General features: G+C 69.2%; 41 protein-coding genes, 2 CRISPR repeat arrays and 1 riboswitch (1 of these 44 running past the window's edge). Of the genes, 28 read left to right on the top strand and 13 right to left on the bottom strand.

The window, feature by feature from the left end:
* The first annotated feature begins 129 nt into the window (after positions 1 to 129).
* Positions 130 to 2079: a CRISPR direct-repeat array (repeat unit 28 nt; unit sequence GTGAACTGCCGGGTAGGCAGCTCAGAAA).
* 101 nt (positions 2080 to 2180) lie between these two features.
* Positions 2181 to 3900: direct repeats of the CRISPR family, unit length 28 nt; unit sequence GTGAACTGCCGGGTAGGCAGCTCAGAAA.
* 105 nt (positions 3901 to 4005) lie between these two features.
* From HZU84_RS12915 to HZU84_RS12925, 3 genes are read right to left on the bottom strand one after another with little or no spacing between them, the layout of a single operon-like run.
* Positions 4006 to 4773: an SDR family NAD(P)-dependent oxidoreductase gene (locus HZU84_RS12915; RefSeq protein ID WP_149503661.1), complete on the bottom strand. Its 768-nt coding sequence runs from the start codon at positions 4771 to 4773 to the stop codon at positions 4006 to 4008.
* Positions 4694 to 6007 carry an FAD-binding domain-containing protein gene (locus HZU84_RS12920; RefSeq protein WP_149503660.1) on the bottom strand — a complete coding sequence of 438 codons (1314 nt, stop codon included), beginning with the start codon at positions 6005 to 6007 and terminating at the stop codon, positions 4694 to 4696. Before HZU84_RS12920 ends, HZU84_RS12915 begins: the two co-directional genes overlap by 80 nt.
* A complete protein-coding gene (locus HZU84_RS12925) occupies positions 6004 to 7113 on the bottom strand; it encodes an NAD(P)/FAD-dependent oxidoreductase (protein ID WP_180692945.1) in 1110 nt (369 codons plus the stop codon). Before HZU84_RS12925 ends, HZU84_RS12920 begins: the two co-directional genes overlap by 4 nt.
* A gap of 195 nt (positions 7114 to 7308) precedes the next feature.
* On the opposite strand from HZU84_RS12925, the gene HZU84_RS12930 reads away from it, so the two are divergent.
* From HZU84_RS12930 to HZU84_RS12975, 10 genes are all read left to right on the top strand, one after another.
* Positions 7309 to 8364 carry a MerR family transcriptional regulator gene (locus tag HZU84_RS12930; protein ID WP_180692946.1) on the top strand — a complete coding sequence of 352 codons (1056 nt, stop codon included), beginning with the start codon at positions 7309 to 7311 and terminating at the stop codon, positions 8362 to 8364.
* A gap of 139 nt (positions 8365 to 8503) precedes the next feature.
* Positions 8504 to 8845: a YegP family protein gene (locus HZU84_RS12935; RefSeq protein WP_149503657.1), complete on the top strand. Its 342-nt coding sequence runs from the start codon at positions 8504 to 8506 to the stop codon at positions 8843 to 8845.
* 45 nt (positions 8846 to 8890) lie between these two features.
* Positions 8891 to 9062: riboswitch (yybP-ykoY riboswitch) on the top strand.
* A 20-nt stretch (positions 9063 to 9082) separates the two neighbouring features.
* Complete coding sequence (locus tag HZU84_RS12940; RefSeq protein ID WP_149503656.1) at positions 9083 to 9664, top strand: TMEM165/GDT1 family protein; 582 nt, start codon at positions 9083 to 9085, stop codon at positions 9662 to 9664.
* Positions 9665 to 9857: 193 nt separating this feature from the next.
* Positions 9858 to 10823: a transporter substrate-binding domain-containing protein gene (locus tag HZU84_RS12945; RefSeq protein WP_149503655.1), complete on the top strand. Its 966-nt coding sequence runs from the start codon at positions 9858 to 9860 to the stop codon at positions 10821 to 10823.
* Between the two features lie 69 nt (positions 10824 to 10892).
* On the top strand, positions 10893 to 11786 hold the full coding sequence (locus tag HZU84_RS12950) for an amino acid ABC transporter substrate-binding protein (protein ID WP_149503654.1): 894 nt from the start codon (positions 10893 to 10895) through the stop codon (positions 11784 to 11786).
* An 89-nt stretch (positions 11787 to 11875) separates the two neighbouring features.
* Positions 11876 to 12619: an amino acid ABC transporter permease gene (locus tag HZU84_RS12955; protein ID WP_244954268.1), complete on the top strand. Its 744-nt coding sequence runs from the start codon at positions 11876 to 11878 to the stop codon at positions 12617 to 12619.
* Positions 12620 to 12638: 19 nt separating this feature from the next.
* Positions 12639 to 13304 carry an amino acid ABC transporter permease gene (locus tag HZU84_RS12960; protein ID WP_149503652.1) on the top strand — a complete coding sequence of 222 codons (666 nt, stop codon included), beginning with the start codon at positions 12639 to 12641 and terminating at the stop codon, positions 13302 to 13304.
* Positions 13305 to 13346: 42 nt separating this feature from the next.
* On the top strand, positions 13347 to 14081 hold the full coding sequence (locus HZU84_RS12965; protein ID WP_037483544.1) for an amino acid ABC transporter ATP-binding protein: 735 nt from the start codon (positions 13347 to 13349) through the stop codon (positions 14079 to 14081).
* Positions 14082 to 14095: 14 nt separating this feature from the next.
* Positions 14096 to 16111, top strand: a complete 2016-nt coding sequence (locus tag HZU84_RS12970) for a sensor histidine kinase (protein ID WP_244954267.1) — start codon at positions 14096 to 14098, stop codon at positions 16109 to 16111.
* A gap of 4 nt (positions 16112 to 16115) precedes the next feature.
* A complete protein-coding gene (locus tag HZU84_RS12975; RefSeq protein ID WP_149503651.1) occupies positions 16116 to 17480 on the top strand; it encodes a sigma-54-dependent transcriptional regulator in 1365 nt (454 codons plus the stop codon).
* On the opposite strand, the gene HZU84_RS12980 is transcribed toward HZU84_RS12975, so the two are convergent.
* Positions 17437 to 18075, bottom strand: coding sequence for a TetR family transcriptional regulator (locus HZU84_RS12980; protein WP_180692947.1), 639 nt, complete (start codon positions 18073 to 18075; stop codon positions 17437 to 17439). The genes HZU84_RS12975 and HZU84_RS12980 overlap by 44 nt on opposite strands.
* Before the next feature lie 163 nt (positions 18076 to 18238).
* Here HZU84_RS12980 and HZU84_RS12985 point away from each other — a divergent pair, with 163 nt between their 5' ends.
* The 3 genes from HZU84_RS12985 to HZU84_RS12995 are packed head-to-tail and all read left to right on the top strand — an operon-like array spanning position 18239 to position 24075.
* A complete protein-coding gene (locus HZU84_RS12985; RefSeq protein WP_180692948.1) occupies positions 18239 to 19462 on the top strand; it encodes an efflux RND transporter periplasmic adaptor subunit in 1224 nt (407 codons plus the stop codon).
* Positions 19463 to 19483: 21 nt separating this feature from the next.
* The gene (locus tag HZU84_RS12990) at positions 19484 to 22660 is read left to right on the top strand and encodes an efflux RND transporter permease subunit (protein ID WP_149503648.1); all 3177 of its coding nucleotides are present in this window, start codon (positions 19484 to 19486) and stop codon (positions 22658 to 22660) included.
* Positions 22661 to 22680: 20 nt separating this feature from the next.
* A complete protein-coding gene (locus HZU84_RS12995) occupies positions 22681 to 24075 on the top strand; it encodes an efflux transporter outer membrane subunit (protein ID WP_149503647.1) in 1395 nt (464 codons plus the stop codon).
* 22 nt (positions 24076 to 24097) lie between these two features.
* Here the strand turns inward: HZU84_RS12995 and HZU84_RS13000 are convergent, their stop codons facing one another.
* Positions 24098 to 25126, bottom strand: coding sequence for a radical SAM protein (locus tag HZU84_RS13000; RefSeq protein ID WP_180692949.1), 1029 nt, complete (start codon positions 25124 to 25126; stop codon positions 24098 to 24100).
* A gap of 135 nt (positions 25127 to 25261) precedes the next feature.
* Between HZU84_RS13000 and clpB the strand changes: the two genes are divergently transcribed.
* Positions 25262 to 27850 carry an ATP-dependent chaperone ClpB gene (gene clpB, locus HZU84_RS13005; RefSeq protein ID WP_149503645.1) on the top strand — a complete coding sequence of 863 codons (2589 nt, stop codon included), beginning with the start codon at positions 25262 to 25264 and terminating at the stop codon, positions 27848 to 27850.
* Positions 27851 to 27968: 118 nt separating this feature from the next.
* Complete coding sequence (locus HZU84_RS13010; protein ID WP_149503644.1) at positions 27969 to 30050, top strand: catalase; 2082 nt, start codon at positions 27969 to 27971, stop codon at positions 30048 to 30050.
* Positions 30051 to 30068: 18 nt separating this feature from the next.
* Here HZU84_RS13010 and HZU84_RS13015 read toward each other — a convergent pair whose 3' ends face one another.
* Both HZU84_RS13015 and HZU84_RS13020 read right to left on the bottom strand, forming a co-directional pair.
* Positions 30069 to 31745 carry an ATP-binding protein gene (locus HZU84_RS13015; RefSeq protein WP_244954266.1) on the bottom strand — a complete coding sequence of 559 codons (1677 nt, stop codon included), beginning with the start codon at positions 31743 to 31745 and terminating at the stop codon, positions 30069 to 30071.
* Positions 31675 to 33111: an aminotransferase-like domain-containing protein gene (locus HZU84_RS13020; protein WP_149503643.1), complete on the bottom strand. Its 1437-nt coding sequence runs from the start codon at positions 33109 to 33111 to the stop codon at positions 31675 to 31677. Before HZU84_RS13020 ends, HZU84_RS13015 begins: the two co-directional genes overlap by 71 nt.
* A gap of 96 nt (positions 33112 to 33207) precedes the next feature.
* Here HZU84_RS13020 and HZU84_RS13025 point away from each other — a divergent pair, with 96 nt between their 5' ends.
* The 11 genes from HZU84_RS13025 (at position 33208) to HZU84_RS13075 (ending at position 45927) form a co-directional block, all read left to right on the top strand.
* A complete protein-coding gene (locus tag HZU84_RS13025) occupies positions 33208 to 34113 on the top strand; it encodes a DMT family transporter (RefSeq protein WP_219340939.1) in 906 nt (301 codons plus the stop codon).
* 75 nt (positions 34114 to 34188) lie between these two features.
* Positions 34189 to 34875, top strand: a complete 687-nt coding sequence (locus tag HZU84_RS13030; RefSeq protein ID WP_180692951.1) for an acyl-CoA dehydrogenase family protein — start codon at positions 34189 to 34191, stop codon at positions 34873 to 34875.
* Positions 34876 to 34941: 66 nt separating this feature from the next.
* Positions 34942 to 36366, top strand: coding sequence for a cytochrome c oxidase accessory protein CcoG (gene ccoG, locus HZU84_RS13035; RefSeq protein ID WP_149503641.1), 1425 nt, complete (start codon positions 34942 to 34944; stop codon positions 36364 to 36366).
* A gap of 103 nt (positions 36367 to 36469) precedes the next feature.
* Complete coding sequence (locus tag HZU84_RS13040) at positions 36470 to 38314, top strand: type I restriction-modification system subunit M (RefSeq protein ID WP_149503640.1); 1845 nt, start codon at positions 36470 to 36472, stop codon at positions 38312 to 38314.
* Between the two features lie 35 nt (positions 38315 to 38349).
* Positions 38350 to 38619, top strand: coding sequence for a DUF4160 domain-containing protein (locus tag HZU84_RS13045; protein ID WP_149503639.1), 270 nt, complete (start codon positions 38350 to 38352; stop codon positions 38617 to 38619).
* Between the two features lie 8 nt (positions 38620 to 38627).
* The gene (locus HZU84_RS13050; RefSeq protein WP_149503638.1) at positions 38628 to 38894 is read left to right on the top strand and encodes a DUF2442 domain-containing protein; all 267 of its coding nucleotides are present in this window, start codon (positions 38628 to 38630) and stop codon (positions 38892 to 38894) included.
* The gene (locus HZU84_RS13055) at positions 38891 to 40255 is read left to right on the top strand and encodes a restriction endonuclease subunit S (protein WP_149503637.1); all 1365 of its coding nucleotides are present in this window, start codon (positions 38891 to 38893) and stop codon (positions 40253 to 40255) included. Before HZU84_RS13050 ends, HZU84_RS13055 begins: the two co-directional genes overlap by 4 nt.
* A complete protein-coding gene (gene mntA, locus HZU84_RS13060) occupies positions 40252 to 40719 on the top strand; it encodes a type VII toxin-antitoxin system MntA family adenylyltransferase antitoxin (protein WP_149503636.1) in 468 nt (155 codons plus the stop codon). Before HZU84_RS13055 ends, mntA begins: the two co-directional genes overlap by 4 nt.
* Entirely contained in the window at positions 40700 to 41122 is a 423-nt protein-coding gene (gene hepT, locus HZU84_RS13065; RefSeq protein WP_149503635.1) for a type VII toxin-antitoxin system HepT family RNase toxin, read from the top strand. The genes mntA and hepT overlap by 20 nt, the downstream gene beginning before the upstream one ends.
* 105 nt (positions 41123 to 41227) lie before the next feature.
* Entirely contained in the window at positions 41228 to 42754 is a 1527-nt protein-coding gene (locus tag HZU84_RS13070; RefSeq protein ID WP_219340940.1) for a Fic family protein, read from the top strand.
* 50 nt (positions 42755 to 42804) lie between these two features.
* Positions 42805 to 45927 (top strand): type I restriction endonuclease subunit R, encoded by a 3123-nt coding sequence (locus HZU84_RS13075; protein WP_149503634.1) that lies wholly within the window; start codon positions 42805 to 42807, stop codon positions 45925 to 45927.
* Between the two features lie 6 nt (positions 45928 to 45933).
* Here the strand turns inward: HZU84_RS13075 and speB are convergent, their stop codons facing one another.
* From speB to gabT, 6 genes are all read right to left on the bottom strand, one after another.
* Entirely contained in the window at positions 45934 to 46884 is a 951-nt protein-coding gene (gene speB / locus HZU84_RS13080) for an agmatinase (protein ID WP_149503633.1), read from the bottom strand.
* Positions 46881 to 47714 carry an ABC transporter permease gene (locus HZU84_RS13085; protein WP_180692952.1) on the bottom strand — a complete coding sequence of 278 codons (834 nt, stop codon included), beginning with the start codon at positions 47712 to 47714 and terminating at the stop codon, positions 46881 to 46883. Before HZU84_RS13085 ends, speB begins: the two co-directional genes overlap by 4 nt.
* Before the next feature lie 35 nt (positions 47715 to 47749).
* Complete coding sequence (locus HZU84_RS13090) at positions 47750 to 49012, bottom strand: ABC transporter permease (RefSeq protein ID WP_149503632.1); 1263 nt, start codon at positions 49010 to 49012, stop codon at positions 47750 to 47752.
* A 48-nt stretch (positions 49013 to 49060) separates the two neighbouring features.
* Positions 49061 to 50101, bottom strand: a complete 1041-nt coding sequence (locus HZU84_RS13095; RefSeq protein WP_149503631.1) for an ABC transporter substrate-binding protein — start codon at positions 50099 to 50101, stop codon at positions 49061 to 49063.
* A gap of 68 nt (positions 50102 to 50169) precedes the next feature.
* Entirely contained in the window at positions 50170 to 51255 is a 1086-nt protein-coding gene (locus HZU84_RS13100) for an ABC transporter ATP-binding protein (protein ID WP_149503630.1), read from the bottom strand.
* Positions 51256 to 52022: 767 nt separating this feature from the next.
* Positions 52023 to 53327 (bottom strand): 4-aminobutyrate--2-oxoglutarate transaminase, encoded by a 1305-nt coding sequence (gabT, locus tag HZU84_RS13105; protein ID WP_149503629.1) that lies wholly within the window; start codon positions 53325 to 53327, stop codon positions 52023 to 52025.
* 203 nt (positions 53328 to 53530) lie between these two features.
* On the opposite strand from gabT, the gene HZU84_RS13110 reads away from it, so the two are divergent.
* Positions 53531 to 55102, top strand: a complete 1572-nt coding sequence (locus tag HZU84_RS13110) for an aminotransferase-like domain-containing protein (protein ID WP_149503628.1) — start codon at positions 53531 to 53533, stop codon at positions 55100 to 55102.
* A 57-nt stretch (positions 55103 to 55159) separates the two neighbouring features.
* Positions 55160 to 57671 carry the 5' portion of an alanine--tRNA ligase gene (alaS, locus tag HZU84_RS13115; protein WP_149503627.1) on the top strand. 131 nt of this gene lie beyond the right edge of the window, so 2512 of the gene's 2643 nt are visible here — the first part of the coding sequence; it begins with the start codon at positions 55160 to 55162; its stop codon lies beyond the right edge, outside the window.

Raw genomic sequence — 57671 nt, forward strand, 5'->3', positions numbered from 1 at the left:
CGCGTGGCCGTGCTCAACCGCTTCAGTCAGATCGGCCGGCCGCAGACCGTGCCGGTGGGTGCCGTGGCATGAGTCCGTCCGGGGTTGGGGTCAGGGCGTCTGCTCGTGGATTTGTGCAACAGAGCCGTCGTGAACTGCCGGGTAGGCAGCTCAGAAACCGACGATGATGCGGACGCGGCGGCGAATCATGTGAACTGCCGGGTAGGCAGCTCAGAAAAGGGATAGCGGCAGCGAGTGCCCCGACGATGAGTGAACTGCCGGGTAGGCAGCTCAGAAAAGAGTGCGCCGATCACGCGCAGCGCGTCGCACGTGAACTGCCGGGTAGGCAGCTCAGAAAACGCACGGAAGCCCCCCTTCGGGGTGTGTCTGGTGAACTGCCGGGTAGGCAGCTCAGAAATGCGCCAGCGCAGTGAGTTGCGGCAGCAGTGTGTGAACTGCCGGGTAGGCAGCTCAGAAATGACCGCGGCTCGGACCATGCTCACCGGGCGAGTGAACTGCCGGGTAGGCAGCTCAGAAACCATGCGCTCGACGATGGTCAGATCGCCGTCGGTGAACTGCCGGGTAGGCAGCTCAGAAACGAGACGCTGGGCACGCTGTCCCGGCCCTGGGGTGAACTGCCGGGTAGGCAGCCCAGAAAACCGCCAGGCCCGCAGTCCAGACCATCACGACGTGAACTGCCGGGTAGGCAGCTCAGAAATCGTCGAGCGGCACCTGGGCGTCATCAGTGGCGGTGAACTGCCGGGTAGGCAGCTCAGAAATATGAGCTACAGACGGGCGAGGTGGTGACGCAGTGAACTGCCGGGTAGGCAGCTCAGAAAGTGCGCGCAGCCGGCCCGCAGACCCCAGAGATGTGAACTGCCGGGTAGGCAGCTCAGAAAATCGAGCACGGCGCCGAGGGCCTCGGGCACTGGTGAACTGCCGGGTAGGCAGCTCAGAAAGGGAACATCTTGCGGATCGCGTCGAGCTGATCGTGAACTGCCGGGTAGGCAGCTCAGAAATTGTATTCCCAGGCTTTGACCGCTGCGTCCGCGTGAACTGCCGGGTAGGCAGCTCAGAAATCTTGGTGGAGGTTTGCGGTACTGAAGGCACTGTGAACTGCCGGGTAGGCAGCTCAGAAAAGATCGTGCGGCTGATGGCCGAGAAGCGGTATGTGAACTGCCGGGTAGGCAGCTCAGAAAAGCTCGATCAGCGCGGCGATCTCGCGCGCACCGTGAACTGCCGGGTAGGCAGCTCAGAAATCCCATTCGCCGTTCCGCTGCTTGCAGCAGATGTGAACTGCCGGGTAGGCAGCTCAGAAATGCTGCTGGACCGCGATGTGCTGTCCATGTGCGTGAACTGCCGGGTAGGCAGCTCAGAAAGCAGGTCTGGCCGCACATCGCCGGGATCGCTGGTGAACTGCCGGGTAGGCAGCTCAGAAAAGGGGGACCATTCCGTTTTCTTCGATATTGTGGTGAACTGCCGGGTAGGCAGCTCAGAAACGGTGCATCGCAGTGCAGGTGGCTGGGCTGCTGTGAACTGCCGGGTAGGCAGCTCAGAAATGCACCTCCTCGGCGACGGCCAGACCCTTGAGGTGAACTGCCGGGTAGGCAGCTCAGAAATCGCGTCCTGGATCGTGAGCTGATCGCCGATCGTGAACTGCCGGGTAGGCAGCTCAGAAAACAACCACCCCCAATCCGGTGGAGTCACGTCAGTGAACTGCCGGGTAGGCAGCTCAGAAAGCCCGAAGGGCTGCGGCCCGTAGGGCTGCCGGGTGAACTGCCGGGTAGGCAGCTCAGAAATGGTCTGTCGAGAGTCCGGCGCGGCGGGCGGCGTGAACTGCCGGGTAGGCAGCTCAGAAAAAGCGCGCCTAGGGTCTGCAGCCCGAACCGCCGTGAACTGCCGGGTAGGCAGCTCAGAAATTCCAGGACTCAAGGGGTGGGTCCTCACCCGTGTGAACTGCCGGGTAGGCAGCTCAGAAATGCTCCACCCATGCCCCAGGCGGCGGGTTGGCGTGAACTGCCGGGTAGGCAGCTCAGAAAACAGCCGCTCTGCTGGCGCAGTGTGCATGTCCGTGAACTGCCGGGTAGGCAGCTCAGAAAGCCTGCAAGCCGCAGCGAGGGGACGCGGGCTCGTGAACTGCCGGGTCTTGACAGGTAGGCAGCTCAGAAAAGATCACCGAGGTACTGCAGCCCGAGGTCGCCGTGAACTGCCGGGTAGGCAGCTCAGAAAAGGACGGGGGCGGCAATGCGGGTTGACGAGGGGTGAACTGCCGGGTAGGCAGCTCAGAAAACCGACCCTGCGATGCGGTACGCCCCACCCCAGTGAACTGCCGGGTGGGCAGCTCAGAAAATGTCGATCGTCGTCTGGTGGTGCGCATTGCGGTGAACTGCCGGGTAGGCAGCTCAGAAAATGTCGTCGGTCGGCGCCGGAGTGCACGACACGTGAACTGCCGGGTAGGCAGCTCAGAAATGATCCGGGCGGCCGACATGCTCGATCTGCTGGTGAACTGCCGGGTAGGCAGCTCAGAAATGCTGCATGACGCCGATAACGCCACCTCGGTCGTGAACTGCCGGGTAGGCAGCTCAGAAAGCCGGGGCGCACAGTTATTCAAACGAGTCCAAGTGAACTGCCGGGTAGGCAGCTCAGAAAGCTTGTGTGCACATGGCCCGGCCCTCATTGGTGTGAACTGCCGGGTAGGCAGCTCAGAAATCACCGGGGACGACCTCAATCGCGTACTCGGAGTGAACTGCCGGGTAGGCAGCTCAGAAATCCTGCTGTTGATCGGCCTGGCCGGCGGGATCGTGAACTGCCGGGTAGGCAGCTCAGAAATCACAGCGATCCAATGCCAGCGCCGCAAACCTGTGAACTGCCGGGTAGGCAGCTCAGAAAAGCCCGGGCGCGGCCCTCCTGCAGCTGGAGGTGTGAACTGCCGGGTAGGCAGCTCAGAAAGATCAAGATGAAGCGCGCGACGCTATCTATGAGTGAACTGCCGGGTAGGCAGCTCAGAAAGCATTGTGCCCGGATCGGTCCTGATCGTCGAAGTGAACTGCCGGGTAGGCAGCTCAGAAAGACCGGCACCCGCACCGTGCGCCCCTCGTCGTGTGAACTGCCGGGTAGGCAGCTCAGAAAATCAGATCGCGATGTCCTGAGTGCGGATGCCGGTGAACTGCCGGGTAGGCAGCTCAGAAAAGACGGACCCAATCCGGTCGGCCGAGGTGGCTGTGAACTGCCGGGTAGGCAGCTCAGAAACGTGATCTTCGGGACCGTGTGGATCACTGGCCCGTGAACTGCCGGGTAGGCAGCTCAGAAAGCAGTGGCCGAGCGCGAGGCGGACGACGTGGCGTGAACTGCCGGGTAGGCAGCTCAGAAAGAGCCGGGGACGCCGGCCACATCGTCGCAGATGTGAACTGCCGGGTAGGCAGCTCAGAAAAGGCCGAGATCAGCGCGGATCTGCACCGCCTGGTGAACTGCCGGGTAGGCAGCTCAGAAATGGAGGTGACGCCAGCCCCGGGCGCGGCCCTTGTGAACTGCCGGGTAGGCAGCTCAGAAAATGGACGCCGCCAGCATCCCCAGCCGCAACGGGTGAACTGCCGGGTAGGCAGTTCAGAAACCCTCACCCGTGCATCATATTTGCCACGCGGGGTGAACTGCCGGGTAGGCAGCTCAGAAAAGGCAGACACCCACGGGAGACAGCACCATGACGTGAACTGCCGGGTAGGCAGCTCAGAAAAGCAGCTCGTGGCTCTGGCCGATGACCACATGGTGAACTGCCGGGTAGGCAGCTCAGAAATCGATGTCCGGAATGATCCGGTCCAGCAGCTTGTGAACTGCCTGTGAACTGCCGGGTAGGCAGCTCAGAAAGTGAGATTGGTGGGCGTGGATTGAAACTACGTGTGAACTGCTGGGTAAGCAGCTTGGAAAATAAAGCGGGGTGGCAGGGATTGAAATTTGGATGTCTGCGTGGGCTCTCGCCTGCGCGAGGGTGACGGCGCTGTCAGCGTGACTGCGTCGCCACCTCACGTCACATCACCTCACCAGCGGCCTGACCGTGCTGAACCCCCCATCCACCGCGATCACCTGGCCGGTCAGCCGCGAGGCCTGGTCGCTCAGCAGCCAGGCGGCGGTGGCGGCCACGGTGTCGGCGCCCTGCACGCCGCCGAGCGGGTACTGGCGCGCGGCGGCCTCGCGCATCGCCTCGACCTTGAGCATCGGGGCGGTCATCGGCGTCTCGGTCATGCCGGGCGCGACCACGTTGATGCGCAGGCCGGCCGGCGCGTAGGTGGCCGCCGCGCTGCGCGCCAGGGCCTCGACGCCGCCCTTGGCCGCGGCGATCGCCTCATGGTTGGCCACGCCGATGCGCGCCACCACCGAACTGCACAGCACCGCCGCGCCGGGCTGGCCGGCCGCGCGCAGCGCCTCGATCCAGGCGCCGAGCATGAAGACCGCGCTGTCGAGGTTGACGCGGCGCAGCTCGGACCACTGCTCGGCGCGGGTGCGGTGCAGCGGCGCGATCAGCGTGCTGCCGACGCAGTGCGCCAGCCGCTGCGGCGCCTGGCCGAAGGCCTCCTGGCAGGCGGCCACCGCGAGCTGTGCGCCCTCGGGCGTGGTGGTGTCGGCGGCGATGCGCAGATCGGCCTCGACCGGCTGCAGGGCGCCGGCATCGCGCCCGACCGCGGCCACCCGCAGGCCGTCGGCCTTCAGGCGGCGGCACAGCTCACGGCCGATGCCACCGCGCGCGCCGGTCACCAGCACGACGGGGGGGAGGGAGGACGGGGTAGGCGACGGGGTCGGCATCAGGGTCTCCTGGAACGGGACAGACAAGGGAAAAGACGGGATCCGCCGGCGACAGTTCGCGCCCGACCCGGGTCCACCACTGGGAAAAGGAATCGCAGGGCCGCGCGATGTGCGGGAACAGCCGCGGCGCGGGGCGCAGATCGGTCGCCAGCGCCTCCAGCGCCGGGCGCAGATGCGGGTCGTCGCGGGCATGCACCCGGCGCGCGTCGCGCAGCAGCGCACGCCACTGCGCCAGTGGCGCCAGTGCGCAGTGCGGCGCGAGCTGGCGCAGCCGGGGCATCACGAAGTTCCAGCGCGCGGCGCTCCAGGGCCGCGCCCGGTGGGTCTCGGCCACCAGCAGTCCGACCACCACCGTGCCGGCCGGCAGGTCGGCGGGCGGGTCGCCCAGCGCCCACGGGTGCGCCAGCCAGACCTCGCGGCCGCGCACCTGCTCGTGCAGTTCGGCGCCGATGCGGGTGGGGATGCCGTCCGACGGCTCGGCCTGCAGTGCCGGCTCGGGAAGACCCTCGGCATCCGGCCGGGGCCGGGTGCGCACCGGTGTCGGGCTGCGTGCGATGCGCTCCAGGCTGTCGTAGTCGGTGTCGAGCACGCTGCCCGGGCTGTGCCACTCGGGCGGCGCATGGCGGGCGATGTTCTCGGCGTTGAAGAGATAGGGCTTGCGGCTGCCGGTGGCGGCCACCCATTGCCAGCTCAGGTGGTTGCTGGCCAGATCGCCGTCAAGCAGGCGCGGCCACAGCCAGTCGGCGCCGGCGCGCCAGTGCACCTTGCGCAGATGCACCAGATAGCTGGCCAGCCACAGCCGCGCATGGTTGTGCAGATGGCCGCTGGCGTGCAGCTCGCGCACCGCGCGGTCGATCACCGGCACGCCGGTGCGCGCCTGGCGCACATCGTCGGGCACCGCGTCGGCATAGGCGGCGCCCGGCAGCACGCCCTCATGCAGCGAGCGCAGGATCGCGTCGCCGCGGTGGTGCCAGACATGGCGGAAATACTCGCGCCAGCCCAGCTCCATCACCAGCCGGTGCTGCAGGCCGATCGGCGTGCGGCGCCCGGCCGCCGCGTGGGCGGCGATGGCGCCGGCCAGCACCTCGGCGGGCGTGACGATGCCGTGCGTGATCCACGGCGACAGGCCGGTCACCGCGCCGTCCAGCGCATTGCGGGTGCGGGCATAGGCTTCGGCATCGATCGCGGCGATGCGGCGCAGGGCCTCAGGCCGGCTGGGGTCGGGGCTGGTCATGCCGGCTGTTCCTGGCGATGAAGGTCGGCCGGGGCGGGCCGCTCGCGCAGCAGCGGACGCGGCGGTTCGCGGCCGATGCGCTCGGCCAGATCCAGGCCCGACAGCGCCGCCAGCTCGACCGTGCCGCCGCCCAGGAAATCGCCGCAGACGCCCAGGCCCAGCTCGGCATCCCACCAGCAGCTCGGGCCGGCGCGCAGCAGCGGGCGAGGGCGGCTGTACAGCCAGCGATGCGCCATCGCGACATGCACCGGCAGGTCGCCGCCGGGATTGACCTCGGCGCGCAGCGCGTCGAGCAGCCGCGCCACGATCTGCTCGGGCCGCTCGTCGCGGTGCGCCTGCGACCATTCCGGGCGGGCCTGCACCACCCAGCAGGCCCGCCCCGGGCGGAGTCGCCGTCCCGGCTTGTGGTCGTCGCGCAGCAGCAGCGCGATCGGGCCATGCGCCGGGCGCAGCAGCGAGGCCGGCCAGGCGGGCGGCTCGTCCGTCTCGGCCATCAGCGTCCAGCAGGGTTCCATCTCGACCTGCCGGGCGTCTTCGGCCCAGTCGGGCCGATGGGCCTGCAGCAGCACCGCGGCCTGCTGCGGCGGCATCGCCAGCACCACCGCATCATGGCTGCGCGGCAGCAGCGGCTGTTCGCCCAGCTGCAGGCGCCAGCGCCGCGGCGCGCTCTCCGGTGCGGTCGTGTGCTGCGGCTGCGCATGCAGCGCGCTCACCGCTTGGCCGAGCTGCAGCGGCAGCGTGCCGACCAGCTGGCGCACCATCTCGTTCATGCCCGGCACCGCTACCCAGCGCACCGGGTCCGCACCGTCCGGGCGCTGCGCCCGCCACGGCGCCAGCCAGCCGGCCTGGGCGCCCCGCCGGATCCAGGGCTGCAGGGCCAGCGAGTGGCTCTCGAAGCCAGTGGCGCCATGGTCGAAGTGCAGCGCCTGCGCGCCTTCGCCATGGCGCCGGGTGGCCATGCGCCCGCCGGGGCCGCGCGCCTTGTCGAACAGCTCGACCTGCGCGCCGGCCTGCGCCAGGGCCTGCGCGCACAGCGCGCCGGACACGCCCGCGCCGATGACCGCAATCCGCGGCGTCCCGATGGAGGTGAGACAAGAAGAGGACATCGAAGGGCTCCGGAGGTTTCGTGACCGATCTGCACTGCATGATCGGCCGATGGGGCGTATCATGAACCCGCTTTGAAGCGATGCAAAATCGGTTCATCTGAATTCCTGGGTTTGTCTGTCCAAGTCATGCGGGTCAAGTCGAGGACGAATCGGAGACAAGCGATGGAAGCGATCCAGACCAGAAAGGTGATCAACATGAACACAGCCCTCTTTCACGGCGAACCGGTGTCCCGGGGCGATGACGCGGTGCCGCGCTTCCGCACTGCGGCGGTGGCCCGCATGACCGGCATCGCGGTGGCGACCCTGCGGGTGTGGGAGCGGCGCTACCGCATCGTCGCGCCGCCGCAGTCGGTGTCGGGCCACCGGCTGTATTCCTCGGCCGATGTGCGCCGGCTGGGCATGATCCGGTCGCTGGTCGAGCAGGGCCATGCGATCGGCACGCTGGCGCCGCTGGCCGAGCCGGCGCTGCAGGAGCTGCTGGTGAACGGACAGACGGCGCCGGCCGCGACCGAGCCGGCCGCCTCGCGCCTGTCGGCCCGGCCGCGCGGCGAGCCGGCGCCGCGTGCGCGGGCGCTGGTGGTGTGCGGCGGCGGGCGCACCCTGCCGGCGGTGCTGGCCGCGCAGCTCGGCGCGCTGCCGGGCGAGCACCGGCTGCTGGACTGGGCGGCGCAGTCGGCGCTGCCGCTGTCCCGGGGCGATCATGACCTGCTGGCCCTGGAGATCGACACGCTGCATCCGGACGGGGTCGAGCGCCTGCTGGCCCTGCAGCGCGAGCAGGTCGCGCGCGAGGTGGTGGTGGTCTACGGCTTCGGCTCGGACCGTCTGGTGCAGCGCCTGCGCGAGGCGGGCGTGTCGGTCTGGCGCGGCCCGCTCGGGCGCGCCGAGATGGCCCGGCTGCTGCGCGCCACGCTGCTCGAGCTGGCCGGCGCCGAGACCCGCTGGCCTCAGGAGCCGGCCGACCCGCCGGTGGCCGCGCAGCCGGCGCTGTCGCCCGAGGCGCTGGCGCGTGCCGCCCGCCTGACCAGCCGGGTGCTGTGCGAATGTCCGCGCCATCTGGCCGAGCTGATCCAGCTGCTGGGCGACTTCGAGGACTACAGCGCCCGCTGCGCGGTCGACACCCCGGCCGACCGGCGCCTGCATGACGAGCTGGGCCGCACCGCGGCGCTGGCACGCCAGCGCTTCGAGCAGGCGCTGCGCCGCATCGCCGCCGAGGAGGGCTGGCAGCTCGATGCCGATCGGGTGCTGGAATGAGAGCGGCCGGCGTGCGCTGCCAAGGGCTTGCTGATGAAGGCGCGATGAAGCGCCGGGTCGGCACGGGTTCGCCCGGGGACCGCTGCGGTGCTCACCCGCTACGCTGTGCGCACCTTCCACTTCCGTGATGGACATCGCGATGACAGCAGGTCGCTTCGAGCTTCACCCGTCCGGCACCGGCAGCTTCCGCTTCGTGCTGAAGGCCGGCAATCACCAGGTCATCCTGAGCAGCCAGAGCTACGCCAGCCATGCGGCGGCGCTCGGCGGCATCGAGTCGGTGCGCACCAATGCGGCCTTGCCCGAGCGCTTCGACCGGCGCGAGTCCAAGGCCGGCGAGCCGTATTTCGTGCTGAAGGCCGGCAACGGCCAGATCATCGGCCAGAGCGAGATGTACTCGTCGGCGGCCGGCATGGAGAACGGCATCCTGTCGGTTGCGCGCAACGCACCCGAGGCCGAGCTGAAGGATCTGAGCGCGAGCTGAGCCCGGCGCTCGCCGCAAGGGCGCCTGCGCAGGCACAATCGCGGCCTTCCCGTCATCGGGGAGTAGCTGACCGGACCCTGTCCGGTGCCTCGCGTCAACATGCTTGTCCCTCACGGACATGGCGCGGGCAGCCCCCTCCGGGCCTGGCAAGACCGATGACCATGCAGCCTCCGGACGGGCCGGTGGTGCTGCATGGTCATCGCTGATCCTGCACCACCGGCCCCGGAGAACCACTGAATGGCCCTCGCCTTCGAACCCTTTCTCGTCTCGACCGGCATCGTCGCCCTGGGCGAGATCGGCGACAAGACGCAACTGCTGGCGCTGCTGCTGGCGGCGCGCTTCCGCCGCCCGGTGCCGATCATTCTCGGCATCCTGGCCGCGACCCTGCTCAACCATGCGCTGGCCGGACTGGTCGGCGACACGGTGGCCCGGCTGCTCGGGCCGGATGTGCTGCGCTGGGTCATCGGCCTGTCCTTTCTGGCGATGGCCGGTTGGATGCTGGTGCCCGACGAGATCGACGAGGCCGAGGCCGAGGCGGGTCGATTCGGGGTCTTCGGCACCACGGTGGTCGCCTTCTTCCTGGCCGAGATGGGCGACAAGACCCAGATCGCCACGGTCGCGCTGGCGGCGCGCTACACCGAGCTGATCCAGGTGGTCTGCGGCACCACGCTGGGCATGATGCTGGCCAATGTGCCGGCGGTGCTGATCGGCGAAAAGGCCGCGACCCGGCTGCCGATGCGGCTGGTGCACGGCATTTCCGCGGCCATCTTCGCGGTGCTGGGCGTGATGACGCTGTTCAATGTCGGCCGGATGCTCTGACTGCTCTGGCGCTGCAGGCTGACGCTGCATTCGCGCGCCGGGCCGGAAATCCGATTGCCTGGCCGGTGGCCGTGACGGATTGCCGGACCCGGCACGCGTCGCTCGGTCCCGGTCGGCCCTGCCTTTCGTTGGCAGGCTGGAGCGACGGCGGCCTCGTCACGGGCTGGCACGAGTCATGCTCTGTTCTGGTGCAATGAACGACGCGAAGATCCCCGACCTTTCGAGCCCCGGCCGCCTGACGGTCCGTGTGCGCGTGGGTGCGGCCCTGCTGCTGGCGCTGGCGCCGATGCTGGCGCTGGCCCAGCCGCGCCCGGCGCCGGAGCAGTCGCTGCCGGAGTCGGAAACCCTGCGCCGCATCGTCGAGACCGGCACGATCAGCCTCGGGCACCGCGAGTCCTCGGTGCCGTTCTCGTACTACGACGGCCGCAAGCGGGTGGTCGGCTACTCGCATGAGCTGATGCTGCGGGTGGTCGACAGCCTGAAGGCCGAGCTGAAGCTGCCGGCGCTGACGCTGCGCCTGGTGCCGCTGACCACCCAGAACCGCATTCCGCTGGTGCGCAACGGCACGGTCGACCTGGAGTGCGCCTCCACCACCCACACCGCGGACCGGGCGCGTCAGGTCGCCTTCTCGACCACCTTCTTCATCGCCGGCACCCGGCTGCTGGTGCGGCGCGGCTCGCCGATCCGCGACTTCTCCGATCTGGCTGGACGCTCCGCCGTGGTGACGGCCGGCACCACGTCCGAGCGCCTCTTGCGCACGCATGTCGAACGGCGCCGGCTCGAGGTGCGCATCGTGACCGTGCGCGACCATGAGGAGGCCTTCCTGGCGCTGGAGTCCGGCCGCGCCGAGGCCTTCATGATGGATGACGCGCTGCTGTATGGCGCGCGGGCCCGCGCGGTGCGCCCGGGCGACTGGGAGGTCGTGGGAACCCCGATGTCCCAGGAGGCCTACGCCTGCATGATGCGCCGGGGCGACCCGGCCTTCAAGGCGGCGGTCGACCGCGCGCTGGTGCGTCTGATGCAGTCCGGCGAGGCGATGCGCATCTACCAGCGCTGGTTCCAGGAGCCGATACCGCCTTGGGGTCTGAACCTGAACTGGCCGCCTTCGCCGGCGATGCTGCAGCTGCAGCGCAGCCCGAACGACCGGCCCCTGGGCTGAGGCCGCGGCCCCACCTCCAACCCTTTGCCCATTCACCCACCCATTCCACCCCTCCCACAAGGAAGAGCCATGAAGAAATCCTTCGTTCTCGTCGCGGCGCTGCTGGCCGCCGGTGTCGTGCAGGCCTCGGGCACCCTCGACAAGATCAAGTCGAGCGGCACGATCACGCTGGGCGTGCGCGAGTCCTCCGGTGCGCTCGGCTTCACGCTGGGTGACGGCAAGTATGTCGGCTTCCACACCGAGATGGCCGAGCGCATCTCCGGCGACCTGCGCAAGAAGCTGGGCCTGTCGTCGCTGACGGTCAAGTTCCAGCCGGTGACTTCGCAGAACCGCATTCCGCTGATCGAGAACGGCACGGTCGACCTCGAGTGCGGCTCCACCACCAACAACGCCGCCCGCCAGAAGCAGGTGTCGTTCGCGGTGACGACCTATGTCGAGGAAGTGCGCATCGCGGTCAAGGCGAACTCGGGCATCACCTCGATCTCGCAGCTCAACGGCAAGAAGGTCGCCACCACCACCGGCACGACCTCGGTGCAGCTGCTGCGCAAGCATGAGCGCGCCAACGGCGTGAACTTCGAGGAAGTCTTCGGCAAGGACCATGCCGACAGCTTCCTGCTGCTGGAGTCGGGCCGCGCCGACGCCTTCGTGATGGACGGCCAGATCCTGGCGGGAAGCATCGCCAAGGCCAAGAATCCGAAGGACTTCCGCATCGTCGGCGAGGTGCTCAATGTCGAGCCGATCGCCTGCATGCTGCGCAAGGACGACCCGGCGTTCAAGACCGCGGTCGACGACAGCATCAAGGGCATGATCAAGAGCGGCGACCTGGCCAAGCTCTATGACAAGTGGTTCATGCAGCCGATCCCGCCGGCCAATGCTCCGGTGGGTCTGCCGCTGTCGGAGGCCACCAAGGCGGCCTGGGCCAACCCCAACGACAAGCCCGCCGAAGAGTACGCGAAGAAGTGAGATGAAGGCACCGGATGACCCGCAGGGTCATCCACAGCGGACGGGCCGCGACATGCGGCCCGTCCGCCTTGGACGACGAGGAGAATCAATTGGCTGACTGGGACTGGCAGGTCTTCTGCAGGGACACGATCGACGGCGAGGCCCGCCCGAGCTGCTTCGGCGCAGGCGGTGACATCACCTATCTCGACTGGATGCTCTCGGCCTGGGGCTGGACGGCATCGGTCTCGCTGCTGGCGCTGGCGGTGGCGATGCTGTTCGGCTGCTTGATGGGCATCCTGCGCACCACGCCCAGCCGCGGGCTGGTGCTGCTGGGCGATGCCTGGACGGAGCTGTTCCGCAACATTCCGGTGCTGGTGCAGGTCTTTCTCTGGTACTTCGTCGTGCCCGAGCTGGTGCCGGCGCTCAAGCAGATTCCCAGCTTCCTGCTGGTGGTGCTGGGCCTGGGATTCTTCACCTCGGCGCGGGTGTCCGAGCAGGTCAAGGCCGGCATCCAGAGCCTGCCGCGCGGCCAGCGCATGGCCGGCCAGGCGCTGGGCCTGACGCTGCCGCAGACCTACCGCCATGTGCTGCTGCCCTCGGCGCTGCGCATCGTCATTCCGCCGCTGACCAGCGAGAGCATGGGCATCGTCAAGAACTCGTCGGTGGCCTTCTCGGTCTCGGTGGCGGAGCTGACGATGTTCGCCCGCCAGGCCCAGGAGGAGACCTCGCGCGGCATCGAGATCTATCTGGCGGTGACGGCGCTCTACTTCATCACCTCGATCCTGGTCTACCAGGTGGCCCGGCTGATCGAGCAGCGCCTGCGCATTCCCGGCACGATCGGCGCCGGCAAGTGAGCGGCAGCAAAGGCTTCCCATGCAACTCGACTTTTCCTTCCTGAGCGGCGAGGTCATCGCCACCTACGTCACCAAGGGCTTCCTGTTCTCGCTGCAGCTCACGCTGGTGGCGATGGTCGGCGGCATCGTGCTGGGCACGCTGCTGGCGCTGATGCGGCTTTCCGGCAAGCCCTGGCTGGCCGGGCCGGCCGCGGCCTATGTCAACACCATGCGCTCGATCCCGCTGGTGATGGTGATCCTGTGGTTCTTCCTGCTGATCCCGCTGATGATCGGCCGGCCGATGGGCGCGGAGGTCTCGGCGCTGATCACCTTCACGCTGTTCGAGGCGGCCTACTATTCGGAGATCATGCGCGCGGGCATCCAGTCGGTGCCGCGCGGCCAGGTCTTCGCGGGCTACGCGATGGGCATGAGCTACCGCCAGACGATGCAGCTGGTCGTGCTGCCGCAGGCCTTCCGCAACATGATCCCGGTGCTGCTGACGCAGACCATCATCCTGTTCCAGGACACCTCGCTGGTCTACGCCATCGGCGCCTACGACATGCTCAAGGGCTTCGAGATCGCCGGCAAGAACTTCAACCGCCCGGTCGAGACCTACATCGTCGCGGCCCTGATCTATTTCGTCATCTGCTTCTCGCTGTCGATGCTGGTCAAGCACCTGCAGAAGAAGATCGCCATCATTCGCTGAATTAGCTGAAATTCGCTGAATTCCTGATCGAGGACTCCCATCGTGATCGACATCAAGAACGTCTCCAAGTGGTACGGCAGCTTCCAGGTGCTGACCGACTGCACCACCTCGATCCAGAAGGGCGAGGTGGTCGTCGTCTGCGGCCCCTCGGGCTCGGGCAAGTCCACGCTGATCAAGACCGTCAATGCGCTCGAGCCCTTCCAGAAGGGTGACATCGTCGTCGACGGCATCTCGATCGCCGACCCGAAGACCGACCTGCCCAAGTTGCGCTCGCGCGTGGGCATGGTGTTCCAGCACTTCGAGCTGTTCCCGCACCTGTCGGTGACCGAGAACCTGACGCTGGCGCAGATCAAGGTGCTGGGCCGCTCCAAGGACGATGCGGTCAAGCGCGGCCTGAAGATGCTCGACCGCGTCGGGCTGATGGCGCACAAGGACAAGTTCCCGGGCCAGCTCTCCGGCGGCCAGCAGCAGCGCGTGGCGATCGCGCGCGCGCTGTCGATGGACCCGATCGTGATGCTGTTCGACGAGCCGACCTCGGCGCTCGACCCGGAAATGGTCGGCGAGGTGCTCGACGTGATGGTGCAGCTGGCCAACGAGGGCATGACCATGATGTGCGTGACCCACGAGATGGGCTTCGCGCGCAAGGTCAGCCACCGGGTGATCTTCATGGACAAGGGCCAGATCATCGAGGACTGCCGCAAGGACGAGTTCTTCGGCAATCCGGATGCCCGCTCGCCGCGCGCCAAGGAGTTCCTGTCGAAGATTCTCGGCCACTGAGGCCCGCGTCGGGCTTGATCTCGGGCTCTGCTCCGTCCCGGCTGTTCGGGCCGCGCCGTCCGCTGTGGCCGGCGGTGCGCCAGCTCGCCGGCGTGCTGCTGGCGCTGCTGACGGTGCTGGCGGCCGGCTGGAGCGGCTTCGTGCTGAGCGAGCGCCACGGCCTGGCGCTGCTGCGCGACGATGCCGACCACCGGCTGGACCTGTTCGCCTCGGCCGCGCAGGGCGCGATCCGCCGGCTCGAGCATATTCCGGCCACCATCCAGCTCAACCGCGAGGTCCAGGCGCTGCTGCTCGAGCCGCATCATGCGCTGCGGGTCAGCGCGGCCAACAGCTATCTGCGCCGGCTCAATGCGCACCTGGGCAGCCTGGCGGTGTTCGTGCTCGACGAGCGCGGCATCGTGGTGGCCACCAGCAGCGACCAGGCCGGCGACGACAGCCAGCTCGGCGAGGATCTCTCCTTCCGCCCCTATTTCCAGGAGGCGCTGTCAGGCCAGGTCGGGCGGCATTTCGCCATCGGTGCACGCACCCACCAGCCGGGCTATTTCGTCTCGCATCCGATCCGCGACGGCGCGCGGGTGCTGGGCGTGGCCACCATCAAGATCAGCCTCGAGCCGATCGAGCAGATGTGGGAGATGCTCGGCGCACCGGCGCTGCTGACCGACACCAACCGGGTGGTCATCCTGTCGTCGCGTCCGGAGTGGCGCTACACCACGCTGAGCGATCCGACACTGGAGCAGCGCGTCGAGATGCAGATCACCCGGCTCTACGACGAGCAGCCGCTGCCGCGCTTCCCGGTGCCGCTGCGCCTGGCCGATGCCGAGAGCGGCGACGGCGACGAGGACAGCGAGGGCAGTGCGGGCATCGAGGCCAGCAGGGAAGTCGACGATGTGCTGCCGCCGGGCCTGCTGCCGCCCGAGGACGGTCAGCGCCCGGTGCGCACCCGCGTGCTGGTACTCGGACGGGCGCTCGACGGCATGGACTGGCGGCTGATGATCTTCCCGGACCTGCGGGTGGTGCGCAACCAGGCGGTGCTGCACAGCATGCTGTCGGCGGTGGCGGTCGGCTTCGTGCTGCTGCTGACGCTGTTCCTGAACCAGCGCCGGCGCAGCATGCGCGAGAAGCTCGAGGCCAAGCAGCTGCTCGAGCGCGCCAATGCCGAGCTCGAGCACAAGGTCGCCCGCCGCACCCGGGCGCTGACCGAGACCAATGCCCGGCTGCGCCGCGAGATCGCCGAGCGCGAGCAGGCCGAGCGCACGCTGCGCGAGGCCCACGACGAGCTGGTTCACGCCGGGAAGATGGCCGCGCTGGGCCAGCTCGCCACCGGCATCACGCATGAGCTGGCGCAGCCGCTGGGCGCGATCCGCACGCTGGCGGGCAATGCGGTCGAGTTCCAGCGCCGCGGCGACCAGAAGGCGGTGTCGGGCAACCTGGGCATCATCACCCGGCTGGCCGACCAGATGGGTCAGATCATCCAGCCGCTCAAGGGCTTCGCGCGCAAGTCGGCCGCGGTGCCGGCGGCCACCGATGTGGCCCATGCGGTGGCCAATGCGCTCTTCCTCTACGACCAGCGCCTGCGCCGCGAGGGCGTGGAGGTGCGCAATCTGTGCGTGCCCGGCGAGGTGGTCGCCTGGTGCGATCCGAACCGGCTCGAGCAGGTGCTGATCAACCTGATCGGCAACGCCGCCGACGCGATGAAGGACAGCCCGGTGCGACGCCTGCTCATCTCGGCCGGACCGGATGCCGCGGCCCGGGACGGCGAGCCGCCGCTGCGCCTGGATGTGGTCGACAGCGGACCCGGCGTGCCGGAGTCGGTGCGTGCCCGGCTGTTCGAGCCCTTCTTCACCACCAAGGAGGCGGGCGTCGGCCTGGGTCTGGGCCTGGCGATCTCGCGCGACATCGTGCGCGAGTTCCACGGCGAACTCGAGGCGAGCAACCACCCGGAAGGTGGTGCATGCTTCACGCTGCGGCTGCCGCTGCCCCCGGGCGAGGCGGCGTCCGACCCCGACACGGTCTCGCCTTCCATTTCCTGACCCCATGACCCGCGAACTCTCCGTTCTTGTCGTCGAGGACGACTTCCACATGCAGCTCGGCTGCGTCCAGGCGCTGCAGCTTGCCGGCCTGTCGGTCGAGGCGGTCGATTCGGCCGAGCAGGCGATGGGCCTGATCACGCCGGGCTTTGCCGGCGTGATCGTCACCGACATGCGCCTGCCCGGCGCCGACGGCCTGTCGCTGGTGCGCCACTGCCACGGGCTGGACGCGGACCTGCCGGTCATCATGATCACCGGCCACGGCGACGTGACGCTGGCGGTCGAGGCGATGCGCAGCGGCGCCTACGACTTCATCCCCAAGCCCTTCTCGCCGGAGCTGCTGGTCGAGGTGGTGCGCCGCGCCATCGAGAAGCGCAGCCTGACGCTGGAGGTGGCCACGCTGCGCGCGGCGCTGGCCGGCCGCGACGGGCTGGAGGGCAAGCTGGTCGGGCGCTCGCCGCAGATCCAGCGGGTGCGCCGGCTGATCTCGGAGGTCGCCGGCTCGCCGGTCGACATCCTGATCCACGGCGAGACCGGCACCGGCAAGGAGGTGGTGGCGCGTGCGCTGCACGACTTCTCCGGCCGCCGCGCCGGGCCCTATGTGGCGCTGAACTGCGGCGGCGTGCCCGACAGCCTGCTCGACAGCGAGCTCTTCGGCCACGAGCAGGGCGCCTTCACCGGCGCGCAGAAGCGCCGCATCGGCAAGATCGAGCATGCCGACCGCGGCACGCTCTTTCTCGACGAGCTGGAATCCATGCCGCTGCCGATGCAGATCAAGCTGCTGCGGGTGCTGCAGGAGCGCGAGATCGAGCGCCTGGGCTCGAACCAGCCGCTGCGGGTGGATGTGCGGGTGGTGGCCGCGACCAAGGATGACCTGATCGCACGCGCGCAGGCTGGCAGCTTCCGCTCCGACCTGTACTACCGGCTGAACGTGGTCACCATCGAGCTGCCGCCGCTGCGCGAGCGCCGCGAGGACATTCCGGTGCTGCTCGACCATTTCATGGTGCTGGCGGCCAGCCGCTTCAACCGCCCGCCGCCGAACGTCACCACCGAGCAGATGCACCGGCTGATGGCGCACCACTGGCCCGGCAATGTGCGCGAGCTGCGCAATGCGGCCGACTGCCTGGTGCTGGGCGTGCGCAAGGACGATCTGCTCGGCCCGCCGCCGGTCGAGGCGTCCGAGCCCGGCGAGGGCGCGGGCGAGGAGGGCCTGTCGCTGGCCGACTCGGTCGACAGCTACGAGCGCAGCCTGATCGCCGCCGAGCTGCGCCGCCAGCAGGGCAACATCGCCCGCACCGCCAAGGCGCTGCGCGTGCCCAAGACGACGCTCAACGACAAGATCCGCAAGCACCGGCTTCAGGCCGGGGAGTGAGCCCGGCCACGAACAGGTCGATCGCCGCGAAGGCGTCGCGCAGCTCGTCCGGGCCGGTCGGCGTCGAGGTGGCCCGCGACAGCAGGCCGTCGATCAGCGCGATCATCGCCACCGAGGCGGCGCGGCTGTCGAGCCGGGCCTCGAAGTCGCCCTCGGCCTGACCGCGGCGCACGATCGCCTCGGCCTCGGTGCGGAACGCTTCCATCGCCTCCAGGTGGCGCTCGAGGGCGGTGCGCATCTCCTCGCTGTACTCGGTGCGGTGGATCGCGATGGTGAAGACCCGCCGGGTGCGCTCGTCCTCCATCATGCGCTCGAGCGGCTGGCGCGCGAACTCGCGCAGCGCCTGCGCCGCATCCGCCTGGGTGTCGAGCATGCAGGCCTCCTCGCAGGGCAGCCAGACCCGCTCCATCATCGCGTTGAACAGGTCGGCCTTGTCCTGGAAGTGCCAGTAGATGGCGCCGCGGGTCAGCCCGGCCGCCTCGGCGATGCGCTGCAGCGAGGTGCGTGTCACGCCCTCGCGCAGGAATACTTCCTCGGCGGTGTCGAGCAGCCGGGATCGGGTCTCCGCCGCTTCTTCTTTCGTTTTCCTGACCATGCTTCTTGGTCTCCTTGTGGGGCGCGGATGGTATGCCGGAACGGGCCAGGCCCGTGCATCCGGCCTTGCGGCATTCAACATACATTCGTGATTGTATGTATGATGCGGCCATCCCGACCGATCTCAAGACGTCTCCGACGTTCTCTCCGACATGAATTCACGCATGAGTTCTCATCTTCCCCATGCCCGCTCGGCCCTGACGCTGGCGGTGGCCTTGCTGGCCGCGCTGGCGCTGAGCGCCTGTGGCGGTGGTGACAAGGCCGCAGGTGCCGCGCCCGGTCCCGGTGCTGGCGCGGCACCGCCGCCCCCGGCCGTGGGCGTGCTGACGGTCAAGGCCGAGCCGGTGGCGATCGACACCGAGCTCTCCGGCCGGCTGGAGGCCTGGCGCACCGCCCAGGTGCGGGCACGGGTGGCCGGCGTGGTCGGCAAGCGCCTGTTCACCGAGGGCAGCGAGGTCAAGGCCGGCCAGGCGCTGTTCCAGATCGATGACGCGCCCTACCGCGCCACGCTCGACAGCGCGCTGGCGGCGCAGACCAAGGCCGAGGCCAATCTGGCCCAGGCCCAGGCCAATCTGGCGCGCAACGAGCCGCTGGCCGCGGCCAAGGCGATCAGCCAGACCGAATGGGTGGCGACGCAGACCGCGCTGAAGCAGGCGCAGGCCGATGTCGCCACCGCCAAGGCGGCGGTCACCACCGCGCGGCTCAACGTCGACTACGCCCAGGTCCGGGCGCCGATCTCCGGCACCATCGGCCGTGCGCTGGTCACCGAGGGCGCGCTGGTCGGGCAGGGCGAGGTCACGCAGCTGGCGCTGATCCAGCAGACCGACCCGATGTATGTCAACTTCACCCAGTCCGCCGCCGAGGTGCTGCGGCTGCGCCGCGCGGTCGAGGCCGGCCAGCTCGGCCAGGGCGGCGGGCGTGGCGCCGAGGTGCGCCTGGTGCTCGACGACGGCAGCGAACATCCGCAGCCCGGCCGGCTGCTGTTCTCCGACCTGTCGGTCGATGCCACCTCCGGCCAGGTGACGCTGCGCGCCGAGGTGCCCAACCCCAAGGGCACGCTGCTGCCGGGCCTGTTCGTGCGGGTGCGCACCGCGCAGGCCGAGGCGCCGCGCGCGATGCTGCTGCCGCAGCAGGCGGTGACCCGCGGCAGCACCGGCGACACCGTGCTGGTGGTGGGCGAGGGCAACCTGCCCGCCCCGCGTCCGGTGAAGATCGGCGGCAGCCACGGCGCCAGCTGGGTGGTGCTCGACGGCCTGAAGGAGGGCGAGCGCGTCATCGTCGACGGCTTCCAGAAGATGAACCTGCGCACGCCGACGCCGGTCACGCCGGTGCCGTGGACGCCGCCGGTCGCCGCCGCGGCCCCCGCCGCCTCGGCGGCCAGCCGCTGATCGCCCAGGAGAGACGACACGATGTCTTCCCGATTCTTCATCGACCGGCCGATCTTCGCCTGGGTGATCACGCTGTTCATCCTGGTGCTGGGCGCAGCCGCGGTCACCAAGCTGCCGGTGGCGCAGTACCCGACGGTGGCGCCGCCGTCCATCATGATCTCGACCGCCTATCCGGGCGCCTCGGCGCAGGTGCTCGAGGACAGCGTGCTGGCGGTCATCGAGCAGGAGCTCAACGGTGCGCCCGGCCTGATCTACATGGAGTCGAGCGCCGACGCCAGCGGCGCGGGCTCGATCACCGTGACCTTCGAGCCGGGCACCGATGTCTCGATCGCGCAGATCGAGGTGCAGAACCGCCTGAGCCGCGCCACGCCGCGCCTGCCCTCGGCGGTGACGCAGCAGGGCGTGCGGGTCGACAAGGCGCGCTCGAACTTCCTGCTGTTCGTCATGCTCAGCTCGAAGAACCCGGCCTATGACCCGGTGGCGCTGGGCGACTATGCCGCGCGCAACATCCAGCCCGAGCTGCTGCGGGTGCCCGGCGTCGGCCAGGCCCAGCTCTTCGGCACCGAGCGCGCGATGCGGGTCTGGATCGATCCGGCCAGGCTGGTCGGCTACGGCCTGGGCACGGCCGAGGTGGTCAATGCGATCCGCACCCAGAACGTGCAGGTCTCGGCCGGCACGGTGGGCGGCACGCCCAATCCGGCCGCGCAGAGCTTCTACGCCACCGTCAGCGTCTCGGGCCAGTTCACCTCGGTGGAGGAGTTCGGCCGCATCCTGCTGCGCGCCAATGCCGACGGCTCGAGCGTGCGGCTGAAGGATGTCGCACGCATCGAGCTGGGCGGCCAGGCCTATGCCACCACCTCGCGCCTGAACGGGGTGACCGCCACCGGCATCGGCATCCAGCTCGCGCCCAGCGGCAATGCGCTGGCCACCGCCAAGGCGGTGCGCGCACGCATGGCCGAGCTGCAGAAGTTCATGCCCGAGGGCGTGAGCTACGAGGTGCCCTACGACAGCTCGAAGTTCGTCTCGGTCTCGATCGAGCAGGTGATCCACACGCTGCTCGAGGCGATCGCGCTGGTCTTCCTGGTCATGTTCCTGTTCCTGCAGAACTGGCGCTACACCATCATTCCGACCATCGTGGTGCCGGTGGCGCTGATGGGCACCTTCGGCGTGATGCTGGCTGCCGGCTTCTCGATCAACGTGCTGACGCTGTTCGGCATGGTGCTGGCGATCGGCATCCTGGTCGACGACGCGATTGTGGTGGTCGAGAACGTCGAGCGCATCATGGCCGAGGAGGGCCTGAGCCCGGCCGAGGCCACCCGCAAGGCGATGGGCCAGATCACCGGCGCCATCATCGGCATCACCGTGGTGCTGGTGGCGGTGTTCGTGCCGATGGCCTTCTTCAGCGGCTCGGTGGGCAACATCTACCGGCAGTTCTCGCTGTCGATGGTGGCCTCGATGCTGTTCTCGGCGCTGATGGCGCTGACGCTCACCCCCGCGCTGTGCGCCACGCTGCTCAAGCCGATCGAGGGCGGCCACCATGAGAAGAAGGGCTTCTTCGGCGCCTTCAACCGGGTGTTCAGCCGCACCACGCACAGCTATGAAGGGCTGGTGGCGCGCATCATCCGCAAGGCCGGGCGCTGGATGGTCATCTATGTCGCGGTGCTGGCGGCGGTGGGCTGGCTCTACACCCGGCTGCCGACCTCCTTCCTGCCCAACGAGGACCAGGGCTATCTGATCGTCAATGTGCAGCTGCCGCCGGGTGCCACCGTCAGCCGCACCGAGGCGGTGCTGCAGCAGGTCGAGGGCTTCTTCCTGAAGCAGCCCGAGGTCGACCGGGTGGTCGGCGTGACCGGCTTCAGCTTCTCCGGCTCGGGGCAGAACGCCGCGCTGGCCTTCGTGCCGCTGAAGGACTGGAGCGAGCGCCAGGGTCCCGAGCACAGCGCTCAGGCGCTGGCCGGCCGGGCCTTCGGCGCGATGATGCAGATCCGCGACGCCTTCGTCTTCCCGCTGTCGCCGCCGCCGATTCCGGAGCTGGGCAATGCCACCGGCTTCAGCTTCCGGCTGCAGGACCGCGCCGGCCAGGGCCATGAGGCGCTGCTGGCCGCACGCAACCAGCTGCTGGGCATGGCCGCGCAGAGCCCGGTCCTGGCGGGCGTGCGCCCCGACGGCCTGGAGGACGCGCCGCAGGTCAAGCTCGACATCGACCGCGAGAAGGCGGCTGCGCTGGGCGTGGGCTACGACAGCATCGCCTCGGTGCTGGCCACCGCCTTCGGCTCGACCTATGTCAACGACTTCCCCAACGCCGGCCGCCTGCAGCGGGTGATCGTGCAGGCCGACGCGCCGGCGCGCATGGCCCCTGAGGATCTGCTCAAGCTCAACGTGACCAACACGAAGGGCCAGCAGGTGCCGTTCTCGGCCTTCGCCAGCACCCGCTGGGTGACCGGCCCGGTGCAGACGGTGCGCTACAACGGCTATCCGGCGATGAAGATCTCCGGCGACGTGGCCCCGGGCCGCTCGACCGGCGAGGGTATGGCCGAGATGGAGCGTCTGGCCGCGCAGCTGCCCGCCGGCTTCGGCTTCGAGTGGACCGGCCAGTCCCGCGAGGAAAAGCTCTCGGGCTCGCAGGCGACCATCCTGCTGGCGTTCTCGATGCTGGCGGTGTTCCTGTGCCTGGCCGCGCTCTACGAGAGCTGGTCGATCCCGGTGGCGGTGCTGCTGGTGGTGCCGCTGGGCATCCTGGGCTCGCTGGCCGGGGTGTGGATGCGCGACATGCCCAACGATGTCTACTTCAAGGTCGGCCTGATCACCATCATCGGCCTGTCGGCGAAGAACGCGATCCTGATCATCGAGTTCGCCAAGGACCTGATGGCCGAGGGCAAGGGCCTGCTGGAGGCGACGCTCACCGCCTGCCACCTGCGTTTCCGTCCGATCATCATGACCTCGTTCGCGTTCATCCTGGGCGTGCTGCCGCTGGCGATCTCGACCGGCGCCGGCTCGGCCAGCCAGCGCGCGATCGGCACCGGCGTGATGGGTGGCATGATCACGGCCACCGTGCTGGCGGTGTTCCTGGTGCCGGTGTTCTTCGTCGTCATCCGCCGCCTGTTCCCGGGGGGGCACGACGTGCCGCATGCGCCGGGGCAGTTCAGCACGGTCGCCGATGCCGAACTGGCCGCCCTGCTGAAGGACGACAAGAAGTGACCGTCGACATGATCCCCCACATGATCTCCACGAAGCCGCGCTTCCTCTCCATGGGCTCGACGCTGGTGGCGGCGCTGGTGCTGGCCGGCTGCACCAGCCTGGCGCCGCGCCATGAGCGCCCGGCCGCCCCGGTGCCTGCCGAGCTGCCGCTGCCGGCCTCGCTGGCCGCCTCGGCCCCGGCCAGTGCCGCCTCCACCGCCTGGCCGGATTTCCTGCGCTCCGCGCCGCTGCAGCAGCTGGTGAAGCTGTCGCTGGAGCGCAACCGCGATCTGCGCCTGGCGGTGCTGAACGTGCAGCGTGCGCAGGCGCAGCTGGGCGTGACCCGTGCCGACCGGCTGCCCACCGTCGGTGCCGGCCTGACCCAGTCGGCCACGCCCAGCGGCGGCGGCACGGCGCGCAGCTACACCGCCGGCCTGCAGGTCAGCGGCTGGGAGATCGACCTGTTCGGTCGTCTGGCCAATCTGGGCGAGGCGGCGCAGGCCCAGGTGCTGGCCAGCGAAGCCGGCCGGCGCAGCGCCGAGCTGGCGCTGGTGGCGGGTGTGGCCTCGAGCTGGCTGACGCTGGCGGCCGACACCGATCTGCTGGCCAGCACCAGCCGGCTGGTCGAGAGCCGCGAGGCCTCGATGAAGCTGGCGCAGCTGCGTTTCGACAAGGGCGCAGCCTCCTCGCTGGAGCTGCAGTCGGCACGCCTGCTGCTGGAGCAGGCCCGCGCGGCCCGCGCGCAGCTGCAGCGTCAGCGCGACCAGGACCTGAACGCGCTGACGCTGCTGGCCGGCGGTCCGGTGCCGGCCGAGCTGCTGCCGACCGCCTCGACCTCGGCGATGGCGGGCGACACGCTCGCGCCGGTGCCGGTGGGGCTGTCCTCGCAGGTGCTGCTGCAGCGTCCGGACGTGATCGAGGCCGAGCAGCAGCTGGTGGCGGCCAGCGCCAACATCGGCGTGGCCCGCGCGGCCTTCTTCCCGCGCCTGACGCTGACCGCCAGCGCCGGTCAGGCCTCGACCTCGCTGTCGGACCTGTTCAGCGCCGGCCAGTTCGCCTGGACGATGAGCTCGCAGCTGCTGGCGACCGTCTTCGACGCCGGCCGCAACAAGGCCAATCTGGAGGGCGCGAAGATCGCCCGCGACATCGCGGTCGCCCAGTACGAGAAGGCGGTGCAGTCCGCCTTCCGCGACACCGCCGATGCGCTGGCCGGTCTGGACACCTGGCGCGACCAGCTCGCCGCGCAGCAGACCCAGCTCGACGCGATCCGCGAGACCGTCCGCCTGACCGACCTGCGCTACCAGAACGGCGCCGCCAGCGAGCTCGAGCGCCTCGACGCCCAGCGCAGCCTGCTGTCGGCCGAGCAGGCCCTGGTGCAGGTCCGCCTGGGCGAGCAGCTCAACCGGGTGGCGCTGTGGAAAGTGCTGGGCGGGTGAGCCGTTCCTCGACCGGGTCCGATCAGAACAGCCGGCCCTGCCCGGTACGGTGCTCGAAGTGCGCGGCATGCCGGGGCAGCGGTGCACGCGGGGGGCGGAAGCCGCCCAGGTCCAGCGCGGGCGGTGTCAGGGCCAGGCCGTGCAGTGCGGCGGCGGCCTCGAGGCGGTGGCGCATCCGGTCGGCCGCGGCTGCCGCCGTGCCGGGGTCGGCCGTCATGTCCGGGCTGTCGTCGACCTGAACCTGCACCAGCACCTGCGCGGCCAGCTCGGGCCGGTGGTCCTGCAGCCAGCGCCGCAGGCGCGGCGCGGTGGTGTCGGACAGCCGCAGCGCCGTGCCGTGCGCGGTGCGCGCGCCGGCCCGCGCGGCCGCGGCGATGATCGGCTCGATCTCCGGCTCGTTCAGCAGCGGCACCAGCGGCGACAGGTTCACCCCGACCGGCACGCCCGCCCGTGCCAGCGCCCGGATCGCCGCCAGGCGCTGCGCCGGTGCGGAGGCCTGCGGCTCGAGCTGGCGCGCCAGCGCCATGTCCAGCGTCATCAGGCTGATCAGCACCAGCAGCTGGCCGCGTGCGGCCATCGCCGCCAGCAGGTCCAGATCGCGCACGATGCCGGCCGAGCGGGTGACGATGGCCAGCGGATGGTGCGCCTCCTCGAGCACTTCCAGCAGCGCGCGGGTGATGCCCAGCCGATGCTCTGCCGGCTGGTAGACATCGGTGGCCGCGCCGAGATTGATCGGTCGCGGCCGGTAGCCGGGACGGCGCAGCTCCTCGCGCAGCCGCTCGGCGGCATGGGTCTTGGCGAAGAGGCGGGCCTCGGTCCCGTCCGGGCGCGCCTCGCAGAAAAGGCAGGCATGCGCGCAGCCCCGGTAGGGGTTGATCGACAGCGGCATGTCGACATCGGGCGAGTCGTTGGCGCGCAGCAGGCTGCGGCAGGGCTCGTCGATCGTCACCGGAGGCAGCGGTGCGCCGGGCGCATGCTCCGGGGGATCCCAGCCCTCGCGCTCTGTCTGCCGCCGCAGCCGCTCCAGGCGGGCAGGAAGATCGGATTGCATGAGCCGCAAGTCTGCCATGCGCCCGTGACCGCCCTTGCGATGGATCAATCCGGGCCGGAGGCCTCGCGCCGCTTCGCCTCTTGAAATGCCTCCGTCGCCTCCCCAATTGCAGCTCAACTGGAAGGAGCCATCCCCATGCGACTCGACAAGCTCACCACGCTGCTGCAGCAGGCCCTGGCCGACGCGCAGAGCCTGGCCAACACGGCCGACCATGCCTACATCGAACCCCCCCATCTCGTCCAGGCGCTGCTGAACCAGGACGACGGCCCGCGCTCGCTGCTGCAGCGCGCCGGCGTCAGCCTGCGCGCGCTGGAAGAGGCGACCGACGCGGCGCTTTCGCGCCTGCCCAAGGTCGACGGCGCGCAGCTCCAGCCCGGCCGGGACCTGGTCGCGCTGCTGCAGGCCGCCGAGAAGGAGGCCTCGAAGCGCGGCGATCAGTACCTGGCCACCGAAATGGTGCTGCTGGCCCTGAGCGACGCCAAGACCGACTACGGCAATGCAGTGCGTGCCTGCGGCCTGACCCGCCGGGCGCTGGAAGGCGCGGTCGACGCGGTGCGCGGCGGCCAGAACGTCGACTCGGCCGAGGCCGAGGGCCAGCGCGAAGCGCTGAAGAAATACACGCTCGATCTCACCGAGCGCGCCCGCCTGGGCAAGCTCGACCCGGTGATCGGCCGCGACGACGAGATCCGCCGCGCCATCCAGGTGCTGCAGCGCCGCTCCAAGAACAACCCGGTGCTGATCGGCGAGCCGGGCGTGGGCAAGACCGCGATCGTCGAGGGCCTGGCGCAGCGCATCGTCAACGGCGAAGTCCCCGAGTCGCTGAAGGACAAGCGCGTGCTGGTGCTGGACATGGCGGGCCTCTTGGCCGGCGCCAAGTTCCGCGGCGAGTTCGAGGAGCGGCTGAAGTCGGTGCTGAAGGAGGTCAGCCAGGACGAGGGCCGCATCATTCTCTTCATCGACGAGCTGCACACCATGGTCGGCGCCGGCAAGGGCGAGGGCGCGCTGGATGCCGGCAACATGCTGAAACCCGCGCTGGCGCGCGGCGAGCTGCACTGCATCGGCGCGACCACGCTGGACGAATACCGCAAGTACGTCGAGAAGGACGCCGCGCTGGAGCGCCGCTTCCAGAAGGTGCTGGTCGACGAGCCGAGCGTCGAGGCGACGATCGCCATCCTGCGCGGCCTGCAGGAGAAGTACGAGGTGCACCACGGCGTGGAGATCACCGACCCGGCCATCGTCGCCGCGGCCGAGCTGAGCCATCGCTACATCACCGACCGCTTCCTGCCCGACAAGGCGATCGACCTGATCGACGAGGCCGCGGCCAAGATCAAGATCGAGATCGACTCCAAGCCGGAGGTGATGGACAAGCTCGACCGCCGCCTCATCCAGCTGAAGATCGAGCGCGAGGCGGTCCGGCGCGAGAAGGACGAGGCCTCGATCAAGCGCCTGGGCCTGCTCGAGGAGGAGATCGAGCGCCTGGGCCGCGAGTACGCCGACCTCGAGGAGATCTGGAAGGCCGAGAAGGCGCAGGCCCAGGGCTCGGCCCAGGTGAAGGAGGAAATCGACCGCATCCGCGTGCAGATCGAGGACCTCAAGCGCAAGGGCAACTTCGACAAGGTCGCCGAGCTGCAGTACGGCAAGCTGCCGGATCTGGAAAAGCGCCTGAAGGAGGCGCAGGCCAAGGAGGCCGGCAGGGCCGCCGGCGGCAAGCCGCAGCTGCTGCGCACCCTGGTCGGCGCCGAGGAGATCGCCGAGGTGGTCAGCCGCGCCACCGGCATCCCGGTGTCCAAGCTGATGCAGGGCGAGCGCGACAAGCTGCTGAAGATGGAGGGCCGCCTGCACGAGCGTGTGGTCGGCCAGGACGAGGCGATCGTCGCGGTCTCGGACGCGATCCGGCGCAGCCGCGCGGGCCTCTCCGACCCGAACCGGCCGCTGGGCAGCTTCCTGTTCCTGGGCCCGACCGGCGTGGGCAAGACCGAGCTGTGCAAGGCGCTGGCCGGCTTCCTGTTCGACTCGGAAGACCACATGATCCGCATCGACATGAGCGAGTTCATGGAGAAGCACACCGTCAGCCGCCTGATCGGCGCGCCGCCGGGCTACGTGGGCTACGACGAGGGCGGCTACCTGACCGAGGCGGTGCGGCGCAAGCCCTACAGCGTGGTGCTGCTCGACGAGGTCGAGAAGGCGCACCCGGATGTCTTCAACGTGCTGCTGCAGGTGCTCGACGACGGGCGCCTGACCGACGGCCAGGGCCGCACGGTGGACTTCAAGAACACCGTGATCGTGATGACCAGCAACCTGGGCTCGCACCTGATCATGTCGATGGCCGGCCAGCCGCCGCAGGACATCAAGGACGCGGTCTGGGGCGAGGTCAAGCAGCACTTCCGCCCGGAGTTCCTGAACCGCATCGACGAGACGGTGGTGTTCCACGCGCTCGACCAGACGCACATCGAGTCGATCGCGAAGATCCAGCTCAAGGGCCTGGAGGCCCGGCTGGCGAAGATGGAGATGCAGCTCGAGGTGTCGGCGGCGGCGCTGGCCGAGCTGGCCAAGGTCGGCTTCGATCCGGTGTTCGGCGCGCGGCCCCTGAAGCGCGCGATCCAGCAGCGCATCGAGAACCCGGTCGCCCGGCTGATCCTGGAGGGCAAGTTCGGGCCGAAGGACCTGATCCCGATCGAGGTCGGCGCCGACGGCGGCTTCAGCTTCGGGCGGACGGTGCACTGAACGGGGCCCGGCACGCGCGGGTTCTTCCGACGGCCGTCTCGTCCCTGTCCTACAGGGGCGGGGCCGGGCGCTTCCTAGAGTGGCGGGATCGATGTTCCACCGCTCCCACGAGGTGCCCATGCCCAAGAAGACCCCGCGTCCCGATGTTCCCGCCCTGAGCACCGGCCAGGCCGGCGAAACCCACCAGAGCGCCGGCGCCGGCGTGCCGGTGCTGACCACGAACCACGGGGTGCCGGTCAGCGACAACCAGAACTCGCTGCGGGCGCACGAGCGCGGTCCGACGCTTCTCGAGGACTTCGTGCTGCGCGAGAAGATCTTCCACTTCGACCACGAGCGCATTCCCGAGCGCATCGTGCATGCCCGCGGCTCCGGCGCGCACGGTGTCTTCGAGTGCACGCAGGCCATTCCCGAGCTGACGCGCGCCTCGCTTTTCCAGAAGGCCGGCACCACCTGCCCGGTCTTCGTGCGCTTCTCGACCGTGGCCGGCGGCGCCGGCTCGGTCGACACGCCGCGCGACGTGCGCGGCTTCGCGGTCAAGTTCTACACCGACAGCGGCAACTGGGACCTGGTCGGCAACAACATGCCGGTCTTCTTCATCCAGGACGCGATCAAGTTTCCCGACCTGATCCACAGCGTGAAGATGGAGGCCGACCGCGGCTATCCGCAGGCGGCCTCGGCGCACGACACCTTCTGGGACTTCATCGGCCTGATGCCCGAGGCCATGCACATGGTGATGTGGGCGATGTCGGACCGGGCCCTGCCGCGCAGCCTGCGCATGATGGAGGGCTTCGGCGTGCACACCTTCCGCCTGGTCGACGCCGAGGGCGAGAGCCGCTTCGTCAAGTTCCACTGGAAGCCGGTGCTGGGGCTGGCGGCGACCTGCTGGGACGAGGCGGTCAAGATCGCCGGGGCCGATCCGGACTTCCACCGCCGCGACCTGTTCGAGGCGATCGAGGCCGGCGACTTCCCGGCCTGGGACCTGGGCATCCAGGTCTTCGACGAGGCCTGGGCCGCGAAGCAGCCCTATGACGTGCTCGACGCCACCAAGCTGATCCCCGAGGAGGAGATTCCGGTGCGCATCGTCGGCCGCATGACGCTGAACCGCAACCCGGACAACTTCTTCGCCGAGACCGAGCAGGTGGCCTTCCTGCCCTCGAACCTGATCCCGGGCATCGACTTCAGCGACGATCCGCTGCTGCAGGGGCGGCTGTTCTCCTACCTGGACACGCAGAAGTCGCGCCTGGGCACGACCAACTTCCACCAGATCCCGGTCAACGCGCCGAAGTGCCCGTTCCACAACTTCCAGCGCGACGGCCTGATGCAGACACGCGTGCCGCGCGGCCGCGCCAACTACGAGCCCAACACGCTGGCCGAGGCCGGCGAGGACCCGGGCCCGCGCGAGGCGCCGGGCGAGGGCTTCCGCTCCTTCTCCGGCATCGGGGCGCCGGCCACCGGCAGGCTGCGCGTGCGCGCCGAGCTCTTCGCCGACCACTACAGCCAGGCCACGATGTTCTGGCGTTCGCAGACCGCCAGCGAGCAGGCGCACATCGCCTCGGCGCTGGTGTTCGAGCTCTCCAAGGTCAAGGTCGAGGCGATCCGCAGCCGGGTGCTCTCGCGCCTGCGCCGCGTTGACGAGGACCTCGCCTCGCGCGTGGCCTGCGGTCTGGCGATGCCCTTGCCGGACGCCGCGCCGGTGGCGCGCGAGCCGGTCGAGATGGCGCCGTCGACCGTGCTGTCGATGCAGGCGCGTGCCCCGCACGGCTTTGCCGGGCGCAAGGTCGCGATCCTGTTCGACGAGGGCTCCAGTCTGTCGAGCATCCGCAGGCTCTGCACGGACATCAGGGCGGCGGGAGGCAGTGTCTTTCTCGTCGCGCCGAAGGTGGGCGAGCTCCGGCTCAAGGGCGGCACGCTCAAGGCCGACGGCCAGCTCGCCGGCTCGCCCTCGGTGCTGTTCGACGCGGTGGTCGGCGCGCTTTCTCCCGATGCGGTCACGCGGCTGCTGCGGGATGCTGCTGTCGCGCAGTGGTTCCGCGATGCCTGGAGTCATTGCAAGGTGATCGCGCACTGCCCGGCCACTCGAACGCTGCTGGATCAGGTCGGGATCGGTCAGGACGAGGCCACGGTGACGCTGGATGCCCTACTCGCTGCGGGCTTGCAGCGTCACTGGGCGCGCGAACCCCAGGTGCGTGATCTGGCTTGAATCGGCGCCGAAGCTGGCTCAGCTTCCAGCCGACGGTGCACTGAGGGGCGCGAGCCCCTGGATTGTCTCCACCTCGAAGCCGACGACGTTGCGCTCTGCGCGCCCGAACTCGATGCCGACCAGATGGATCGGCTCGCCGCGGGCACGGTACTTGTCGGCGTAGCCCCGCGCTTTGATCTGCTGGAGCGCTGCACCGGTCGCTTGGCGGTCGACGACCTTGAACTCGAACAGGAACACCCGCCCGGCGTAGAGTACTGCCATGTCGATGCGACCGTGGCTGGTGGCGTCCTCCACCCGCACATCCAGTCCGAGTGCAGCGAAGTGGCTGTAGAAGACGCTGGCGTAGTGGCCCTCGAAGCCAGCGAGGGGGTTGCTGCGGTACCAGTCGCTGGGGATGCTGGCGAACAGCGACCGGATCAGGGTCTCCAGCTCGTGGAGTGCGCCACGCTGCAAGATCACCGTCAGCCGCTCCTGCGCCTCGGCATCGCCCAACACGCCGTACTCGGGCAGCAGCACCTCGTTCAGGCTGGCTTCGACCTCGCGGTTCGGATAGCCCAGCGTGTACATCCACCTGCCCAGCACCGGCTGGCGCACATCGTGGATGGTGAGGTAGCCCGCCTGGAACAGCAGCGCCTCCGGGGCGATGCGGTCGAAATCGAAGCTGGAGAGCAGCGCCGCATTGGTGTGCAGTGCCTGCAGCCGCGGCAGGAAGACCTTGCGTTCAGCCAGCAGCCTGACCAGGAAGGATGGGGTTCCGGTCTCGAACCAGTAGGCACCGAACACCCGCTTCTGGAACAGGTTGAGCACGTCGTAGGGGTTGTAGACCCCGGTGCCGAGCCAGTTGTAGCCGTTGTACCAGCGGCGGATCTCGTCGCGGTCGAGACCGGGCAGCTCCGGCGCGAAGACGGTGTCGATGTCCTCGTCGGTGTAGCCGCACAGCGCGCTCCAGCGCGCATCGAGCGTGATGTCGGTGAGGTTGTTGAGCCCGGAGAACAGGCTGACCTTGCTGAACTTCGACACGCCCGTCAGGAAGACGAAGCGCAGGTGCTCGTCGACCGCCTTGAAGCTCTCGTAGAGCTCCTTGAGACCTTCGCGCATGCGCTCGGCCTGCGCCGGCTCGGCGATGCGGTCCAGGATGGGCTTGTCGTACTCGTCGATCAGCACCACGGCCGGTGCGCCATGGCGCTCGTGCGCGAGCCGGATCAGCTCGGTGAAGCGCCCGGTCACGCTGCGGTAGGTGCACTGCACGCCCAGGCGCCGCTCGTTCTCGTCGATCAGCTCGTGAATGCGTTCCTCCAGGCGGGCGGGATCGCTGACGCTGCCGGCGAAGCTGATGCGGATGACCGGATGGCGTGTCGACCAGTCCCAGCGCGATTCGGCGGCCAGTCCGGTGAACAGCGCCCGGTTGCCCTCGAACAGCTCCTTCAAGGTGTCGACCAGCAGGCTCTTGCCGAAGCGACGGGGGCGGCTCAGGAAGTAGTACGAGCCGGCCTCGATCAGGTCGACCGCCAGCCCGGTCTTGTCGACGTAGTAGCAGCCCTGCTGGCGCAGCTTGGCCAGGTTCTGGATGCCCAGGGGCAGCTTCAGGCGGGGCGGCATGGACGAGGTGGTCATGCGAGCAAGTTTACGTGCCAGGCGTGCCGCCTGCGGCGACCAGCCGGCCCAGCGCGGCCAGCGCCGGCTCGATGCGTGCATCGCCCGGCGCGTGGCCGAAGTTCAGCCGCAGGCCGCGCCGCAGCCGCCGGTCGCCGCCCGAGGCGCTGAACAGCGCGCCCGGCGCCAGACTGATGCCCAGCGCGGCGGCCCGCGCCTGCAGTGCCAGGCTGTCGCCGCCCTCCGGCAGCTCGACCCACAGGAAATAGCCGCCCTGCGGTCGCGCCAGCCGGGTGCCGACCGGGAAATGCGCCTCGACCAGCGCATGCATGCGCGCCTGCTGCGCCGCGAGCTGGCGGCGCAGACCGCGCAGGTGGCGGTCGAAGCCGCCCTGCGCCAGGTATTCGGCGATCGCCAGCTGCGAGGGCACCGCGGTGGCCAGCGAGGTGAGCGTCTTGAGCCGGCGCAGCCCCGGCGCATGCCGCCCGGCCGCGACCCAGCCGACCCGGTAGCCCGGCGCCAGGCATTTCGAGAACGAGGTGCAGTGCAGCACCTCGCCGGCGGCGTCGAAGGCCTTGGCCGGCAGCGGGCGGCGGCTGCCGTGGTGCAGCTCGCCGTAGACATCGTCCTCGATCAGCGGCACGCCGTGGCGTGCCAGCAGCGCCACCAGCGCGCGCTTGCGCTCCTCGGGCATCAGGCTGCCGAGCGGGTTCTGGAAATTGGGCATCAGCCAGCAGGCGGCCACCCGGTGGCGCTCGAGCACCTGCGCCAGCGCGTCCGGATCGACGCCGTCGCGCGGATCGGTGGGCAGCTCGACCGCGCGCAGGCCGTGGCGCTCCAGCGCCTGCAGCGCCGCGTAGAAGGTCGGCGACTCGACCGCCACGATGTCGCCCGGCCGGGTCAGCAGCCGCAGCGACAGGTCCAGCGCCTCCATCGCGCCGTGCGTGATGACGATCTCGTCCGGATCGACCGCGATGCCGGCCAGCGCCTGGCGCCGGGCGATCTGATGGCGCAGCCGCTCGTTGCCGGCGCTCAGGTCCTCCAGCAGCCGGTCCGGGTCGAGCGCCCGCAGCGCGCGTGCGCCGCAGCGCGCCAGTTCCCGCAGCGGGAACAGCCGCGGACTCGGGAAGGCCGAGCCCAGCGGCACGACATCGCGGTCGCGGGTCGAGCCCAGCACCTGCATCACCAGGTCGCCGATGCTGACCTCGGTGGCCTCGGGCGAGGCGGGCGCGGCCTGCGGCTCGGCGGCGCTGGCGGCGCGGGCCGCACGCACGAAGAAGCCCGAGCGCGGCCGCGACTCGATCATCCCGCGCGACTCCAGCAGGTCGTAGGCCTGGAAGACGGTGGCGGCGCTGACCTGGCGGCTGGCGCGCGCCTGGCGCACCGAGGGCAGGCGCTCGCCCGGTCGCAGCGCGCCGCGGCGGATCGCGTCGGCCAGTTCGTCGGCCAGATCGGTGTAGAGGGGCATGGGCGCGATTGTCGCGGCGGATGTCGCGGCTGATCCGGTCGCAATGCGCCGGATCTGTACCGGTGCCGGCGCCGGGCGGGCCCCGACAATCGCGCGATGACACATTCGCTGAAGCCTTCGCTTCCTCCCAATGTCCAGGGCATCCTGTGGATGACGCTGTCGATGGCCGCCTTTGCGCTGGAGGACCTGTTCGTCAAGCGCGCGGTGCAGGCGCTGCCGCTGTCGGAGGTGCTGGTGCTGTGCGGCCTGGGCGGCGCGCTGGTCTTCGCGGTCCTGGCCTGGGGTCAGGGCGTGAGGCTGCTGCAGCCGGTGGCGCGCTCGCGGCTGATGGCGGGCCGGGCGCTGTTCGAGCTGGTCGGGCGGCTGTTCTACGCGCTGGCGATCGCGCTGACGCCGCTGTCCACGACCACCGCGATCCTGCAGGCCACGCCGGTGCTGGTGGTGCTGGGCGGCAGCCTGTTCTTCCATGAGCGGGTGGGCTGGCGGCGCTGGGTGGCGGTCGGGGTGGGGCTGCTCGGCGTGCTGATCGTGCTGCGTCCGGGCGCGGGCGACTTCTCGGCGCTGTCGCTGCTGGCGGTGGTGGGCATGATCGGCTTTGCCGGGCGCGATCTGGCCAGCCGGGCGGTGCCGCCGGCGCTGGGCACGCTGCATCTGGGCGTGTTCGGCTTCCTGACGCTGGCGCTGGCCGGCGCGCTCTACGCCCTGGGGCGGCCTGCGGCCTGGACGCTGCCGACCGCCGAGGCGCTGGCGCTGCTGGCCGGCGCGGTCGGCGTGGGCACGCTGGCCTATGCGGCGCTGATGAAGGCGATGCGCACCGGCGATCTGGCCACTGTCACGCCGTTCCGCTACACCCGGCTGCTGTTCGGGCTGACGGTGGGCGCGCTGGTCTTCGGCGAGCGGGTGGATGCGGCGATGGTCGCCGGCTGCCTGGTCATCGTCGCCGCCGGGCTGCTGATCGCCTGGGACAACGCGCTGGCGCGGCGCCGGCTGATTCCCCTCTGACTCCCATCTGATCCGGTCTGTTTTGACGATTTCTGAGTCTGTCGGATCAGAAGGGGCGCGCGCACAGTCGGCGCCATGCCTGCTGATCCTGCCTTTGCTGCCGTTCCCGCCCATCTGAACCCGGTCATCCAGGGTGATCTGTGGCTTTCCTGGATCGCCCGCGAGGGCCTGACCGCGCTGGCGCTGCCGCCCGAGGCCGGCGGGCAGGGCGGCACGCTGGCCGAGCTGGGCCGCGCGGCCCGGACGCTGGCGCGCCATGCCCCCGGCGCCGCGTGGGTGCTGTGGGCGCAGCGCCTGTGCATCGACCAGCTGCACGCCGCGCACAACCGCGCGGTGGCCGACTACCTGCTGCCCGACCTGATCGCCGGGGGCCGTGCCGGCGCCTGTCTGCTGCCGTCCACCTCGGCGCCGGTGCCGCTGGCCGCGCGCCGGCTCGAGCGCGGCTGGCGGCTGCAGGGGCGGCTCGGCCTGGCGGCCAATCTGCAGTGGGCCGGCTTCGTGCTGGTGGCGCCTGCCTGCTTCGAGGGCGGCCGCCGCGCGCGGGTGCTGCTCAGCGGCGACGACGACGGCCTGCGCCGCAGTCCCGACCGGCCCGAGGCCGACTGGCACGGCACCCGCACCGCCGAGCTGCAGGCGCAGGCGCTGTTCTTCCGCGACGACGAGATTCTCGACATCGCCGACGAGCCGGACGCCGGCCTGAGCGCGGAGCGCCTGGCCCGGATCACCGCGGTCGACCGGGTGCTGCGCGCCGCACTGACCTGAGCCGAGCCGGCCGGCTCTCCAGCTCTTCAGGTTCTTCAGATCTCCAGAACAAGGACAGACGCCTTCATGAAACCCGACGACCTGCCCGCGCGCGTGACGCCGCGGGTGATCCCGATCCAGCCGGTCATCGAGCCGGCCCGCCGCATCCAGCCCCGCGCGACGCAGGGGCGCATCACCCGCTGGCGCTGGGCGATGGTGCTGCTGACGCAGGCCTTCTTCCTCGGCGTGCCGTGGCTGCAGGTCGACGGTCGCCAGGCGCTGCTCTTCCATCTGGAGCGCCAGCGCTTCGACGTGTTCGGCCTGGTGCTGTGGCCGCAGGACCTGATCTATCTGACCGGCGTGCTGGTGGCCTCGGCGCTGCTGCTCTTCCTGGCCACCGCGCTGGCCGGGCGGGTGTGGTGCGGATTCAGCTGCCCGCAGACGGTCTACACCGAGATCTTCCTGTGGATCGAGCACCGCTTCGAGGGTGACCGCAGCGCGCGGCTGCGGCTGGACGCGGCGCCGTGGACGGCGGACAAGATCCTGCGCCGCGGCGGGCGGCATCTGGCCTGGATCGGCTTCAGCCTGTGGACCGGCTTCACCTTCGTCGGCTACTTCACGCCGATGCGCGAGCTGGCGGCCTCGGTGCCGGCGGGCACCACGGGGCCGTGGGAAATCTTCTGGGTGCTGTTCTACGGCCTGGCCACGCTGGGCAATGCCGGCTGGCTGCGCGAGAAGATCTGCCTGCACATGTGCCCGTATGCGCGCTTCCAGGGCTCGCTGATGGATCCGCGCACGCAGGTGGTGAGCTACGACCTGCCGCGCGGCGAGCCGCGCCAGCCGGCCAAGGCGGGCAAGGCGCGCGCGCCCGGCGCCGGCGACTGCATCGACTGCACGATGTGCGTGCAGGTCTGCCCGGTCGGCATCGACATCCGTGACGGCATGCAGTACGAGTGCATCGGCTGCGGCGTGTGCATCGATGCCTGCGACCGGGTGATGGAGCGCCTGCAGCGCCCCACCGGCCTGATCCGCTTCGCCGCCCGCGACGGTGCCGTGGCCGGCGGTCTGGCGGGGCTGCGCGGCTGGCTGGCCCGCCCGCGGGTGGCGGTCTACGCCGGGCTGCTGGCGCTGACGCTGGCGGCCATGGCCTGGGGGCTGGCGGCGCGCGCGCCGCTGGGCTTCGACATCCTGCGCGACCGCGGCGTGATGGCCCGCCCGGTCGAGGACGGCGCGGTCGAGAACGTCTACCGCCTGCGGCTGCGCAACAACACCGGCCGCCCGCTGGGCGGCGAGCTCGCGGTGCGCACCGACGACGGGCTGGTGCTGGGGGCCGAGCCCGCGCGCATCGTGCCGCTGCCGGCCGCCGGCACGGCCGACATGGCGCTGAGCGTGCGCCTGCCGGCCGAGGCCGCGCTGGAGCGCGCCGGCCGCACGCTGCCGGTCGAGCTGATCGTCACCCTGCCCACCGGCGAGCGGGTGAGCGAGCGCAGCACCTTCATCGTGCCGAGGTGAGGGCGGGGCAGGGTGGCGGGCACCCACGAGCGGCAGAGGCGCCAGGCCCGCGGCTATCATCGCCCGGCCCTGAAGTCGACCGGTCTGATCGCCGCTGCCCTGAATGAATTCCCAAGCCCTCTCGTCCTTCATCTGGTCGGTCGCCGACCTGCTGCGTGGTGACTACAAGCAAAGCGAATACGGCCGCGTCATCCTGCCCTTCACCGTGCTGCGCCGGCTGGACTGCGTGCTGGAGGCCACCAAGCCGGCGGTGCTGGCCGAGCATGCGGCGCGCACCCAGGCCGGGCTGAACCCCGAGCCCTTCCTGCTGCGCAAGACCGGCGTGGGCTTCTACAACGCCAGCCCGCTGGACCTGCCCACGCTCTTGGGCGACCAGGACCACATCCGCCAGAACCTCTACGCCTATCTGCAGGCCTTCTCGCCGGCGGCGCGCGACATCTTCGAGCGCTTCGACTTCCACGCCCAGGTCGAGCGGCTGGCCAAGGCGGACCTGCTCTATCTGGTCACCGAGAAGTTCGCCCGCATCGATCTGCACCCCGACACGGTCGACAACGCCACGATGGGCAGCGTCTTCGAGGAGCTGATCCGCAAGTTCGCCGAAATCTCCAACGAGACGGCCGGCGAGCACTTCACCCCGCGCGAGGTGATCCGGCTGATGGTGAACCTGCTGTTCATCGAGGACAGCGAGGTGCTGGCGCCCGGCCGCGCGGTGGTGCGCACCGTCTACGACCCGACCGCCGGCACCGGCGGCATGCTGTCGGTGGCGGCCGAGCATCTGCTGGCGCACAACCCGCAGGCGCGCCTGACCATGTTCGGCCAGGAACTCAACGACGAGTCCTTCGCGATCTGCAAGGCCGACATGCTGATCAAGGGCCAGGACGTGGCCAACATCGTCTGCGGCAACACGCTCAGCGATGACGGCCATGCCCAGCGCCAGTTCGACTACATGCTGGCCAATCCGCCCTTCGGCGTGGAGTGGAAGAAGGTCGAGCGCCAGGTGCGCCAGGAGCATGAGCTGAAGGGCTTCGACGGCCGCTTCGGCCCCGGCCTGCCGCGGGTGAGCGACGGCTCGATGCTGTTCCTGCTGCATCTGGTGAGCAAGATGCGCCCGCCCGCCGAGGGCGGCAGCCGCTTCGGCATCGTGCTCAACGGCTCGCCGCTGTTCACCGGCGGCGCGGGCAGCGGCGAGAGCGAGATCCGCCGCTACTTGCTGGAGAACGATCTGGTCGAATCAATAGTGGGCCTGCCGACCGACATGTTCTACAACACCGGCATTGCCACCTATGTGTGGATCGTCTCCAACCGCAAGCCCGAGGACCGGCGCGGCTTCGTGCAGCTGATCGACGCCAGCGGCTTCTGGCAGAAGATGAGGAAGAGCCTGGGCTCGAAGCGCCGGGAGATGAGCGACGAGCACATCGCCACCGTGACGCGCCTCTTCGGCGACTTCGCCGAGGCCGAGCAGGTGACGGTGCTCGACGCGCAGGGCCAGCCGGTGGGCGAGCCGCGCCTGGTCACCGGCACCGACACCGCGCCGCGGCCGCCCGAGGGCGGGCGCCTGAAGCGCGTGCCGATCGCGCGCATCTTCCGCAACGAAGAGTTCGGCTACACCACCATCACCGTCGAGCGCCCCTTGCGCGACGCCGCCGGCGCGGTGGTCCTCGGCCAGAAGGGCAAGCAGAAAGGCAAGCCCCAGCCCGACAGCGCGCTGCGCGACACCGAGAACGTGCCTTTGAGCGAAGACATCCATGCCTACTTCGCCCGCGAGGTGCTGCCGCACGCGCCCGATGCCTGGATCGACGCCGAGAAAAGCAAGATCGGCTACGAGATCCCCTTCAACCGCCACTTCTACGTCTTCGAGCCGCCGCGCAGCCTGCACGCGATCGACGAGGAGCTGAAGGCGGTGTCGGCCAACATCATGGCGATGCTGGGCACCCTGGCCCAGGGCTGACGCACACTGAACACTCCGACGAAGGACTTTGCACCATGCCCACCATCAGCATGTTCTACGGCATCCTGGTTTTGATGTTCTACCGGGACAACCGACGCCACCATCTGCCGCACATCCACGTGCGCTACCAAGGGCAGGAAGCGGCCATCGCCATCGCCGATGGCACCGTGCTGGATGGCGCCATTCCGGCCCGACAGCTGAAGCTGGTGCTGGCATGGATCGAGATTCATCAGGAAGAACTGATGGTCGACTGGGATCTGGCCGTCAACGGCGACGAGCCCTTCCGCATCGCCCCGCTGCAGTGAGGTGCGCCATGCTGCTGGACGTGAAGACCATCGCCCCCCGGCCGGATTTCCACCTGGACCTCGAATTTGAAAATGGCGAACGCCGCCGCTTCGACATGCGACCGCTGCTGGCCATGAAACCCTGGAACCGCATCGCCACGCCGGCCTTGTTCGAGCGTGTGCGTGTCGAATACGGCACTGCCGTCTGGCCGGGCGAAATCGACATTGCGCCCGAAACGCTTTACGACGATTCCGTGCCCCTGCCGGACGATCAGCGGCAAGGTGCGTCCGAATGAGCTTGCCGAAATATCCGCACTACAAGCCCAGCGGCGTGCAATGGCTGGGGGACGTGCCGGCGCATTGGGAGATTACTTCCCTGTCGCAAATATGTGATTTGTTGCAGACGGGACCATTTGGAAGTCAACTTCACTCGGATGACTACGTTGATGCAGGAATACCTGTAGTTAATCCTTCAAATATTGTTGGCGAAAAAATCGTACCTGACTATTCCTGTTCTGTCAGTGATGCTGATGCACAAAGGCTTATTCAGCACAGGCTTCAAGCAGGTGATGTTGTGGTCGGTCGCAGAGGTGAGATGGGCCGCTGTGCCGTGGTTTCCGCTCTTGAGGCGGGGTGGCTTTGCGGCACAGGCAGTCTTTTGATTCGACTCAAGTCTCATATGAGGCCTGATTTTCTTTCTGTTTACATGCGTACGCCATACGTACGTGAGCTGCTTTCCTTGGTATCTGTTGGCTCTACGATGGCAAACCTGAGTGCTGGCGTATTGGGTGGAATTCGCATTCCAACGCCCGATTACAACGAGCAAACCGCCATCGCGCACTTCCTCGACCACGAAACCGCCAAGATCGACGCCCTGATCGCCGAGCAGGAGAAACTCATCCAACTGCTGGCCGAGAAGCGCCAAGCCACCCTCTCGCACGCCGTCACGCGCGGCCTCGACCCCGCCGCGCCGATGAAGGATTCCGGCGTGGCGTGGCTGGGGGAGGTGCCGGCGCATTGGGAGGTGCGGCGCATCAAGAGCCTGATCCATTCGATTGAACAGGGCTGGAGTCCGCAATGCGAGAACTTCCCGGTTTCTTCCGTTGATGAATGGGGTGTCCTGAAAGTCGGGTGTGTGAACGGGGGCATTTTTAGGGCGGATGAAAACAAGAAATTGCCGCCCGAGCTTCAGCCCGTCCAGCATTACGCGCTCAAGAAAAATGATGTTCTGGTGTCGCGGGCGAACACTCGCGAGCTGGTGGGCAGCGCGGCGGTCGTTCCTGAGGATTTCTCGAATCTGATGCTGTGCGACAAGCTTTATCGGCTGCGCTTGATCGAGAATTTATGCTCCGCTGATTTCATTGCGGCCTATCTCGGCACCGGGGTCGCACGATCTCAGATTGAGTTGGGGGCAAGTGGTGCCAGCAGTTCCATGCTGAATATCGGGCAATCGGTCATTCTTGATCTGCTGATGCCGTTGCCGTCACAGCAAGAGCAGGAAAAGATCATCGCGTTCATCACGGAGAAAACAGCCGCACTTGATGGTCTCTATGCCGAAGCCGAACGCGCCATCGCCCTGCTCAAGGAGCGCCGCGCGGCGCTCATCGCGGCGGCGGTGACCGGGCAGATCGACGTGCGGCAGGCGGTGGCGGCATGAACCGGGCGGAGGTGGTGGAGACGCTGCGGCAGCGGCTGGACGGGGTGCTGGCGGTGTACCTGTTCGGCAGCGTGGCCCGCGGCACGGCGGGGCCGGACAGCGATGTGGATCTGGCGGTGCTGGTGGCCGGCAAGGCCGAGCCGCTGGCGCTGTGGGACGTGGCGGCCGGGCTGGCGCAGCAGCTCGGGCGGGAGGTCGATCTGGTCGACCTGCGCGCGGCCTCGACCGTGATGCAGTACCAGATCATCACCACCGGCGAGCGGCTCTGGGCGCTGGACGCGCAGGCGGCGCTGTACGAGAGTTTCATCCTCAGCGAAAAGACCGCGCTCGACACCGACCGCGCCGGCTTGCTGGCCGACATCGCGCGCACCGGCCGGGTCTACGGCGAGGCCGCCCGCCCGCCGGCCGCGCAGCCCCCCCACGATCACCCCGACGACCATGACGATGAGCACGCCCCCCGATGATGTCCTGATCAACAAGGCCGCGACGATCGAGCGCTGCGTGCGCCGGGCGCGCGAGGAATACGCCAAGGGCCCGCAGACCTTCGCCGAGGACTTCACGCGCCAGGACGCGGCCATCCTCAACATCCAGCGCGCCTGCGAGGCGGCGCTCGACATGGGCCAGCATCTGGTCCGGCGCGACCGGCTCGGCGTGCCGCAGAGCGCCCGCGACGTGTTCGCGCTGCTGGCCACGGCCGGGCGCATCGACGCCGCGCTGGCCCGGCGCCTGCAGGCCATGGTCGGCTACCGCAACATCGCGGTGCACGACTACCAGACCCTGCAGCTGCCCATCACCATCGAGATCATCACCCGCCATCTGGACGACTTCCTGGCGTACAGCGCGCGGCTGCTGGGCGGGCAGCCTTGAGCAGGCCTCTGTGAGGTGGCCTGAAAAAAAAGTGCCGGCGAAAGAGTGTTCTGGCAAAAAAGTGGAGACACTGACGATTTTTCGGGCGAAAAGGCTTGATCTGACATGCGCAACGTCGGCTATGCGTGGATCCAGGACACGCTGGGCGTGCCGGACTTTCTGGGGGCACGGCGTGCGCGGCTGACCCCGGGCGTCAACCGCATCGTGCGCGTGGCGGACGGTGGGCTGTCGGTGCCGGACAAGCTCGCGCCGGGGCCGACGCTGCTGCAGCACGCGCTGTTCGCACTCAAGCACGAGGGCGTGCATCTGGGGCTGCTGCTGAGTGCGTTGCGCCGCATGCCGCCCGAGGATCTGGCGGCACAGGTGCGGGCCGCGCCCAACAGCGTGTACGGGCGCAAGCTGGGGCATCTGTGGGAGCGCTGGCACGGTCGGCATTTGCCCGGGCTGGACGATTTCCGGGTGGCTTCGGCCTACGCGCCCCTGTTCGACCCCGACGACTACTTTGTCGGAACGGCCCGGCGTGATGCGCGCTGGCGCATCGAATTCAACGGCCTGGGCGAGCTGGATTTCTGCCCGGTGGTGCGCCGCACGCCCGCCATCCAGGCCCTGGTGGACCGGGACATCCTGGCGCAGGCCAAGGCGTTTGCCGAATCGGTGGGTGCCGCCATGCTGGAGCGCGCCCTGGCCTGGGCCTACCTGAGCGAGACCGAGGGCTCGTTCGCCATCGAGGGCGAGGCGCCCAGCCAGGACAAGACCGCCCGGTTCGCCGCTCTGCTGCGGCGCGCGCATGAGCAGAGGCCGATCACCGAAGAGATGCTGGTGGAACTGCAGAACGCCGCCCTGTCCAACCCGTACGACCTGGCGGTGCAGTTCCGCACCGAACAGAACCGGCTGCAAAGGGACGTGCCGGGCGCTGTCGGCGTGACCTACGTGCCGCCGGCGCCGGAGCTGGCGGTGGCACTGATGGACGGTCTGATGCGTCTGGCCAACCAGCGCGCCGCCGGGCTGGATGCGCTGGTCCACGCGGCCGTGGTGTCCTTTGCGTTCGTGTTCATCCATCCGTTCATGGACGGCAACGGCCGCCTGTCGCGCTTCCTGATCCATCACTGCCTGGGGCAGACGGGCCTGTTGCCGCCGCAGTTCCTGCTGCCCGTCTCGGTGGCGATGAAGAAGCACGAGGCCGCCTACCTGAGCGCGCTGACCGCCTTCAGCCAGCCCGCACGCCAGTTGTGCCAGGTGACCTGGGCGGGCGACGAGCATTACGCCTACGACTGGGCCGAGGGCGCCGACCTCTGGTTCAGGACCATGGATCTGACGGACGCGGCTGCTTTCACGCTGACCATGGCCGAAGCGGCCCTGGACATCCACATGCGCCAGGAGGTGGAGTTCCTGACGCTGTTCGATCAGGTCAGGCGCCACATCGACGCCCGCCATGACCTGCGCGGCAGCGATCTGTCCACCCTCATCGTGACCATCCACCAGAACGGCGGCGTGCTGTCCAACAACCGCCGCAAGCGGTTTGCAGAGCGCGTGCAGCCCCAGGTGCTCGACGCGATCGAGGACGCGGTCAGGCGGGCCATGCAAGGCCTGCCCCTGGTGCCGGACCTGGCGGCGCCGGACGCGGCCGACTGACCACCACACGACACCCAACACCAAACCAGACGACACACCAGGGAGAGACCGTGTCAACGCTGCACCGCGAAATCCACTTCGAGACCGAGATCTGCCAGCACCTGGGCGCGCACGGCTGGCTGCACGAGGACGGCGCCGCGCGCGACTTCGACACCGCGCGCGGGCTCTACCTGCCCGATCTGCTGGTGTGGGTGCAGGACAGCCAGCCCGAGGCCTGGCAGCGCCTGACCCAAAGCCACGGCGCGGCCGCCGGGCGCGTGCTGGCCGAGCGGGTGCGCAAGCTGCTGGACGAGCGCGGCACGCTGGAGGTGCTGCGCCGCGGCGTGGAGATGCTGGGCCTGCGCGAGCCGCTGGCGCTGGCGCAGTTCCGGCCCGCGCTGGCGCTGAACCCGACCACCCAGGCGCGGCTGGCCGCCAACCGGCTGCGGGTGCTGCGCCAGGTGCACCACTCGCCCAACCAGCCGCGCGATGCGCTCGACCTGGTGCTGTGCCTCAACGGCGTGCCGGTGGCCACCGCCGAACTCAAGAGCGACTTCACCCAGAGCGTGCACGACGCGGTCGACCAGTACCGCTTCGACCGCCATCCCCACCCCAAGGGCGGCGTGCCCGAGCCGGTGCTGGGTTTCCCCGGCGGCGCGCTGGTGCACTTCGCTGTCAGCCAGAGCGAGGTGATGATGTGCACCCGGCTGGCCGGCCCGGCCACCCGCTTCCTGCCCTTCAACCGCGGCTGCGAGGGCGGCGCCGGCAATCCGCCCAACCCCGAGGGCTTCGCCACCGCCTACCTGTGGGAAGAGGTCTGGGCGCGCGAGAGCTGGCTCGACCTGCTGCACCGCTACCTCACGCCGAAACGCGACCGCAGGCAGCAGCTGCAGACCTGGATCTTCCCGCGCTACCACCAGCTCGACGCCACCCGCCGGCTGGTGGACGACGTGCGCCAGAGCGTCAACCGCGGCGAGGATGCCGGCGGCCTGCGCTACCTGATCCAGCACTCGGCCGGCTCGGGCAAGACCAACTCGATCGCCTGGGCCGCGCATTTCCTGGCCGATCTGCACGACGACCAGCACCGCAAGGTCTTCGACAGCGTGCTGGTGGTGAGCGACCGCAATGTGCTGGACGCGCAGCTGCAGGAGGCGCTGTTCGAGTTCCAGCGCACCACCGGCGTGGTGGCCACCATCACCAGCGAGTCCGGCAGCAAGAGCGGCCAGCTCTCGCAGGCGCTGGAAGAGGGCAAGAAGATCATCGTCTGCACGCTGCAGACCTTCCCGTTCGCGCTGGCGGCGGTGCAGGCGCTGGCCGCCACCGAGGGCAAGCGCTTCGCCGTCATCGCCGACGAGGCGCACAGCTCGCAGACCGGCGAGGCGGCCGCCCGGCTCAAGCAGCTGCTGTCGGCCGAGGACTGGGCCAGCCTGTCCGGCAGTCTTCAGGACGGCGGCGAGATCGACACCGAGGCGCTGCTGGCCGCGCAGATGGCCGCCAAGGCCAGCCCGAAAGGCCTGACCTCCATCGCCTTCACCGCCACCCCGAAGGCCAAGACGCTGGAGCTGTTCGGCCGCCGCGACCCGGCCGACGGGCCCGACGGCCTGCCGCAGCCCTTCCACGTCTACCCGATGCGCCAGGCCATCGAGGAGGGCTTCATCCTCGACGTGCTGAAGAACTACACCAGCTACCAGCTCGCCTTCCGGCTGGCGCACGAGGGCCGCATGCTCGACGAGCAGCAGGTCGAGCGCAGCACCGCGATGAAGGGCCTGATGCAGTGGGTGCGGCTGCACCCGTACAACATCGCGCAGAAGGTGCAGATCGTCGTCGAGCACTACCGCGAGAACGTGCAGCCGCTGTTGGCCGGGCGCGCCAAGGCGATGGTGGTGGTGGCCAGCCGCCGGGAGGCCGTGCGCTGGCAGAAGGCGATGCGCGCCTACATCGCCCGCCAGGGCTACATGCTGGGCGTGCTGACCGCCTTCTCCGGCGAGGTGGACGACCTGGAGAGCTACCCGGCACCGGTCAGCGAGGCCAGCGCCGACGTCAATCCGGCGCTCCAGGGCCGCGATCTGCGCGAGACCTTCGCGCGGGAGGATCAGCACCTGCTGGTGGTGGCCAACAAGTTCCAGACCGGCTTCGACCAGCCGCTGCTGTGCGGCATGTATGTCGACAAGCGGCTCGGCGGCATCCAGGCGGTGCAGACGCTCAGCCGCCTGAACCGCGCCCACCCGGGCAAGGACACCACCTACATCCTCGACTTCGTCAACGACCCGGCCGAGGTGCTGGCGGCCTTCCAGACCTACTACCAGACCGCGACGCTGGACACGCCGACCGACCCGCATCAGGTCTTCGACCTGCGCGCCAAGCTCGACGCCGCCGGCCACTACACCGAGGCCGAGGTCGAGCGCGTGGCGCGCGTCGATCTGGATCCGGCCGGCACGCAGAAGCAGCTCGATGCCGCCATCGCGCCGGTGGCCGACCGGCTGCTGCGCCGCTACAAGGCCGCGCAAGGCCCCGAGGCCCAGGACACGCGCGATGCGCTGCTGCTGTTCAAGGGCGATCTCGGCGCCTATGTGCGGCTGTACGCCTTCCTCAGCCAGATCTTCGACTACGGCCAGACGGCGCTGGAGAAGCGCTTTCTCTTCTTCCGCCGGCTGCTGCCGCTGCTGGACTTCGGCCGCGAGCGCGACACCGTCGACCTGAGCCAGGTGGTGCTGACCCACCACACGCTGAAGAACCGCGGGGCGCAGCCGCTGGCGCTGACGGCCGGCGGCAGCTATCCGCTCGCCGGCCTGGACGGCACCGGCACCGGCCAGGTGCAGGAAAAGCAGAAGGACTATCTGGCCGAGATCATCGAGAAGGTCAACGGCCTGTTCGAGGGCGAGCTGTCCGACACCGACCAGCTCGTCTACGTCAACGGCGTGCTGCGCGGCAAGCTGCTGGAGAACGCGCTGCTGGTGCAGCAGGCCGCCAGCAACAGCAAGGAGCAGTTCGCCAGCTCGCCCGACCTGCGCTCGGCGCTGCTCGACGCCATCATGGACGCGCTCGACGCGCACCAGACGATGAGCACGCAGGCCCTGGGCTCGGAGCGGCTGCAGGACGGCCTGCGCGACGTGCTGCTCGGGCCGGGGCAGCTCTGGGAGGCGCTGCGCGAGCGCGCGGGGGCGGAGCGTGGGTCCTCGCCTTCGCGAGGATGACGGGCCTCACCGCACTGGCACCCCCGGCAGCACGCACAGCATCTCGTACAGCAGGTTCGCGCCCAGCAGCGCGGTGTTGCCGCTCGGGTCGTAGGGTGGAGAGACCTCGACCAGATCGGCGCCCACCAGGTTCAGCCCGCGGCAGCCGCGGATGATCTCCAGCGCCTGCGGCACGCTCAATCCGCCGATCTCGGGCGTGCCGGTGCCGCCGGCAAAAGAAGGGTCGATGCCGTCGATGTCGAAGCTGAGATAGCAGGGCGCGTCGCCGATGACCGCGCGCACCTTGTCCATGATGGGTGCCAGCGACTGCCACCAGACCTCGTGCGCCGGGATGATCGTGAAGCCCTGGCGGCGCGGCCAGTCGAAGTCGTCGGCGGCGTAGCCGGAGCCGCGCAGGCCGATCTGCCAGACCTTGTTCGTCTGCAGCAGGCCTTCCTCCACCGCGCGGCGGAAGGGTGTGCCGTGCGCGATGCGCTCGCCGAACATCTCGTCGTTGACGTCGGCATGCGCATCGACATGAATGAGGGCGACCGGCCCGTGGCGCTCGGCCACCGCGCGCAGGATGGGCAGCGCGATGGTGTGGTCGCCGCCCAGCGTCAGCGGCACGCAGCCGTGGCCGAGCACCTCGCGGTAGAAGTCGGTGATGATGCCGACCGACTTCTCCAGCGAGTAGGTGTTGATCGGCACGTCGCCCAGGTCGGCGACCTGCAGCGCGTCGAAGGGTGCCGCGCCGGTGGCCATGTTGTAAGGCCGGATCAGGCTGGATTCGGCGCGGATCTGGCGCGGGCCGAAGCGCGCACCGGCGCGGTTGGAGGCCCCGATGTCCAGCGGCACGCCGATGAAGGCGGCGTCCAGGCCCGCGGCATGGGTGGCCACCGGCAGGCGCATCATCGAGGCCAGCCCGCCGAAGCGCGGCATCTCGTTGCCGCCGAGCGGCTGGTTCAGCGGGCGGCTCATGCGCGGCGCCCCCGGATCCACTCGAGCGCCAGCATCAGGCCGGTGGTGAAGATCGTCAGCAGCGTGGCCACCGCGGCGATGGTCGGGCTGATGTTCTCGCGGATGCCGGTGAACATCTGGCGCGGCAGCGTGACCTGCTCCGGGCCGGCGACGAAGAGCGTGACCACCACCTCGTCGAAGGAGGTCGCGAAGGCGAACAGCGCGCCCGAGATCACGCCCGGCGCGATCACCGGCAGCGTGATGCGGAAGAAGGTCTCGACCGGGCCGGCGCCCAGACTCAGCGAGGCGCGCACCAGGTTGTGGTTGAAGCCCTGCAGCGTCGCCAGCACGGTGGTCAGCACGAAGGGCGCACCCAGCGCGGCATGCACCACGATCAGGCCGAGGTAGCTGTCGGCGAAGCCCAGCCTGGCGAAGAACAGGTAGCAGGCCACGCCCACCACCACGATCGGCACCACCATTGGCGCGATCAGGATGCTCATCAGGAGGCCCTTGCCGGGAAAGTCGGTGCGCGACAGGCCCACGGCCGCCAGCGTGCCCAGCACGGTGGCGATCAGCGTGGCCGCCGGCGCGACGATGAAGCTGTTGCGCGCGGCGCGGCCCCATTCCGGCGCGTTGAACAGGTTCTCGTACCACTGCAGCGACCAGCCCGGCATCGGATACGCCAGGAAGGAGCTTGACGAGAAGGACAGCGGCACGATCACCAGGATCGGCAGCAGCATGAACACCAGCATCCCGATGCAGAACAGGCGCATCAGCCACCAGCCGAGCTTGTCGGCCAGCGTGGCGTAGGCCGGGAACTGCGGGTTCATCGCGGACAGGATCGCGTTCATCGGTCGTCTTCCTTCTTCTTTCGTGCTGGCGGCGATCAGCCCAGGCTCAGCTCGGACTTCACCACGCGGCGGTAGACGCCGTAGAGGATCAGCGTGGCGGCGAGCAGCACCGCGCCCAGCGCGCAGGCCATGCCCCAGTTGACCTCGACGTTGGTGTACTGGGCGATGTAGTACGACAGCATCTGGTCGTCGGCGCCGCCCAGCAGCGCCGGCGTCACGTAGTAGCCGATGCTCAGGATGAAGACCAGCAGCGCGCCGGCCCCGACGCCCGACCAGGTCTGCGGCACATAGACGCGGAAGAAGGCCGCCAGCGGCGAGCTGCCCAGGCTGATGGCCGCGCGCAGATAGGTCGGCGGCACCGACTTCATCACGCTGTACAGCGGCAGGATCATGAAGGGCAGCAGGATGTGCACCATCGCGATGACCACGCCGGTGCGGTTGAACAGCAGCGCGAGGGGCTCCTCGATCAGGCCCATGCCGACCAGCGCCGAGTTGACCAGGCCCTCGCGCTGCAGCAGCACGATCCAGGCCGCGACCCGCACCAGGATCGAGGTCCAGAACGGCACCAGCACCAGGATCATCAGCAGGTTGGCGCGGCGCGCGTCGAGCGTCGACAGCCAGTAGGCCAGCGGGTAGGCCAGCAGCAGGCACAGCACCGTGACCACCGCCGAGATGTTGAAGGTGCGCAGCAGGATCTTGCCGAAGACCGCCTGCTCGGCCGGCATGGCCTCGACATGGCCTTCGGCATCGCGGCGCAGGTCGACCGCGGCGAGCAGGTAGTCGGGCGTCCAGCGGCTGGCGTTCTTGGCGATCGCCTGCCAGTAGAGCGGCTCGCCCCAGCGCGCGTCGATCTCGAGCAGGCGATCGCGCGTCTGCTCGGGGCTCAGGCCCTCGCCGAGCGGCAGCGCCCGGTAGGTGCCCATCACCAGCGAGCGCGCGCCGGGCACCTCGGAGTTGAGCCGGCGCGCCAGCGTGCCGGCCTGCGCGGTCTCCGGCAGTGCGCCCAGGTCGCGCACCAGGGCCGCATAGGCAGCCGCGGGCGGCGTGCCGTGACGGTCCCAGCCCGACAGCGCCTCGCCGGTATGCACCAGCACGTCGGCCACCTCCGGGTTCTCGACCGCACGCTTGAGCAGCGCGCCGATCGGCACCAGGAAGGTCAGCAGCAGGAAGACCAGCAGCGGCAGCGTCAGGCTGGCGGCCGTCAGCTTGCGGCGGCGCTCGGCGCGCTGGAGCGCACGGGCGAGATCCTGGCCGCGCGGGGCGGCGGCTTCCTGTTCGTCGAGGGCGAGGCTGTGCATGGCGTCAGTCGGGCGGGGGCGGAGGGGCGTTCGGCTCGATCGCGCGGCTTACTGGGCGGCCCAGGCGGCGAAGCGCTTCTCCAGCGCCTCGCCCTGGTCGGCCCAGAAGGTGATGTCGAACTTCAGCGCGTCCTTCGAGTTGGCCGGCGAGGTCGGCAGCAGCGCCAGGGTCTTGGCATCCAGGCTGCCCAGGGCCTTGTTGTTGGTCGGGCCGTAGGAGATCAGCTTGGCGTATTCGGCCTGGGCGGCCGGCTGCGAGGCCGAGGCGATGAACTTCATCGCCAGGTCCTTGTTCGGCGTGCCCTTCGGGATGACCCAGTAGTCCAGGTCATAGATGCCGCCGGTCCAGCTGATCTGCAGGTTCTTGCCCTCGCGCTGCGCGGCGTCGATGCGGCCGTTGTAGGCGGTGGTCATGACCACGTCGCCGGCGACCAGGAACTGCGGCGGCTGCGCGCCGGCTTCCCACCACTGGATCGAGGGCTTCAGCTCGGTCATCTTCTTGAACGCGCGATCGGCGCCGGCCGGCGTGGCCAGCACCTTGTAGACGTCCTTCGACGGCACGCCGTCGGCCATCAGCGCGAACTCGAGGTTGTAGCGCGCGCCCTTGCGCATGCCGCGCTTGCCGGCGAACTTCTTGGTGTCCCAGAAGTCGGCCCAGGTCTTGGGGCCGTCCTTCAGCTTGTCGCCGTTGTAGGCCATGACGGTCGACCAGATGAAGATGCCGACGCCGCATTCCTGCACCGCCGCCGGCTGGAAGTCGGCCTTGTTGCCGACCTTGGCCCAGTCGATCTTCTCGAACAGGCCTTCGTCGCAGCCGCGTGCCGCATCCGGGCTCTCGACCTCGACGACGTCCCAGGTCACCTTCTTCGTCTCGACCATGGCCTTGATCTTGGCCTGCTCGCCGTTGTATTCGACGCCGACGATCTTGGTGCCGGTGGCCTTCTCGAAGGGCTCGACATAGGCCTTCTTCTGCGCGTTGCCGTTGGCACCGCCGAAGTTGACGACGGTCAGCTGGCTCTGCGCGAGCGCCGAGCCGGCCAGCAGCGAGGCCGCGGCGGCCACGACCAGGGAAACGGTAGCGTTCTTCATGACGAGGGTTCCTCAGTGAGAGCGGAAGGGGCGGGGGAAAATCAGGGGAATGGGGAATCGGGGCGGCGTCAGGCGTAGACGCGCAGGAACTGCGGCGCGATGCGCAGCCACACCGGCTGGCCGGCCTGCGGCGCCTGGTCGCCCAGCGGCACCTTGACGGTGGCCTGGGCCTGGCCGGCCACCGCGCAGCGCAGGCGCAGGTGGTCGCCGAAGTAGATGACGTCGTTGATCGCGGCCTGGATGATGTTGCTGTCGTTGGCCGCCGGCGCGGTCAGCATCGCCTCGATGCGCTCCGGGCGGACCGAGGCGGTCACGCGGCTGCCGGGCTGGACCTGGTTGACGTTGACGCCGGCCAGGCGCTCGCCGGTGGGCAGCACCAGCTCGCAGCGGCCGTGGTGGTCGTCGGCGCCGAGCGTGCCCTCCAGCACCGTGCTGTCGCCGACGAAGCCGGCCACAAAGCGGTTCGACGGGGTCTCGTAGAGGCGGTCGACGATGTCGATCTGCTGGATCAGGCCGTCGTTGAAGACGGCGACGCGGTCGCTCATCGTCAGCGCCTCGCCCTGGTCATGGGTGACGTAGACGAAGGTCACGCCGAGCTGGCGGTGCAGCTCCTTCAGCTCGATCTGCATGTGCTCGCGCAGCTGCTTGTCGAGCGCGCCCAGCGGCTCGTCCATCAGCACCAGCTGCGGCTCGAACACCAGCGCGCGCGCCAGCGCCACGCGCTGCTGCTGGCCGCCGGAGAGCTGCGAGGGAAAGCGGTCGCCCTTGCCGCCGAGCTGGACCATGTCGAGCGCACGCGCCACGCGCTTGTCGATGTCGGCCTTCGGCACCTTGCGCACCGTCAGCGGATAGGCCACGTTGGCCGCCACCGTCATGTGCGGGAACAGCGCGTAGTTCTGGAACACCATGCCGAAGTTGCGCTTGTGCGGCGGCGTCTTCGTGATCGGCCGGCCGTCGAGCAGGATCTCGCCGGCGGTCGGCGACTCGAAGCCGGCCAGCATCATCAGCGTGGTCGTCTTGCCCGAACCCGACGGGCCCAGCAGCGACAGGAACTCGCCGCGGCGGATGTCCAGATCGAGATTGCGCACCACCAGACTCAGGCCGTCATAGGTCTTCTGGACGCCTTTGAATTGAACCAGGGCAGGGTTGCTCATCGTCTTCGGGTGCTCGGGTGTGGATCGGGGAAAGGCTCGACGCGGGGCGCGGCGGACAAGGGGTCCGTGCTGCAGGACGCCCGGACTGTAGGAGGGGGCTTGTCGCGACAACATGCACAGACAGGGCCCGGTTCCGACGCACTGTGCAGGCGGTACTGCCTGTACAGACTTGCCCTCTGTTCAAGAGCGGTGCGGCATGTCTGGCACTGGTGCGGTGCATGCCCCGAAAAGAGGCGATCACACGGCGAAACCCCATCGCAATCGTTCACGATGCGGCGGAAACGCACGAAATCCGCACCGATGCGCGCCATCAGGCCCAGGCGAGGGGCAGAAAAATTTTTCCGTCTCCCACGCCATGTTGCAGAAAGTTGACAGCGTGCCGAGGTGTCGCCACTGCTGTTCCGGTCTGGAACAGGTTCGGGCTCCCACCCCTTTTGATCTTTTTAAATACTAACAGCTAAGCGGTTTGCAAACCATCAAGAAACAACCCGTGCAATTCACTCAGGCAAGGCTGAATCACTCCAGAGCCTTCCGGCTTCGCCGGGCGTCTTGACCAAAAAAGCGCTTTTTGCCGGTCTTGTGGCCGGAGGGCCGGAGGGAGAGGTGGACGGCGAGAGGATGGATGGGTGGATGGACCGGGCGGGATCGGGCGGGATCGGTCGTGGGTGCCCGCCTTCGCGGGCATGACGGAGCCGAGCCGCATGACGGAGTCGACTCTGCCGTCATCCTCGCGAAGGCGAGGACCCACGCGATCCCCCGCGGTGCGGTCAGGCCGTCGCGTCGAAGCAGTCCGACAGCACCGCCAGGCCTTCGTCGAGCACAGCGTCGGAGGCGGTCAGCGGCACCAGGATGCGGATGACGTTGGCGTGCACGCCGCACGACAGCAGGATCAGGCCGCGGCGCAGGGCTTCCGCGACGATGCGGCGGGTGCGGTCGGCGTCCGGGCGGGCCAGGTCGCCGTCGGTGAACAGCTCGATGGCGATCATCGCGCCGGGGCCGCGGATGTCGCCGATCGCGCTGTGGCGCTCGGCGATCTGCTTCAGGCCGGCCTTCAGGCGCTCGCCCACCGCCTGGCTGCGCGCGAGCAGGCTTTCCTTCTCGAAGGTCTCGATCACCGCCAGCGCCGCGGCGCAGGCCAGCGGGTTGCCGGAGTAGGTGCCGCCCAGGCCGCCCGGTGCCGGCGCGTCCATCACCTCGGCGCGGCCGATGATCGCCGACAGCGGGAAACCGCCGCCCAGCGACTTGGCCATCGTGATGATGTCCGGCGCCACGCCCGCCTGCTCGAACCAGCTCTCGCAGGCCAGCCAGCGGCCGGTGCGGCCGGCGCCGGTCTGCACCTCGTCGGCGATCAGCAGGATGCCGTGGCGGTCGCACAGCTCGCGCAGCGCCTTGACGAAGTCGATCGGGGCTTCATAGAAGCCGCCTTCGCCCTGCACCGGTTCCAGGATGATCGCGGCCACGCGCGAGGGCTCGACGTCGTACTTGAACAGCGCCTCGATCGAGGCCATTGCGTCGGCGGTGCTCACGCCGTGCAGCGCACACGGGAACTTGGCGTGATAGACCTCGGCCGGGAAGGGACCGAAGCCGACCTTGTACGGCACGACCTTGCCGGTCAGCGCCATGCCCATCATCGTGCGGCCGTGGAAGCCGCCGCCGAAGGCGATGACCGCCGAACGCTTCGTGTAGGCCCGCGCGACCTTGACCGCGTTCTCGACCGCCTCGGCGCCGGTGGTCATGAAGAAGCTCTTCTTCGCGAAGGCGCCCGGCGCCATCGTGTTCAGGCGCTCGGCCAGCTCGACATAGGGCTCGTAGGCCAGCACCTGGAAGCAGGTGTGCGTGACGCGGTCGAGCTGGGCCTTGACCGCCTCGACCAGCGCCGGGTGGCGGTGGCCGGTGTTCAGCACCGCGATGCCGCCGGCGAAGTCGATCAGGCGACGGCCCTCGACATCCCAGACCTCGGCGTTCTCGGCCCGGTCGACGAAGACTTCGTGGGCCTGGCCCAGCCCGGCGGGCAGGGCGGCGCGGCGGCGGGCCATCAGGGCGGCGTTGGTCAGGTTCGGTTCGCGTTGCATCGGGAGGTCCTGGTCGGGGGGGAGGGCAAGTCGGGGTGGCGAGGGTGAGCCGTGGCAGGCTTCGACTAGGCGTCGACTCTAGGGGCCTGTTCCGCGACGGACCATGTACAGCCAGCGTGATCGGCTTGCGCACTGTGCAGGTTCCTGCACCGGTACAGCCTCGGCGATCATGCTGCAGCGCGGCGCTAGACTTGTCGCCAGCCATGTTCACCCTTCAGCCCCAGTCCTCCATCCCGCTGGTCACCCAGATCGTCGACGGCCTGCGCCGCCTGATCGACGACGGGTCCCTGCGTGCCGGCACCAAGGTGCCCTCGATCCGCCAGTTCGCCCATGCGCACGAGGTCAGCGTCTTCACCGTCGTCGAGGCCTACGACCGCCTGGTCGCGCTCGGCTATCTGGTCTCGCGGCCGCATTCCGGCTTCTTCGTGCGCAAGCGCGCGGCGGTCGAGAACCGCGAGTCCGGACCGCCCGGCGTGCCCGGCGGCGGCTACAGCTTCGACTCGGCCTGGTACCTGCGCAAGATCTTCGAGAACCGCCACCTGTCGATGAAGGCCGGCTGCGGCTGGCTGCCCCACGAGTGGCTGTTCGAGGACGGCGTGCGGCGCAGCCTGCGCGCGCTGGCGGCCGACAGCATCGACCTCGGCGGCTATGGCGATCCCAAGGGCTTTCCGCCGCTGCGCGAGTTCATCCGCGACGCGATGGCCGAGCAGGAGATCGCCATCGTGCCCGAGCAGGTGCTGCTGACGCAGGGCTCCAGCCAGGCGCTCGACCTGGCCGCGCGCCGGCTGGTGCGCGCCGGCGACGCGGTGCTGGTCGACGATCCCGGCTACGCCAACCTGCTGTTCTCGCTGCGCTTCGCAGGCGCCAAGCTGGTGGGCGTGCCGCGCACGCCGCACGGCTACGACCTGCCCACGCTCGAGAAGCTCATCATCGAGCACCGTCCCAAGATCTTCTTCACCCAGCCGCGCCTGCAGAGCCCGACCGGCTCGACCGCGCAGCTCGCGCATCTGCACCGGGTGCTGCAGCTGGCCGAGAAGCATGACTTCCTCGTCGTCGAGAACGACATCTATGTCGATCTGGATCCGGAGCCGCGCCCGTCGCTGGCCAGCCTGGACCAGCTCTCGCGGGTGCTCTATGTCGGCAGCTATTCCAAGACCATCTCGCCGAACCTGCGGGTGGGCTATCTGGTGGCGCATCCGGACCTGATCGAGGATCTGGCGCAGCTGAAGATGATCTCGGGACTGACCTCGTCGGAGTTCAGCGAGCGGCTGGTCTACGGCGCGCTCACCGAGGGGCGCTGGCGCAAGCACCTGAAGGCGCTGCGCGACCGCCTGGCCGAGGCGCACCAGCGGGTCGCGGGCCGGCTGGCGCGCCTGGGCTTCGAGATCTTCTCGGAGCCGAAGGCCGGCATGTTCCTGTGGGCACGCCATCCGCAGCTGCCCGACGCCGGCATGCTGTCCAACCAGGCCGCCGGCAGCGACATCATGCTCGGCCCCGGCCACCTGTTCACCGCCGCGATGCAGTCAACCGCCTGGATCCGCTTCAATGTCGCCTTCTGCGGCGAGGAGCGCCTGTTCGACTTCCTGGCCGAGCGCGTCCGCGCCGGCGGGCGCGACTCCGGTGACTCCGGTGACTCCGGTGACTCCGGTGACTCCGGTGACTCCGGTGACTCCGGTGACTCCGGTGACTCCGGTGACTCCGGTGACTCCGGTGACTCCGGTGACTCCGGTGACTCCGGTGACTCCGGCGACCGCCCCGAGGGCGAACTTCTATAATCGAAAACTTTGCTCCGCTCACCCCAGGCCACCCGGCCAGCCGTCGAAAGCCCAAGGATGAAAGCCTCCGAAATCCGTTCCACCTTCCTGAAGTTCTTCGAGTCGAAGGGCCACCAGATCGTCGCCTCCAGCCCGGTCGTGCCGGGCGACGACCCGACGCTGCTGTTCACCAACGCCGGGATGAACCAGTTCAAGGATGTGTTCCTGGGCTTCGACAAGCGCGCCTACAGCCGCGCCACCACCTCGCAGAAGTGCATCCGCGCCGGCGGCAAGCACAACGATCTCGACAACGTGGGCTACACCGCGCGGCACCACACCTTCTTCGAGATGCTGGGCAACTTCTCGTTCGGCGACTACTTCAAGCATGACGCGATCCAGTACGCGTGGGAGCTGCTGACCGAGCACTTCAGGCTGCCCAAGGACAAGCTCTGGGTCACCGTCTACTCCGAGGACGACGAGGCCTACGAGATCTGGAACAAGGTGGTGGGCGTGCCTGCCGAGCGGATCGTGCGCATCGGCGACAACAAGGGCGGCCGCTACATGTCCGACAACTTCTGGATGATGGGCGACACCGGGCCCTGCGGCCCCTGCACCGAGATCTTCTACGACCACGGCCCGGACGTGGCCGGCGGCCCTCCGGGCAGCCCCGATGAAGACGGCGACCGCTACATCGAGATCTGGAACAACGTCTTCATGCAGTTCAACCGCACGGAAGACGGCGTGATGCACCCGCTGCCCAAGCCCTCGGTGGACACCGGCATGGGCCTGGAGCGCATCACCACCGTGCTGCAAGGCAAGCACAGCAACTACGAGATCGACCTATTCCAGAACCTGCTGGCCGCAGCCAAGAACGCGGTCGACTTCGCCGCCGGCGTGACCGACGGCAGCGCCGGCTGCGACGCGGCGAGCCCGAGCCTGAAGGTGATCGCCGACCACATCCGCGCCTGCGCCTTCACCATCGCCGACGGCGTGATCCCGAGCAACGAGGGCCGCGGCTACGTGCTGCGCCGCATCGCCCGCCGCGCGATCCGCCACGGCTACAAGCTCGGCGCGCGCGCGCCGTTCTTCCACACGCTGGTGCATCCGCTGGCGGTCGAGATGGGCGAGGCCTACCCCGAGCTGCGCCAGAACGCCGACCGCATCTTCGCGGTGCTGAAGACCGAGGAAGAGCGCTTCTTCCAGACCATCGCCAACGGCATGGAGATCCTGGAAGGCGCGCTGGCCGGCGACACGAAGCAGGTCGACGGCGAGACCGCGTTCAAGCTGCACGACACCTACGGCTTCCCGGTCGACCTGACTGCGGACGTCTGCCGCGAGCGCGGCGTGACGGTCGACAGCGCCGGCTTCGAGGCGGCGATGAACCGCCAGCGCGAGCAGGCGCGCGCCGCCGGCAAGTTCAAGATGGCCGCGGGCCTCGCCTATGACGGCGTGGCCACCGCCTTCCACGGCTACGAGCACCTGGTCTGCGAGACCTCGAAGGTGGTCGCGGTCTATGTCGACGGCACGCAGGTCGAGTCGGCCGGCGCTGGCGACGATGCGGTGATCGTGCTCGACCACACCCCGTTCTACGCCGAGTCCGGCGGCCAGGTCGGCGACTCGGGCGAGCTGCGCAACGGCACGACCCGCGTGGTCATCGACGACACCATGAAGATCCAGGCTGACGTGTTCGGCCATCAGGGCCGCGTCGTCGAAGGCGCGGTGAAGGTCGGCGACGTCTTCACGGCCAAGGTCGACGGCGAGCGCCGCGCGCGCATCGTGCGCAACCACAGCGCCACCCACCTGATGCACAAGGCGCTGCGCGAGGTGCTCGGCACGCATGTGCAGCAGAAGGGCTCGCTGGTCACGGCCGAGCGCACCCGCTTCGACTTCGCGCACAACGCGCCGGTCACCGATGCGCAGATCCGCCAGATCGAGGCGATCGTCAACGCCGAGATCCTCGGCAACGTCGGCACCGTCGCGCAGCTGATGTCGATCGACGACGCGCAGAAGACCGGCGCGATGATGCTGTTCGGCGAGAAGTACGGCGAGACGGTGCGTGTGCTGAGCATCGGCAGCACCCAGGAACTGTGCGGCGGCACGCATGTCAAGGCGACCGGCGACATCGGCCTGTTCAAGATCGTCGCGGAATCCGGCGTGGCCGCCGGCGTGCGCCGCATCGAGGCGGTGACGGGCGAGGGCGCGCTGGCCTATCTGCAGTCGCTCGAAGCCACCGTCAATGGCGTGGCCGGCGCGCTGAAGGCGGCGCCCACCGAGGTCGAGGCCCGGGTCGGCGGCCTGCAGGAGCAGCTGCGCGCCCTCGAGAAGGAAATCGCCGCGCTCAAGGGCAAGCTGGCCTCCAGCCAGGGAGACGCGCTGCTGGCGCAGGCGGTGGACGTGGGTGGCCTCAAGGTGCTGGCCGCGCGCCTCGAAGGCGCCGACGCGGCGACGCTGCGCACGACGATGGACCAGCTGAAGAACAAGCTCAAGACCGCCGCGATCGTGCTGGCTGCGGTCGATGGCGCCAAGGTGCAGATCGCGGCCGGCGTGACCGCCGACAGCATCGCCCGCGTCAAGGCCGGCGAGCTGGTCA

The sequence above is a fragment of the Sphaerotilus sulfidivorans genome (assembly GCF_013426975.1).
Taxonomy (GTDB): Bacteria; Pseudomonadota; Gammaproteobacteria; order Burkholderiales; family Burkholderiaceae_C; genus Sphaerotilus; species Sphaerotilus sulfidivorans.

Excerpts from the sequence above, each read along its gene's own strand:
- HZU84_RS13015 (WP_244954266.1), bottom strand. The coding sequence starts at position 31,745 with ATGCACGCATCGAGCCGGCGCTGGCCGCGCTGGGCCGGCTGGTCGCCG.
- HZU84_RS12915 (WP_149503661.1), bottom strand. The coding sequence starts at position 4,773 with ATGCCGACCCCGTCGCCTACCCCGTCCTCCCTCCCCCCCGTCGTGCTG.
- HZU84_RS12980 (WP_180692947.1), bottom strand. The coding sequence starts at position 18,075 with ATGGTCAGGAAAACGAAAGAAGAAGCGGCGGAGACCCGATCCCGGCTG.
- HZU84_RS12945 (WP_149503655.1), top strand. The coding sequence starts at position 9,858 with ATGAACGACGCGAAGATCCCCGACCTTTCGAGCCCCGGCCGCCTGACG.
- HZU84_RS13020 (WP_149503643.1), bottom strand. The coding sequence starts at position 33,111 with ATGCCCCTCTACACCGATCTGGCCGACGAACTGGCCGACGCGATCCGC.
- HZU84_RS13000 (WP_180692949.1), bottom strand. The coding sequence starts at position 25,126 with ATGCAATCCGATCTTCCTGCCCGCCTGGAGCGGCTGCGGCGGCAGACA.
- HZU84_RS12985 (WP_180692948.1), top strand. The coding sequence starts at position 18,239 with ATGAGTTCTCATCTTCCCCATGCCCGCTCGGCCCTGACGCTGGCGGTG.
- HZU84_RS12940 (WP_149503656.1), top strand. The coding sequence starts at position 9,083 with ATGGCCCTCGCCTTCGAACCCTTTCTCGTCTCGACCGGCATCGTCGCC.
- HZU84_RS13045 (WP_149503639.1), top strand. The coding sequence starts at position 38,350 with ATGCCCACCATCAGCATGTTCTACGGCATCCTGGTTTTGATGTTCTAC.
- HZU84_RS12925 (WP_180692945.1), bottom strand. The coding sequence starts at position 7,113 with ATGTCCTCTTCTTGTCTCACCTCCATCGGGACGCCGCGGATTGCGGTC.
- HZU84_RS13070 (WP_219340940.1), top strand. The coding sequence starts at position 41,228 with ATGCGCAACGTCGGCTATGCGTGGATCCAGGACACGCTGGGCGTGCCG.
- HZU84_RS13040 (WP_149503640.1), top strand. The coding sequence starts at position 36,470 with ATGAATTCCCAAGCCCTCTCGTCCTTCATCTGGTCGGTCGCCGACCTG.
- HZU84_RS12950 (WP_149503654.1), top strand. The coding sequence starts at position 10,893 with ATGAAGAAATCCTTCGTTCTCGTCGCGGCGCTGCTGGCCGCCGGTGTC.
- speB (WP_149503633.1), bottom strand. The coding sequence starts at position 46,884 with ATGAGCCGCCCGCTGAACCAGCCGCTCGGCGGCAACGAGATGCCGCGC.
- HZU84_RS12990 (WP_149503648.1), top strand. The coding sequence starts at position 19,484 with ATGTCTTCCCGATTCTTCATCGACCGGCCGATCTTCGCCTGGGTGATC.
- HZU84_RS13025 (WP_219340939.1), top strand. The coding sequence starts at position 33,208 with ATGACACATTCGCTGAAGCCTTCGCTTCCTCCCAATGTCCAGGGCATC.
- HZU84_RS13090 (WP_149503632.1), bottom strand. The coding sequence starts at position 49,012 with ATGCACAGCCTCGCCCTCGACGAACAGGAAGCCGCCGCCCCGCGCGGC.
- HZU84_RS13055 (WP_149503637.1), top strand. The coding sequence starts at position 38,891 with ATGAGCTTGCCGAAATATCCGCACTACAAGCCCAGCGGCGTGCAATGG.
- HZU84_RS13085 (WP_180692952.1), bottom strand. The coding sequence starts at position 47,714 with ATGAACGCGATCCTGTCCGCGATGAACCCGCAGTTCCCGGCCTACGCC.
- clpB (WP_149503645.1), top strand. The coding sequence starts at position 25,262 with ATGCGACTCGACAAGCTCACCACGCTGCTGCAGCAGGCCCTGGCCGAC.
- HZU84_RS12935 (WP_149503657.1), top strand. The coding sequence starts at position 8,504 with ATGACAGCAGGTCGCTTCGAGCTTCACCCGTCCGGCACCGGCAGCTTC.
- mntA (WP_149503636.1), top strand. The coding sequence starts at position 40,252 with ATGAACCGGGCGGAGGTGGTGGAGACGCTGCGGCAGCGGCTGGACGGG.
- HZU84_RS13110 (WP_149503628.1), top strand. The coding sequence starts at position 53,531 with ATGTTCACCCTTCAGCCCCAGTCCTCCATCCCGCTGGTCACCCAGATC.
- HZU84_RS13010 (WP_149503644.1), top strand. The coding sequence starts at position 27,969 with ATGCCCAAGAAGACCCCGCGTCCCGATGTTCCCGCCCTGAGCACCGGC.
- HZU84_RS13100 (WP_149503630.1), bottom strand. The coding sequence starts at position 51,255 with ATGAGCAACCCTGCCCTGGTTCAATTCAAAGGCGTCCAGAAGACCTAT.
- HZU84_RS13095 (WP_149503631.1), bottom strand. The coding sequence starts at position 50,101 with ATGAAGAACGCTACCGTTTCCCTGGTCGTGGCCGCCGCGGCCTCGCTG.
- ccoG (WP_149503641.1), top strand. The coding sequence starts at position 34,942 with ATGAAACCCGACGACCTGCCCGCGCGCGTGACGCCGCGGGTGATCCCG.
- HZU84_RS12930 (WP_180692946.1), top strand. The coding sequence starts at position 7,309 with ATGAACACAGCCCTCTTTCACGGCGAACCGGTGTCCCGGGGCGATGAC.
- HZU84_RS12975 (WP_149503651.1), top strand. The coding sequence starts at position 16,116 with ATGACCCGCGAACTCTCCGTTCTTGTCGTCGAGGACGACTTCCACATG.
- hepT (WP_149503635.1), top strand. The coding sequence starts at position 40,700 with ATGAGCACGCCCCCCGATGATGTCCTGATCAACAAGGCCGCGACGATC.
- HZU84_RS13030 (WP_180692951.1), top strand. The coding sequence starts at position 34,189 with ATGCCTGCTGATCCTGCCTTTGCTGCCGTTCCCGCCCATCTGAACCCG.
- HZU84_RS12920 (WP_149503660.1), bottom strand. The coding sequence starts at position 6,007 with ATGACCAGCCCCGACCCCAGCCGGCCTGAGGCCCTGCGCCGCATCGCC.
- gabT (WP_149503629.1), bottom strand. The coding sequence starts at position 53,327 with ATGCAACGCGAACCGAACCTGACCAACGCCGCCCTGATGGCCCGCCGC.
- HZU84_RS12960 (WP_149503652.1), top strand. The coding sequence starts at position 12,639 with ATGCAACTCGACTTTTCCTTCCTGAGCGGCGAGGTCATCGCCACCTAC.
- HZU84_RS12995 (WP_149503647.1), top strand. The coding sequence starts at position 22,681 with ATGATCTCCACGAAGCCGCGCTTCCTCTCCATGGGCTCGACGCTGGTG.
- HZU84_RS13050 (WP_149503638.1), top strand. The coding sequence starts at position 38,628 with ATGCTGCTGGACGTGAAGACCATCGCCCCCCGGCCGGATTTCCACCTG.